Raw genomic sequence first — 54,755 nt, forward strand, 5'->3', positions numbered from 1 at the left:
GCGGCAATGTCTTGGTGCGGGCGGCGGTGCGCAGGAAAATATCGGGCAGCGTCGCTTCGGTGGGCGGGCGCACCTCGCGCCGCCGCGCCAGCAGGCGGAAACCGTAGAGCAGGCTGAACAAGATGGTTGCAGCAATGGCGGCGCCGCCAATGTCGCCCCAATGCGCTTCGAACCAGTCGGCAATCGCCTGCCAACTGGCGGTTAGGCTGTCCCACACGGTTGCGGCGGGGACGGGTGAGATGGCGGGCAACACGGGCGCGGTCATGCCCAGTGCCTTAGCGCAAGGCTGCGCGCGAAGGCAAACTGCGGCGGGTCAGCCGCGCGCGGGGCGGCGCTGAATGGCGGCGAGCAAGCTATCGCCGCCGCGCTGGAACAAGCGGCGACCGGGCCGTTCGATCATGTGGTGGAGCCAGTGCGACACCAGCAACACGCCCGCGACAAAGCCGGCGATGGCGAGCAGGCCGACTGTTGCAAGATCGCCCACAAAGGCGAGCTTGAACAGGATCCACAGGAAGAAATGGCTAAGGTAGACAGCATAGCTGATCCGGCCCAGCCATTGCGCCAGCGCGCCGCCGAACGGCGGGCGCGGCAGCAGCGAGGCTTCGAGCGCGGCGATCAGCAGCGCGGCCATGACCAGTGGCACTCCGGCGGGCTGCGAAAGGCCGCTGGCGATCAATCCGCCGCCGCCCGCGGCGAGGACTAGGGCCGTTAGCCAAACGCCGCGCTTGTTGGCACGGCAATCACGCCACCACTGGCAAAGGAACACGCCGATAGCGAATTCGGCGAGGCAGCGGGCGAGGCCGGTGGCGGGAATGTCGGCACCGATGTTGTTGTGCCCGGTGAGCGCATAAAAGCCGCCGAGCGCGCCAGCCATCGCCAGTGTGATGAAGGGAAAGCGCCATATTCCCGTGGGCATCCGCGCCGCCGCGCTGCCCACCAGCGCGAGCAGCAGATAGGCGGCCCATTCGGCCGAGATTGACCAAGCCGGATCATTCCACGCCAGCCGGTCGGTCAGCCCCCAATTGTGGACGAGCAACAGGTGCGCGGGCAAGTCAGCCAAAGGATATTGCGCGCCCGGCGTACGGCCGCTTCGCGCCAGCGCCAGCGCAAATAAGGCCATCGCCGCCATGATGGCGAGGTGCAGCGGAAAAATGCGCGCGATGCGCCGGACAATGAAAGGGCCGATGGCGGCGCGGCCCTGGGCGCGGAAAGCATCGCCATAGGTCCACCACAGCACAAAGCCCGACAGGACGAAGAACAGGTCGACCGCCAGATAGCCGTGCGCGAGCAGCGCGATCAGCCAGTCGGGGGCAAACCCGCCCATCCCGCTGCGGATATGATAGAAGACCACGGCCAGCGCCGCGATGCCGCGCAGGCCGGTCAGCGTCGGCAGGTGGCGCGGTGAGGCAGTGCTGGTCATGCCGGTTGACGGAGGAACCGTCCCTGCGTGCGCCAAGATGATTGCTGCTCGCGCCGCCGCACATAGGTGCTGAGGCCGATTTGCAGCGCGATCATCATGTAGATGAAGGGCTGGAACGCGATGCCAACGAACAGCGACCCCACCAGATAGATGATGTGGCCGTGCTGGAGCGCGGTGGCGAGCGGGGCGATCCATTGCTCTTCGGCGCGGCGCGTGACGCGGTAACGCCGCCGCAGCCGCTCCATCGCGATCAGCCCGCTGATGTGCAGCGCAAGGAACAGGGCGAGGCCGGGATAGCCCTGCTCGCCCAGCATCTCGAAATAGCTGCTATGATAGGCACGCGCGCGTTCTTCATAGGTTTCGGGCGCGGCGGTGGCGTCGCCGGTTGCGGCCTTGTCGACACGGATTTCATTCTGGCGATACGCCTCAAAACCCCCACCGAACGGATGGTCCTTGGTATAGTCCCAGGTCCAGGCCCACACCGCGACCCGGGTGGAGGCCGACTGGTCGGCGCGGTGGTCGCGGATCGTTTCCATCCGCGCGGTATAGCTGTCGGGCAAAAAGGGCACGGCGACGATCGCCAGCAAGGCTGCGCCGCCGATGTAAAGGGCGCGGTGCTTCACCGCGCGCAAGGACAATATGGCCAGCACGGCAATGCACACGAGGCCGGTGCGCGCCTGCGTCCCCACCGGCAGCAGCAGACAGGCGAAAACCAGCGCAAAGCAAAACAGTGACACACGCCAATCGGGTGGGAAAACGGTACCGTGCCGACGCATCCACAGGATCAGCGGGATGATCGCTATGGCGACCGTCGACATGGTGCTGCCTTCGTACAGCCCGTAATTTTCATCGAGCAACAGTTGCAGCGAACCATAGCCGCCGCCGCCCGCCGCGGTCTTGATGCCGCCGGCGATCGCTATTGACGCCGCCGACAGCAGCATGATCAGCGCCAGCGCCTCGATGCGCAATTTGGTGCGCAGCGTCAGTGGCAGGAAAATGGCCCAGACCAGCGCCTTCCACACCCAAGCCCATTTGTCCTGGGCCTCGACCGGAAAATCGGCCGCCATGGTGGTGAGCCCGCAATAGCCGAGCAGCGCGATGAGCAGCAATTGGCGCCCGGACACGCGCGTGTCGCGCTTATCGTCGATCGCCAGCCAGCCGATGATGGCGAGCAAAAAGACGATCAGCGATACGGGGATGCTGTTGAGCAAATAATAGGACAGCTTCTGCGGCGCGACGATGTCGATGTAGCAAAAGGCAAGCACGAACAGGAACGGCTTGCGAAAGCCGGTGCCGATAAAGGCCAGCAGAAAGGCAATGAGGAACAGGTCACGCATCGCGTTGCCGGTCCTGCTTGCGTTGCTCATCCTGCTCGCGCTGCCACACATCGCGCGGACTGACCTCGGCATCAAGGTCGGCGCGGTGCAGCAACCGCCACAGCACCAGCGCAATCAGGCCGTGGGTCAGGGCGATGGCAAAATTGTCGACCATGGGCGCTGGCCCTAACGCAACGCGGTTGACGCCGCGTTAAGCCTTGTTTCGCTATGCTTTCGCGCCATGCCGCGTATCCTGCACATCCTTGACCACAGCCTGCCCGCGCACAGCGGCTATACGTTTCGCACGCGCGCAATTCTGAAGGCGCAGTTGGCGAAAGGCTGGGCCGTCGCCGGAGTAACGGGGGTGCGTCATCCGGTAGCGGGACCAGCGTTGGAGTGTGTTGAAGGCCTCGATTTCTATCGCACGCCTGCAATCGCCAATGTCCGCAGCCCTTTGCGCGAATGGCGCGAGGTCGATGCGCTGGCGCGGCGCATCGACGCGCTGGTCGACGAATGGCAGCCCGATCTGCTGCACGCCCATTCGCCGGTGCTCGACGCGCTCGCGGCTTTGCGGGTGGCCAAGCGGCGCGGCCTGCCCTTGCTCTATGAAATTCGGGCCTTTTGGGAAGATGCCGCCGTCGGCAACGGCACGGGAGTCGAGGGAGATTGGCGCTATCGCTTGACCAAGCGCCTCGAAACCCACGCCGTGCGCCGCGTCGATGCGGTGGCGGTGATATGCGAGGGATTGCGCGAGGACCTGATCGCGCGCGGGATTGATCCGGCGAAGATCATGGTGTCGCCCAATGGCGTCGACTTGGACCTGTTCGGCAATCCCCCGCCGCGAGATATGGCGCTCGCCGCCAAGCTGGGACTGGGTGACAGCGTCATCGGCTATATCGGCAGCTTTTACGATTATGAGGGCATCGACGATCTGATCGCGGCAATGCCTACGCTGGTCGCGGCGGTGCCCGCTGCCCAGCTGCTGCTGGTCGGCGGCGGACCGATGGAAGCCGCGCTGGCGGCGCAAGCAGCGGCATCGCCAGTTGCGGACCGCATCCATTTTGTCGGCAGGGTGCCGCATGACGAGGTCGAGGCCTATTATTCGCTAATCGACATCCTGGCCTATCCGCGCAAAGCCATGCGCCTGACCGAGCTGGTGACGCCGCTCAAACCGCTGGAAGCGATGGCGCAAGGCAAGCTGGTGGCGGCGTCCAATGTCGGTGGTCACCGCGAGCTGATTGTAGATGGGGTCACCGGCACTTTGTTCGCCCCGGGCAGCCCCGCCAACATTGCCCAAGCGCTGTCCGGCTTGCTTTGGGACCGGTCAATATGGGAAAAGCGACGCATAATGGGACGGAATTTTGTCGAGGCCCATCGTAACTGGTCATCAAACATTTTGCGTTACGAACCTGTTTACCACAAAATGCTCGCAAACCGGCAACGGGCGCGGGCGGCTTAAACAGGAGAGGCCGGGCCGAAGCTTTCACAGGGTTCGGCCATGGAAGAAAATATGGAAGCAGTTTCAACCGGACGGCCCCATGGCGGCACGCTGAGCCGCGTGTTGCGCGGCCTTCGACCCGCCGCCCCGGCAGCTGTTGGTGCAGCGTTGCTGGGCTTTGCCGCCGCCTTGCTGATGCCGATGGCATGGCTGTCGGCGATCTGCTGGAACCTGTATCTGGACACGTTGCACCCGATTTTTGTCGAACCGCTGGGCGGTGCGGCGCGTGTGTGGGTCGGGCTGGGGCTGGGCGTGATCACTATGCTGCTGGCAACGGCGGTGGCGCTGGCGCTCGAAACACCAACGGGGCAGCAATGGCGCGCGCGCTTGCGCCGGCCGGTTGCCGATGATTTTTCCGAATTCGCCAGTGCTGATGCGCCTTCACCTGGCTTTGCGCGCCGTCGCAGCGCCGATGTCCATCCCGACGCACCGCCCGTCGCGCCGATCAACGCGCTGCGGGATTTGCCTGCGGCCGGGCTGGGGCCGGTCCCGCTGGAGCAGCCTGCGAATGATCTGGCCGTTGTCGAGGCGGACGCATTTGCTGCCGAGGAGCCGTTGGAACTCGCCGACTATGCGGTCGAATCCGATGCAGGCGCCGAACCCGGGCTGCTGGATCTGGCCGATGCCAGCCTAGGGGCGATGGTGGCGCGGCTTGAGGCCGGGCTGGAACGCCAGCGGTCGCGCGCCGATGACAGCGGCGCTGCAATGCTGCCGACCGTCGATCTGGCGCTGGAAGCGGCGCTCAGCACCTTGGCGCGCATGAACAAGGCGGCGGTGGGCTGATCACCCGTCATCGACGGTCAACAATTCGATCCGCCAATCGGTTCCGGTTTCGGATGGATCGAGTGCGGTGTCTGCGACAAAGCAGCCCGACATTTGCCATTCGTACGTCGCCAGCAATGTCGCGCACGTGCCAGCATTATCATGCGTGGGTGGCCGGACATCGAACCAGTGCCGCGCACCGGCAAAGCTGGCGCTGGCCCATGGCCGCCAGCCGTGGGCCACAATACGCACAGCGGGAGGCAGCAAAGCCACCAGCTGGTCACGCAATTGGTCGTGCACCGCGCCATCGCGGCAACGCGCGCGCATCAGCATGACGGGGTATCCTGCTGCCATTTGTTCATGAAATGTTCTATATTGGTTGACACGCGTGCACCGGGAAGGCGGCCATTGCGCAAGTCGCCGACCAGCCGCGGATCACGCACCGCCAGTCGCCCGAACAGCGTGGGTGGCATGGCGTTGTCCTTCAGGAAACGGTCAATTTGATAGAGCAGGGGACTGGTCATGTGCTTACCTTTCCATGCGAATCAGCTAATATAGAAAGTTTCCTGTTGATAGGTAATTTCCTACTTGTCTAGGGTAATTCCTATCGTTATGGTCGGTGATAAAGGACCAGCGCGTGACCCCGTCAGACGACCCCCGCCAACTGCTCGATCGGCTCATCCAGGAGCGGGGCCATGATTATCAGCGCATTTCGCGGCTGATCGGCCGCAACGACGCCTATATTCAGCAGTACATCAAGCGCGGCACCCCGCGCCGCCTGGACGAGGCCGACCGGCGGCGCATCGCCGCTTTTCTGGATGTGCCCGATACGCTGCTTGGCGGCCCAGTAGCAACGGTTGCAGTGCCAACCGCCCGCTCGCGCGGTCCGGCGATGCTGCTGGTACCGCAGCTGGCGGTCGGCGCATCCGCGGGTGCGGGTGCAACCGTCGACGGCGAAGGGGTAGAGGCAGGCTTTGCCTTTGACCCGCGCTGGCTGCGGCGGTTGGGGGCCGACACGCGCGCGCTGTCGATCATCGCGGTCGAGGGTGATTCGATGGCGCCGACGCTGAACGATGGCGACGACATATTGGTCGATGGCGCGGATGCGGCGGCGCGGCTGCGCGACGGCATTTATGTGCTGCGCATGGATGATGCGCTGATGGTCAAGCGCGTTGCGCGGCTGCCGGTGGCAGGGCGCATCGCGGTGCTGAGCGACAACCGCGATTATCCCAGCTGGCCCGACCTTGCCGCCGATGCGGTATCGCTCGTCGGCCGGGTGGTGTGGACGGGGCGGCGGGTACGTTAGAGTTTCTTCCACGCGCGCGGGCCGGTGCCGACCGTTTCAGCTTTGCTGAGACTGAATTCAAGCCGGAAGCGGTTCGACCTGATCGACCATCGGTTTCTTGCGCGCGGCAATCAGGCAGCCCGCCACGATCAGCACCGTGCCCGCCACCGTCTGCCACGCCAGCGGCTCGCCAAACCAGAGCCAGCCCAGCGCGGCCGCCCACAGAAAGGCCGTGTACTCCGCCGACACCAGCTGCTGCGCCTCAGCGCGGGCATAGGCCCAGGCAAGCAGGAATACCGACATGGTGGCGAGCAAAGCCGCAGCCAGCAGGTGCGGGGCCCACGCGGCATCGGGCAAGATTGCGAGCCACGGAGCCGCCAGCGCCAGTATCAGCCCAACAAGCAAATTCTGGAAAAAGGCGATTTCGGTCGGGCTCGCCACTTGCGCCTGTTTGCGCGCAATCACCAGATTGATGGCATAGGCCACCGCCGAAAAGAGCACCGCGCCGACCGCCATGCCGTCGCGGATCTGGCCATCGGCACCCAGCTTGGCCGACAGGATGACGAGCATCCCGGCCAGGCCGAGCAGCGAGGCGATGATGGCGTCGCGCCCGATGCGCTCACCGAGCATCACGGCGGCAAAATAGAGCGTGATCAGCGGCGCGATGAACGACAGCGCGATCGCCTCGGCCAGCGGCAGACGCGCCAGCGCCCAGAAAAAGCTGACCGCCATTGCCGCAACCAGCGCGGAACGGACGAAATGCAAGCCTAGCACCGCGCGCGATGGCCATGGCGACTTGCGCGCCGCCCACACCACCCCCGCCAGCGCCGCGCCGATCAAACAGCGCCACAGCACGGCATTGTAGGCGCCGAGCGCAATCGACAAATCCTTCATCAGCGCGTCCATGATCGCGAACAGACCGATGCCGCCGCAGGCGACCATGAAGGGCAGGGCGGGAGAGCGGGGGTCGGGCATGGAACACTCTATCAGGTTGCGGCAATCGCGGCGGCTATGCAGGCTCAACCAAGGTTGAGGTCAAACGGAAAATTTGGGCTCTATCGGAAGCTTGCAAGGCCCGCACCGTCAATGTTTAGCTTTTGACCTGAACAATAAGGGTTGGCGTCTGACACCAGCCAAACCACCGCCGCCGCGACATCGGATGGCAGCGGCACGCGCCCGAACGGGAATTTGGCGTCGAGATGATGGATGTCGGCCTCGCCCGTAACCGCACGCGCCAGCCGCTCACCCATGTCGCTGACGGTCAGCGCGGGCGCGACGATGTTGACGCGCACGCCATGCTTCATCTCTTCCTTCGCCAATGTCAGCGCGAGTGCCTCGCCCGCCGCCTTGCCCATATTATAGGGCGCGCCATTGGGGGCATGGTGCAGCGTCGCGACGCTGGAAATGATGATGATGTCGCTGCGGGGGTGCTGACGGAGCAGCGGGAGGCAGAGGCGCGCCAGCCGGTGCGGGCCGAGCGCGTGCACCGCCATCACCCGCTCCAGCTCGGCGGGGTCGGTGTCGGCGACCGCGCGGCCCTTGCTGGCGATCCCGGCGTTGTTGATCAGGATCGACAGCCCGCCGAAATCGCGGGCAATGGCATCGACCATCGCGGTGCAGGCGTCCTCGTCGGTGACCGATGCCTGATAGGCCTCCGCCCGCCGCCCCAGTGCGCGCACCGCCGCGACCGTTTCGGCAGCGGCATCGCCATCGCGGGTGTAATTGACCGCCACATCGGCCCCCGCTTCCGCGAGCGCCAGCGCAATCCCGCGTCCGATGCCGCGCGATGCGCCGGTGACGAGCGCGGTGCGGCCTTGCAAATCGATATTGGTCATTCCTTCTTCTCCCCTGCTTCTCCCCATAACCGTCTGCCCTGAGCTTGTCGAAGGGCCGTCCTTTCTTCTACACCGCCGTGATGACTTTCTGGGCCTATATGCTGCACTGCCGGGGAGGGGCATTTTATGTCGGGCACACCGATGATCTGGACCATCGCATTGGTCAGCATCAATCGGGGCTGATCGCAGGGTACACCGCAAATCATTTGCCGGTTGAACTGGTGTGGAGCTGGGATTTTCCGACGCGACATGAGGCGAAGGAAGCCGAGCGCCGGATAAAGGGGTGGAGCCGGGCGAAGAAGATGGCTTTGATCCGTGGCGATTGGGACCGAATTTCGCTGCTGGCCAAGGGGAAGAACGGTCCTTCGACAAGCTCAGGACAGACGGGGGAGGGGGAGAGGGCAGATGTTCCGTCTTCCGATGTGCAGAGCGCCAACCTATCTCCCCACTCCGCCCGCCCTGAGCTTGTCGAAGGGCTGTCCTTTTCTTTGACGCCCCACCCGGACACGCCGCCAATGTCGGTGCGTGCAGTTCATGGACGGATTTCGTGGGCTGAGGAGTTGAGGCTCGAATATCGTGTCGAAAATGCTCAGGTGCTCGAGGTGCCGGGACCGCTGTCACCTGCGCGCACTGACGAACTATGGCGCACGACCTGCTTTGAACTTTTCGTAAAGTGCGTGGGCGCGGACGCATACACCGAGTATAATTTCTCGCCATCTAGCGAATGGGCTGCCTACGCTTTTGACGGTTATCGCTTGAACATTCGCAATGCCCCTATGCATCATCCGGCCATTCTGGGCTGGTGTGATGGTCAAGACTATGTGCTGGAGGTTGACCGGGGCCCCATACTTCCCACCGGCGACATTCTCCTTTCCCTCTCCGCCGTGATCGAAGAAACCGACGGCACCAAAAGTTATTGGGCGCTCCGCCACCCACCGGGCAAGCCCGATTTCCATCATCCCGATTGCTTTGCGCTCCACCTTCCGGCACCGGACGCGGCATGACTGTGCTCTTTGGCATCGACCGCCTGCTCGCCGACCCCGTGCTGCTTGGGGAGCTAAAGGGCCGCCGCGTCGCGCTGCTCGCGCACCCCGCCTCGCTGACCGCGGACCTGACGCACAGCCTTGATGCCCTGATCGGCGCAGGCGTTAATGTCACCGCGATGTTCGGGCCGCAGCACGGCGTGCGCGGGGACCTGCAGGACAATATGATGGAGTCGCCCGACTTCACCGACCCGCGCTATAATATTCCGGTGTTCAGCCTCTATGGTGAACATCGCCGCCCGACCGGCCAGTCGCTGACGACCTTCGATGTGATTTTGGTCGATTTGCAGGACCTTGGCTGCCGGATCTACACCTATGTCACGACGCTGCTTTATGTGCTCGAGGCGGCGGCGGGGGCGGGCAAAAGCGTCTGGGTGCTCGACCGCCCCAACCCGGCGGGGCGCCCGGTCGAAGGGTTGACGCTGCTGCCGGGGCAGGAAAGCTTCGTCGGCGCGGCACCGATGCCGATGCGCCACGGGCTGACGCTCGGCGAGATGGGGTTCTGGTTCATTGGCCATTTCGCGCTCGACGTCGATTACCGCGTGGTCGCGATGGAAGGGTGGCAGCCCGATGGTGACGGCTTCGGCTGGCCGCCCAGCCGCATCTGGGTGAACCCCAGCCCCAACGCCGCCAATGTCAACATGGCGCGCGCCTATGCCGGGACGGTGATGCTGGAAGGCACGACGCTCAGCGAGGGAAGGGGAACAACCCGCCCGCTCGAACTATTCGGTGCGCCGGATATCGACGCGGCGGCGGTGGTTGCGGAGATGCGCGCCCTCGCGCCCGAATGGCTCACTGGCTGCGCGCTCAGAGAAATCTGGTTCGAGCCGACCTTTCACAAGCATGTGGGGAAACTGTGCCACGGCATCCACATCCACGCCGAGGGGGCATTCTATGACCACCACGCTTTCCGCCCGTGGCGGGTGCAGGCGCTGGCGTTCAAGGCGATCAGGCGGCTCTATCCCGACTATCCGCTGTGGCGCGATTTTCCCTATGAATATGCGTTCGGGCGCCTGGCGATTGACGTGATCAATGGCGGCCCGGGCTTGCGCGCGTGGGTTGACGATGCGGGGAGCGAGCCGGGCGATCTGGATGCGCCCGCGGCAGCAGACGAAGCGGCGTGGCGCGAAGCAATAGCCGGACTTCTGCTCTATTGAACACCGCTAGCGCCGCAGCGGCTGGCGTTCCCAATAGGTCAGCGAACGCCAAAGCCATTCGAGCGGCCCAAAGCGGAAATGCTTGAGCCAGATGGGACTCCAGATCAGTTCGACCGCCCAAATGGCAGCGACGACATAAAAGAGTTGGTGGCGTTCCAGCTGGTTGAACAGGCCGAAACCAAAGCCAAAGAACAGCGCCGTGCAGATGAGCGTCTGGGCAATATAGTTTGTCAGGGCCATTTGACCGGTCGCTGCAAGCGTGCGTTGCAGCGGCTTTAGCCAGCCGCGGCGAATAACCGTCAGGAACAGCCCGAGATGGCCGACAACCATCGCCAGCCGGCTGATCTCATAAGTGATGCTCGCCTGACTGAACCCCAATACCGAAAACCCGCTGTTCTGGAACAGCTGGAGCTCCATATAGTTTAGCGGGACGCCAACGGCGTAACCGCCCGCCATCATCAAACCATAAAAGCGCGCACTTTGGCCGCCCCCCAACACGCCCAGCTTCAGCATCGCCATCCCGATCAACATGAACGACATCATGTCGAAAAACAGCCACCATGGCAGATCGGTCCATTGGAATTCATACGACATGGGGAATTGGAGGGTGACGGCGTCGATATAGCCGACCTGGTGCAGCTCGATGATCGGCGTCAAGGCTTCGGCGGGCGGCGAAAATTCGGCCACGCTATCTTCCCAATGGGTAATAGCTTCCTGCTGCTCTTCGGTCAGCGCCGCGCCCATGGCTTGAGCCGTTTGCGCAGCAATTGCTGCCGATCTGGCTGTCGCCAGTGATTGGTAGGCCAGCAAGGATGAAGCCACGCTCGTCAGCAAGAGTGCACCGGCTATTGCTAGCATAAAGCGTGGCTGCATTTTGCGAAAGGCGAACAACAGCAAGCCGCCAATCGAGTAAGCGAACAAAATCTCACCATACCACAAGAGCAACGCCCAGTGGATCACACCAAACAGCATCATCCACAACATGCGCCGGAAATGGATGTCGGCCGTTCGCAGTCCGGCACCGGCTTGCTCCATACGATCGGTCAACAAAACGATGCTGGCACCGAACAACAGCGAGAAAATCCCCCGCATCGTTCCTTCAAAGAACATCGTCGGGATCGCCCAAGCCCAGTAATTTGGCGGATCCATACCGCCTGCGACGGTAGGATTTTCATAGGACCATGGCAGGCCAAAGCCGACGATGTTCATCAGCAAAATGCCGAGCACCGCAATGCCGCGCAATATGTCCAGTGCCTCGATGCGTTCGGTCTGCTGGACAGGTGCCACCCCGCCAATCGTCGCTTCCGTCGTCACCATTGCTTTGCCCCCCGGCTGCTGGCCTGATCCTACCCGGGAATCGCAAAACTACCTAATGCTTCCGCGTCAACTCGCGCATCGCGTCGTCCAGCCCGGCCAGCGTCAGCGGATACATACGGTCGTTCATCAAGGTTTTGATCATCTTGAGCGATTGGGTGTAACCCCAATGCGCCTCGGGCACGGGGTTCAGCCATACCGCCGCCGGATAGACGTGCGTCATGCGTTGCAGCCACACCTGCCCCGGCTCTTCATTGAAATGCTCAACCGACCCACCCGGGTGGGTGATTTCATAGGCGCTCATGCTGGCATCGCCGACGAACACCAATTTGTAGTCATGGCCATATTTGTGGAGGATGTCCCACATGGGTGTGCGTTCGGACCAGCGGCGTTTATTGTCCTTCCACACGCCCTCATAGGGGCAGTTGTGGAAATAGAAGAATTCGAGGTTCTTGAACTCCGCCGTTGCGGCGCTGAACAGCTCTTCGACCAGCTTGATGAACGGGTCCATCGACCCGCCGACGTCGAGGAACAACAATAGCTTGACCGCGTTGCGCCGTTCGGGGCGCATGACGATGTCGAGCCACCCCTGCCGCGCAGTCCCATCGATAGTGCCGGGAATGTCGAGCTCGTCCGCCGCGCCCTCGCGCGCGAATTTGCGCAAGCGGCGCAGCGCAATCTTGATGTTGCGTGTGCCCAGTTCCTTGGTGTTGTCGAGGTTGGCGAATTCCCGCTTTTCCCAAACTTTCAGCGCGCGCTTGTGCTGGCTTTCGCCGCCGATACGCACGCCTTCGGGGTTATAGCCCGAATTGCCATAGGGGCTGGTGCCGCCGGTCCCGATCCATTTGTTGCCGCCCTGGTGGCGCTTCTGCTGTTCCTCGAGCCGCTGCTTTAGCGTCTCCATAATCTTGTCCCAGTCGCCCAGCGATTTGATCGCCTCCATTTCTTCGGGCGTGAGATATTTTTCGGCCACCGCCTTCAGCCAGTCTGCCGGGATATCGACTGGCTTGGTGCCATAGTCGGTCAGCAGCCCCTTGAAGACCTTGTTGAATACCTGGTCAAAGCGGTCGAGCTGCCCCTCATCCTTCACGAATACGGCGCGGCTCAAATAGTAAAATTGCTCGGGCGTGCGCTCGATCACCTCGGCGTCCAGCGCCTCGAGCAACAACAAATGCTCCTTCAGGCTGGCACCAATGCCCGCGCTGCGCAGCTCGTCGAGGAAGTTGAAGAACATCGGCGGCATTCCCTTGGTTGACGTGAACGTAAAGCAGCCGCGCTCGAGCTGCAAGGGCGGATGCTTAGCGCCGCGTTAACCAATGCATGGCATGACCGGGGCAAGACCGAAAAAGCCCGGGGTTCACCATGAAATTCGACAAGATTGCCGCCGCCACCGCACCACTCGACCAGTCGGTCGCGACCGATTGCGGCGAGCTGGTGGTGGGCTGTGTCGAGGCGGCGGGGCGCATCGATCGCGCCACCGCGCATATGCGCGAGCAAATTGCCGAGCTGGCGCACCTTGATGAAATCGCCGGTGCGCTCGAAGCCGATCAGCGCCGCATCGCCGATTCGACCGATGAAGCCAAATTGCTGTCAGCGCGGGCTTGCGAGCAGCTGGATCGCGGCGCTGAAAAGGTCAACGCGGCGGTGGGCGAATTCCGCAATGTTATTGACCTCGTCTCGCGGCTGGGGAGCCATGTCACCAATTTCGCCGCCGTGATGGAACAGGTGCAGCAGGTCAGCCAGGGGATCGAAAGCATCGCCAAGACCACCAATATGCTGGCGCTGAACGCGGCAATCGAGGCCGAGCGCGCCGGGGACGCCGGGCGCACCTTTGCTGTGGTGGCTGCCGAGGTTAAGAAGCTGGCGCAGGACACGCGCAGCGCGACAGACGAAATCCGCCGTTCGATCGGCAGTCTGGCCACTGAAGCCGCCGGGCTGGTCAGCGAAATTCAATCGGGCGTTGAGCAATCGGGCCGCGCCGAGGCGCAGTTCGAGACCATCACCGACGCGCTGGCCGACACGACGCACCTCGTCGCGCTGCTCGACGACCAAAGCGACCGCATCGCGCAGTCGAGTGCGATGGTGCACGCCAATGGCGCAAAAGTGCGCGCCGCGGTCGATGGCGTCGTGGCGTCGGTGCGCCAGAATAGCACCATGCTGGTCGATACGCGCGACAGCATCATCGACATGGAGCGCACGTCGAACCGCCTCTTTAACAGCGTCATTTCGGCAGGCATCTCGCCGCGCGACACCGAGATTGTTGAATTGGCGGCCGGCTTTCGTGACGAATTTGTCGCCATTGCCGAACGCGCGCTGGCCGACGGCAGCCTGACGATGGCACAGTTGTTCGACACCAATTACCAGCTGGTTCCGGGTTCGAAGCCCGAACGATTCCGCACCAGCCTGTCCGATTGGGCAGACGCGCACTGGCGCCCACTGTTCGACCGCATCGTGGTGTCGCATCCCGGTATCAAGATGAGCTCGGCTGCCGACATGAACGGCTTCCTGCCGACGCACATCAGCGACCGGTCGCGCAAACCGACGGGCGACCTTGCCCACGACACGCAATACTGCCGCAACGGTCGCATCATCCTTGAGGACGAGGACAAGATCGCCAAGCAGAGCAAGGCACCGTTCTTCATGTGCGTCTATCGCCAGGAAGGCGACGGCACCAACTATGTCGTGGTCCGCAACGTCTATACACCCGTATCGTTCGGCGGTCGCCGCTGGGGCGATCTGGAAGTGGCGTATCAGCTGTAACTGAAGGCGCAGCCACAGCGGTCCGAACCCGCTTGACAGGCCTGGCGATTTATTTATTATTACCATTATGCCAAAACGAGTCGACCCCTTAGAGCGCCGTGCCGCCATTGCCGAAGCGGCGGTAACGTCCATTGCCCGGCACGGCTTTGACGGCGCCAAGCTGTCGGTCATTGCCCGCACCGCAGGGGTGACAACGGGCGCTGTCGCGCACTATTTCAATGACAAGGATGAAGTGCTGCTGGCGGCGCTCGATCTGCTTGCCCAGCGGTTGCTCGATCGCATCGCGGTCGCCGATGTGCGCCCCGTCGAGGACCAGCTTGGCGATGTGTTGCCGCTCGACGACGGGGCGCTCGACGAATGGCGCGTGTGGATCGCCTTTTGGGGCCGTGCGGCCTTTGTCCCCGCGCTCGCCCGCGTGCACCGTGCACATTATGAGGCCATCGAAAGCGCGCTCGCCGGCGCGATCGGAGGCGAAACCGCGCGGCTTGATGCGGCGGCGGTCATCGCCGCGATCGATGGCATCGGCACGCGCGTTTCGCTTGAGCCCGAGCAATGGCCACCCGCGCGCCAGCGCGAGCTGCTTGCGCACCTCCTACGCCCGATTTTCACCCAGGGAGAATATCATGCCCGAACTCGCCCATCTGTCGGCTGACGCTACATCTGCCGAAATCTGTGCGGTGCTTGACCGCAACGGCGCGCTGATCGTTGACGATGCCATGGCGCCCGGATTGCTTGAACGCCTGCGCGGCGAGATCATGCCCTATGTCGAGGCAACGCCGGTGGGCATGGATGACTTCACCGGACGGCATACGACACGCACGGGCGCTCTGGCGGCGCGGTCGGCGGCGTGCCGCGAACTTATCACCGACGCTCGGCTGATCGGCGCATGCGACCAATTCCTGAAACCCTTTTGCGACCGATATCAGCTGCATTTGACCCAATTGATCCGCATCATGGATGGGCAGGGGCGCCAGCCGTTGCACCGAGACCGGCTGGCCTGGGGCGGCTTTCTGCGTCCTGATATCGAGCCGCAGCTCAACACCATCTGGGCGGTCACCGACTTTGTCGAAGCCAATGGCGCAACCTGTGTTGCGCCCGGCTCGCACCGCTGGGAAGAAGGGCGCGAGCCGATGAGCGATGACATCTGCTTTGCCGAAATGCGCGCAGGATCGGTGCTGGTCTATTCTGGATCGGTCATTCACGCCGGCGGCGCGAACCGTTCGGGCGCGGACCGCATGGGGCTAAACATCACCTATTGCCTTGGCTGGCTGCGGCAGGAGGAGAATCAATATCTGTCGTGCCCGCCCGAGGTGGCGCGCGCTTTCAGCCCCGAACTCCAGCAATTGCTTGGCTATGCCATGGGCAGCTATGCGCTCGGCTACTTCACGCCGCCGCTGGCACCGGGCGCAGGGCCGGAAATCGTGCCGCCCGAATGGCTGTTTAGCGGCATGGCACAAAGCTGGGGCGAAGACTTTTATGCCCAGGTGTCGGACCGTGCGCGTGCAGGCGCGCTTTAGCGCCCGTCAGCTGCCTCGCCGCGCCATGAACGCCAGTTTCTCGAAGAGCATCACGTCCTGCTCATTCTTCAGCAGCGCACCATGGAGCGGCGGGATGGCCTTGGTCGGGTCGCGGTTTTGCAGGACTTCGAGCGGCATATCCTCGGCCAGCAGCAGTTTCAGCCAGTCGAGCAGCTCGGACGTCGAGGGCTTTTTCTTGAGCCCCGGCACATCGCGCACTTCATAGAAGATATCCATGGCGCGGCTGACCAATGTTTTCTGGATGCCGGGGAAGTGCACCTCGATGATCGCGGCCATCGTGTCACGGTCGGGGAATTTGATGTAATGGAAGAAACAGCGGCGCAAGAAGGCGTCGGGCAGTTCCTTTTCATTGTTGCTGGTGATGACAACGATCGGGCGTTCGGCCGCGGCGATATGTTCGCCTGTTTCATAAACGTCGAACGCCATGCGATCGAGTTCCTGGAGCAGGTCGTTCGGAAATTCGATGTCGGCCTTGTCGATCTCGTCGATCAGCAGGACGGGTAGCTGCGGCGAGGTAAAGGCGTCCCACAGCTTGCCGCGCTTGATGTAATTGCGGATGTCGTGAACGCGCTCGTCGCCCAGCTGGCCATCGCGCAGGCGGGCGACCGCGTCATATTCATACAGCCCTTGCTGCGCCTTCGTCGTCGATTTGATGTTCCAGGTGATCAGCGGTGCGCCCATCGCTTTGGCCACTTCTTCCGCCAGCACGGTCTTGCCGGTGCCGGGTTCGCCCTTGACCAGCAGCGGACGGCGCAGCGTCGCGGCGGCGTTGACCGCGACCTTCAGATCGTCGGTGGCGATATAGTCGCTGGTGCCTTCAAAGCGCATCGGGTCGAGCCTTCCCTTGACGTGAACGTAAAGTCAGGTCTGGCATAGCGAGCGGATTTTGGGAGCGCAAGCGGCGGCGCGCTTACCTTCGCGCAAGTTCGCGGGCGGCGAGCAGGTCCCACAGGCCGCGATGCTGCATGACGAGCTGTTGGGCGCCAAAGCCCAGTGCGCGTTCGATGGCGGGGCTGTCGGCGACCTCTCGCGCTAGCCGCGCGGTGGCCACCAGATCGGGCAGCGCGCAGTGCGGGGTTTCGATCTCGATGCGCGCCGCGCTGATGTCCAGCAGCACACGGATGGTGCGCCACTCCAACGTCAGCGCCATCGCTGCGCCCAATGCACAGCCGCGTCGGTCGGATTCGGCAAGCATATCTAGCGCACGGCGCTGGCCAGCGACGGCGGCCTCGCAGCTGGCCTGCCCGCTGGTGCTGGGTACCGGGCCGACGGCGGCGGCGATGCGGCCAAGCAGCGCGCGTTCGGCGGCAAACGCCTCGGCGGCCTGATCGAGCCATTGGCGCGCGCCAGGATCGACCGCCTTGCGTGCGGCATGGTCGACGATGCCGGGATAACGCCCGTGCAGCACGCATAGGAAATGGACAGCGTCGGCCAGGTTGCGCATCGCTGCCCGGCCTTCCGACAATTTGCCCGATTTGACATAAGGATGCGCCCCGGTGCCGTCATTGGCGACCAGCGCGTCGAGCATTTCGGCTACACCGCCCGACTTATCGGCTGGATACAGCTGCACCGGTCCCGTCACCCTTTCCTGTTGGCACGAGCGATAAATCGCCAAGCCAAGGTCAGGGGACTAAAGCAACAGCGTAAATGAGCGGTTTATGACGCGAATATTGTTGCGCTGTTACAATGTACCGTTCCGGGACGCCTCATGCGGCCAGTGGCAGGCGCTCATCGCTGATATCGGCCGGCGCCGCAGCGGGCGCGGCGGCAACCAGCGTGGGCGTTGCAGCCGCCGTGGCCGCTTCATTCTTCGCCGGAAACAGCAGGCGCGATGCGAGCACCACTAGGCCCATCGCTATATAGGCGACGGCTGCATAATGCGGCGCAAAGAACACCGGCGGGACGAACGCGAGTCGCAACCACAGCGGGTTGAATCCGAAATCCTGCCCAATCGCCTCACACACACCGAAAAAGGTGTCGGGACGGTTGAAGGTGTTGCGGTTCACATTTGCTGCCGTGGTCGTCATGGGGAGAGTTTCCTTGCACTGCGGCCGGGTCGGTTCCCGTCCTGTCAGTGATTAAGCAATTGCCGTGCCAAGCTGAACAACGCGTTAAAAACGCTGTGGTTCCGGCAAAAAATGGTGCGGCGCAGCGAAAAAACAAGGGCCAGATGATGGGAATTTTTCCCATCATCTGGCCCGACGCTCAAACGTCAGGATATTCGGCGTTACTGGTCGAGAAACGACCGCATCTTCCGGCTCCGGCTCGGGTGCTTCAGCTTCCTGAGCGCTTTCGCCTCGATCTGGCGGATGCGTTCGCGGGTGACCGAGAACTGCTGGCCGACCTCCTCCAGCGTGTGGTCGGTGTTCATCCCGATGCCGAAGCGCATGCGCAGCACGCGTTCCTCGCGCGGGGTGAGGCTCGCCAGCACGCGGGTGACGGTTTCCTTAAGGTTCGATTGCACCGCGGCGTCGACCGGGATGACCGCGTTGGGATCCTGGATGAAATCGCCCAGATGGCTGTCTTCTTCATCGCCGATCGGCGTTTCAAGGCTGATCGGCTCCTTGGCGATTTTCATCACCTTGCGCACTTTTTCCAGCGGCATCGACAGGCGTTCGGCCATTTCCTCCGGCGTCGGCTCGCGGCCGGTTTCGTGGAGGAACTGGCGGCTGCACCGTACCAGCTTGTTGATCGTTTCGATCATATGCACCGGGATGCGGATGGTGCGCGCCTGGTCGGCGATGCTGCGGGTGATCGCTTGGCGAATCCACCAGGTCGCATAGGTGCTGAACTTGTAACCCCGGCGATATTCGAACTTATCGACCGCCTTCATCAGGCCGATATTGCCTTCTTGAATGAGGTCAAGGAATTGCAGCCCGCGGTTGGTGTATTTTTTGGCGATCGAGATGACGAGGCGCAGATTGGCTTCGACCATTTCCTTCTTGGCGATGCGCGCCTCGCGCTCGCCCTTTTGCACCATGTTGACGACGCGGCGGAATTCGCCGAGCGACATGCCGGCCGCCTGCGCAATGTCGCTGATTTCGCCGCGGATGCGGTCGACCGCATCGGCCTCGTTAGTGGCGAAGGCGATCCATTTCTTGTCGAGGCCCGCCACGCTTTCCAGCCAGCTTTCATCGAGCTCGCGACCGATATAGCGGTCGAGGAAATCCTTGCGCGGCACCTTGTGGCGCTCGGCGAGGCGCAGCATCTGGCCGCCGAGCGCGGTCAGGCGGCGGTTATAGCTGTAGAGCTGGTCGACCAGATATTCGATTTTCGAGCCGTGAAATTGCACGCTTTCAACCAGCGCGGTCAGTTCCTCGCGCAGCCGATGATACTTCTTTTCCTGCGCGGGGGCGAAATCGCCTCCCAATTGCAGTGCGTCGAGCCGCGCCGTCTGCAGCTTTGAAAATTCTTTGAACGCCTTCGTAATCGCGGCAAATTTTTCGAGCGCGTCGGGCTTGAGCAATTCCTCCATCGCGGCGAGGCTGAGGGTATTGTCCTCTTCCTCTTCCTCGAAAGCAGGGCGCGCGCGCCGCTCGGTCATATCCTCTTCGTCGTCGTCGGATTTGGTTTCGGGCTCGTCCTCAACCTCATCTTCATCCTTGAACGAAGGGCCGGCGGTTTTCTCGCTAATCTCGCCGTCGTCGTCGCCTTCGTCATCGTCGGTCAGATTTTCGGGTGCCGGATCTTTGGACAGCATAGCTTCCAGATCGACGATCTCGCGCAGTTGCATGTCGCCATTGTTCAGCGCGTTCGACCATTCGATGATCGCGTTGAAGGTCAGCGGGCTTTCGCACAGCCCCAGGATCATGGTGTCGCGGCCCGCCTCGATGCGTTTGGCAATGGCGATCTCGCCCTCGCGGCTGAGCAATTCAACCGCGCCCATTTCGCGCAGGTACATGCGCACCGGGTCGTCGGTGCGGTCGACCGTTTCCTTCTTCTTTTCAACCGCGGGCGCAGACAGCGAACCCGTATCGGTGGTCAGGTCGACATCATCGTCGGCCTCCTGCTCGGCCTCTTCCTGCACATCCTCGTCGCTTTCGACGATATTCACGCCCATGTCGGAAATGGCCGACATGATATCTTCTATCTGCTCCGAGGACATCTGGTCTTGCGGCAGCGCTTCATTGAGCTCGTCATAGGTGATGTAGCCACGCTTCTTCGCGCGCGCGATCAGCTTTTTGATGGCCGCTTCATTCAGGTCGATCAGCGGAGCGTCGCCGCCTTCGCCCTTGTCCATATCTTCGTCTTCGGCCATGCCTGTTTCAATCCCCGCAGCAGCCGTCCGGTTCCGGACGGATCACTTTATTGGTTGGCGCTGTCGGACAGGTCCGCCAGCCGCCGGGTTAGGTCGGCGTCGATCGCACGCAAACGCGCCTGTTCGGCCAGACCGTCAGCGTCGAGCGACACCGCAAATTGCTCGGTCGCCCGGGCCAATGCGGCCCGAATTTCGGGCTGGGTTACCAGCACCGCGACAAATTCATCCAGATCGCGCAGCGCCCTTGCCCGCACGGTCCCCGTTTCATCATCCTCGCGGCGATTGAACGAAAAGTGCATTGCGTCGGCCCTGAGCAGCGTCAACGCCCTATTATACACCTTGGTTTCGGCCAATATGGCAAGCAGGCCCTCAGTATCAAGCCCCTGATGCGAAATTGCCGCATCAAGCATGACATCGCGCAGCGCCGCATCGGCGCGGTCGGCGATGGTAAGGCGGGCGAGCGCGTCCTGATGCCGCGCCAGCGCTTGCGGGTAGCGCAGCAATCCGCCCAGCAGTGCGGCGACCAGCGGTGCTGCGGTGCCCACGGCCGCGAGCTCGCGGGTTTCGGGCTGTGCCGGTTGCAGGCGCGGGTCGGGTTGCCAGCGGGATTTCGTGCCGCCGCGCGGTGCGGGCATTGGCGCCGTTCCGCGCGGGCGCGCAAAAAGGGCATCAAGCCGATCGCGAAACGCCTCGCGATAATGGTGGCGTACATCGGCGTCGGCGATGCTGTCAGCATGCGCCAAGAGTCGCGATTTCAGTGCGGCGCGCTCCTCGGGCGTATTTGTCGGTGCGGCGGCCAGTTCGTGTGCCCACAGCCGATCAACCAAAGGTTCAGCGCCTTCGAGCACTGCTTCCATGGCCGTCGCACCGCCGCTTCGGACCAGATCGTCCGGGTCCTGCCCGGCAGGGAGTGTTGCAAAGGCAAGGCTGAAACCGGGCCGGAGCAACGGCAGCGCGCGCATTGCCGCGCGCATCGCCGCCTTCTGTCCTGCCGCATCGCCATCGAAACACAGGACCGGCACCGGCACCATGCGCCATAGCAGGCCCAATTGCGCCTCGGTCAGCGCGGTGCCCAGCGGTGCGACAGCATCGGACAGTCCCGCTTCGGCAAGCGCGATAACATCCATATAGCCTTCGACGACGATAACTCGGCCCGTCTGGCGCGAGGCGGGCGAGGCGCGGTCGAGGTTGTAGAGCGTGCGCCCCTTGTCGAACAACGGTGTGTCAGGGGAGTTGAGATATTTGGGCTCGCCGTCACCGAGAATGCGTCCGCCAAATGCAATCACCCGCCCGCGCGCATCGCGGATGGGGATCATCAGGCGGCCGCGGAACCGGTCATAGGGTTCCTTGTCGTCGACGGCGATCAGCATCCCCGCTTCGACCAGCATCGGCACCGGGAAATCCTTGAGCGCGGCTTTCAGAGCGTTGCGGCTGTCGGGGGCAAGGCCGAAGCCAAAGGCGCGCCGCGTGGTATCGGAAATGCCGCGCTTGGCCAAATAAGCGCGCGCCCCTGCGCCGTCGATGCCGTCTAATTGCGCCGCAAACCATTCCGCCGCCGCCGCCGTCACATCGCGCAGGCTCTTTGCTTCTTCCTGTTTCTTTGCGGCGCGCGGATCGGGAGCGGGCACGTCCATCCCTGCGGTCGCGGCGAGTTCCTTGACCGCATCCATGAATGACAGGCCGCGCTGGTCGGTCATCCAGCGGATGGCATCTCCATGCGCCCCGCAGCCGAAGCAATGGTAGAAACCCTTTTCATCATTGATCGTGAAGCTGGGCGTCTTTTCGTTATGGAAGGGGCAACACGCCTTATGCTCGCGCCCCGCGCGCGTAACCTTGATGCTGCGCCCGATCAGTGTGGACAGCGTCGTGCGCGCGCGCAGTTCGTCCAGCCATTGCGGGGTGAGGGTCATGTTGGGGGGCGCAGTACGGTTGTCGCGGCTACTTGCCCACCGCTAGCCCCTCCCGCAAGCGGGAGGGGGACTTGAGGGCGGAGAACTGCACGATCGGCGGACATCATTAGCCTCTCCCCTCCCGCTTGCGGGAGGGGTCGGGGGTGGGCCCGAGGGCCTCGGCAATCATGTGCAGCACGCCGTCTACATTCTCGGCAATATCTGTGTTTGAAAAGCGCAGAATTCGAAATCCTGCACTGACCAGCCAAGCATCGCGGTTCGCATCTTCCTTTTGACGAAGGTCATGCGACCATCCGTCGGCCTCGACCACCAGTTTTGCCTCGCGGCACAGAAAATCAACGGTGTACGGGCCAAGCGGCATTTGTCGGCTGAACTTCCATCCCGCGCATTGACGCTTGGACAGACCAGCCCAAAGGCGGCGTTCCATTGGGGTTGCTTCGTGCCGCAATTGCCTGGCCCGGGCCGTGTTTCTGGGTTTGAATTTTCCGGGCATCGGTATCAGTCTGCACAGCTTTCGTCAGGTGGCAACGCAATTCACAGGCCCACCCCTAACCCCTCCCGCAAGCGGGAGGGGAACTTTATGGCCTCACCCCGCCAGTGTGGCGTTTGTCTGAAAGACCTTAGGGTTCAGGCTAGCGCTGCCTTCACCCAGCCCGACGCCTTGCTCATGTCCATCACGCTGCCGTGGCGTTCTTTGACGGCGGCCATGACGCGGCCCATGTCCTTTACGCTGGTGGCGCCGAGTTCGGTTACGATGGCGGCGATGGCGGCCTGCGCGTCGGCTTCGCTCAGCTGCGCGGGCAGGAAGCTCTCGATCACGGCGACCTCTGCGGCTTCGATATCGGCCAGTTCCTGCCGCCCGCCCTGTTCATAGAGCGCAATCGATTCGCGGCGCTGTTTGACCATTTTCTGCAGCACGTCGGTGACCACAACATCGTCGTCGCCGGGCGCGGTGGAAACGCGCAGTTCGATATCACGGTCCTTGATCTTTGCCAGCATCAGACGGATGGTGGCAAGGCGTGCCTTGTCGCCGCCTTTCATCGCGGCAATCTGCGCAGCCTTGATGTCGTCGCGAATCATGGCGTTCCCTTCATCTCTCGCGATTTTGGAAAGCAAGTCTCTTAGCTGTAACTTTTCAAAACCGATAGATTGTGAATCATTTTTTTGCGCCCTAATTGGCCGTCCGTTTAACCCGAAGAACGGAACCTCCGCCATGCCGCCAAGCGCCTCTGCAAAAGCCCCCGATGGTGCAACCGGCGTGCTCGTGCTCGCTGATGGCACGGTGGTGTGGGGCCATGGCTATGGCGCGGTCGGTGCGGGCGTGGGCGAAATTTGCTTCAACACCGCGATGACGGGGTATCAGGAGGTGCTGACTGACCCCAGCTATGCCGGGCAAATCATCAGCTTCACCTTTCCGCACATCGGCAATGTCGGCACCAATGCTGACGATGTCGAACGCGATGTCGCCGCGGCTGTTGGCTGCATCACCCGCGAATTGCCGACCGCGCCCAGCAATTTCCGTAGCACGGCGACCCTGCCCGAATGGATGGCGGCGAAGGGCCTGATCGGGCTGGCGGGCATCGACACGCGCGCGCTGACGCGGCGGATCCGCTTGGCGGGCGCGCCCAATGGCGTGATCGCGCACAGCCCTGATGGCAAATTCGACATCGATGAATTGCTGGCGATGGCGCGCGGCTGGCCGGGGCTGGAGGGCATGGACCTCGCCAAGGATGTGACGCGGGGCGGGCAGGGGGACTGGGCCGGGGGCGCGTGGAAACTGGGTTCTGGCTATGGCCAGTCCGAGCATAAGCGCGCCAGCGACGCCGCGCCGCACGTCGTCGCCATCGATTATGGCGCCAAGGACAATATCTTCCGCATGCTGGTAAAGGCCGGCGCGCGGGTAACGGTGCTGCCCGCCACCGCTACGCTGGATGAAGTGCTGGCGCTGGAACCCGCGGGCGTGTTCCTGTCCAACGGCCCCGGCGATCCTGCCGCGACGGGCGATTATGCGGTTCCGGTAATCCGGGGGCTTCTGGAGCGCGACGTGCCGATTTTCGGCATCTGTCTGGGCCACCAGTTGCTTGGCCTCGCGGCGGGGGCAAAGACGGTGAAGATGCACCAGGGCCACCGCGGCGCGAATCATCCGGTCAAGCGTTTGGAAGCTGGTCATGTTTCTGGGGGCACGGTCGAAATTACCAGCATGAACCATGGCTTCGCCGTCGATGCGGCGAGTTTGCCGGGGGGCGTGGTCGAGACGCACCGCAGCCTGTTCGACGGGTCGAACTGCGGGATTGAGGTGGTGGGGAAACGCGCGTTCAGCGTGCAGTACCATCCCGAAGCGAGCCCGGGGCCGCAGGACAGCTTCTATCTGTTCCAACGGTTTGTGGGGGGACTAGGGTGACGGCGTCGACCATGGTGCGCCTTCATCCAACTTCGCCTTGGCCGTTTCATAGTCAAGGCTGCGTGCTCGACAGGCAATCGCTGAGGGCCCGCCGGTGCGCGTTAATCGTCCCACGGATTGACCAGTTGTGCGCCCGTCCACGCAAAGTCGCCGGTATTGCGCGTTGCGAGAGGGATATTGCGCGCTATTGCCTGCGCGGCGAGTTGAATGTCCAACACCTTGCCGCCAACTGTCCGCTGGGCCGCAAGTTGGCCGTAGATATGCGCATCGCGGGCGTCGAATGGTTCGATGCGATCGGCGTAAGTTTCTTCCAAATGGCTGAGCCAATTTTCCAACATCGGCTTGATGGCGCGGCCCGATGGCAGCTCGGAACCGCGGCGGGCTTCGGCTATGACGATGACCGACAAGCGCAGATGTGGCTCGTTTTCCCTGAGCCACGCCATGACGCGCGGCTCACGGTTGCGCTTGGTCATTTCACTCCAGACGTTGGTATCGACGAGGATCATTTGAACCAGTCATGGTCGCGGAAGTTTTCGGCTTCGCGTGGTTCGGGCTCCCAGTCGATTCCCCGGCCAAGCGCCATCAAGCGCTCAATGCGCGCGCGGCTGGCGGCCTTGGGGTCAGCGGGCACGGGCTCGAGATGCTGGAAATTCCGGCCCGCGTCACGCACCCCAGCAGTTGGCTGGTCAGCTTCGATGATCAGTTGGCGCAAATGCTCCTCCATCGAACGGCCGTGCGCCGCCGCCACTTGGCGAAAGCGTTGCTTGGCCCCTTCGGGCAAATTGCGGACAGTCAGACTGTTCACCACAGCCTCCTTCGATTGCTATCAATGCAATCAATGTAATCAATGAAAGCATAATCGTCAATGCCCAAACGCACCGACATTTCCTCCATCCTCGTCATTGGCGCTGGCCCGATTGTTATCGGCCAGGCGTGCGAGTTTGATTATTCGGGGACGCAGGCGATCAAGGCGCTGAAGGAAGAGGGGTACCGGATCATCCTGGTCAACTCCAACCCCGCGACGATCATGACCGATCCCGAACTGGCCGATGCCACTTATGTCGAGCCGATCACGCCCGAAATCGTCGCCAAGATTATCGCCAAGGAGCGCCCTGATGCGGTGCTCCCCACCATGGGCGGGCAGACCGCGCTCAACACCGCGCTCGCTTTGTTCAATGATGGCACGCTGACCAAATATGGCGTCGAGATGATCGGCGCCGATGCCGAAGCCATCGACAAGGCCGAGGATCGGCAGAAATTCCGCGAGGCGATGACCAAGATCGGGCTGGAAAGCGCGCGCTCGGGCATTGCGCACACGCTGGAGGAGGCGTTTGCGGTGCTGGAGCGCACCGGCCTACCCGCGATCATTCGCCCCAGCTTCACCATGGGCGGGACGGGCGGCGGCATTGCCTACAACCGCGAGGAGTTTGAGGCCATCGTGCGCGGCGGGCTGAATGCCTCACCGACGACCGAGGTGCTGATCGAGGAAAGCCTTCTCGGGTGGAAAGAATATGAGATGGAGGTGGTGCGCGACCGCGCCGACAATGCCATCATCATCTGTTCCATCGAAAATGTCGATCCGATGGGGGTGCATACGGGCGACAGCATCACGGTCGCGCCCGCGCTGACGCTGACCGACAAGGAATATCAGATTATGCGCAACGCGAGCATCGCTTGCCTGCGCGAAATTGGCGTCGAAACCGGCGGTTCGAATGTGCAGTTTGCGGTCAACCCCAAGGATGGCCGCCTGATCGTTATCGAAATGAACCCGCGCGTGTCGCGCTCCTCCGCGCTCGCGTCGAAGGCGACGGGCTTTCCGATAGCCAAAGTCGCGGCGAAGCTGGCGGTGGGTTATACGCTCGACGAGATTATGAACGATATCACGGGAGTGACCCCGGCGGCGTTCGAACCGACAATTGACTACGTCGTCACCAAAATCCCGCGCTTTGCGTTTGAAAAGTTCAAGGGGGCCGAGCCGCTTCTGTCCACCGCAATGAAGTCGGTGGGCGAGGTCATGGCGATTGGTCGGACCATCCACGAGAGTTTGCAAAAGGCGCTGCGCGGTCTGGAGACAGGGCTCAGCGGATTCAACTATGTCGACCATCTGGTCGGCGTAGAACATGATGTGATCCGCAGCGAACTGGCGCGGGCAACGCCCGACCGCTTGCTGGTCGCGGCGCAGGCGATCCGCGAGGGGATGAGCCTTGCTGAGATCAACCGCATCGCCGGTTACGACCTGTGGTTCCTCGAACGCATTGCCGAAATTGTCGCGGCGGAAAATGAGGTGCGTGCTGGTGGCCTGCCGCAGGATGCCGAGGGATTGCGCCGCTTGAAGGCCATGGGCTTTTCGGACAAGCGCCTGGCCTACCTTGCGCTCGAAAGCGCCAACGTCCGCCCCGGCATGGAAAGCGCGATGCGGCGCGGGTCGGGCCTCATCCGCGAGGCGATTGTCGCCATGACGGGCGGGATTACCGAAGATGAAGTGCGCGCGCTGCGCCACCGGCTGGGCGTACGACCCGTGTACAAGACTATCGACACCTGCGCGGCGGAGTTCGAGGCGCTGACGCCCTATCTCTACTCCACCTATGAAGCACCGTCGTTCGGCGCGGCGGAATGCGAGGCCAATCCTTCGGCGCGCAAAAAGATCGTCATTCTTGGCGGCGGCCCGAACCGCATCGGGCAGGGGATCGAATTCGACTATTGCTGTTGCCACGCCTGCTTCGCGCTAGCCGAGGTCGGCTTTGAAACCATTATGGTGAACTGCAACCCCGAAACGGTCAGCACCGACTATGATACATCGGACCGGCTCTATTTCGAGCCGTTGACGGTCGAGGACGTGCTCGAAATCTTGCACGTCGAGCAGTCCAAGGGCACGCTGGTTGGGGTGATTGTGCAATTCGGTGGGCAAACGCCGTTGAAGCTGGCGCAGGCGCTGGAAAAGGCTGGCATCCCCATTCTCGGTACCTCGCCCGACGCCATTGACCTGGCTGAAGACCGCGAGCGGTTTGCGGCACTGGTCCGCAAGCTGGGGCTGAAGCAACCCGACAATGGGATTGCGCGCAGCCACGACGAGGCTTTGGCGGTCGCCGCGCGCATCGGTTACCCGGTGCTGACCCGGCCCTCCTATGTGCTTGGCGGGCGCGCCATGGAGATTGTCGACACTCCCGAACAACTGGCGAATTACATAGAAACGGCGGTGCAGGTGTCGGGCGACTCTCCGGTGTTGATCGACCGCTATCTGCGCGACGCGATCGAGGTGGATGTCGATGCGCTGTGCGATGGCCAGGATGTCGTCGTCGCCGGCGTACTTCAGCATATCGAAGAGGCCGGCGTCCATTCGGGCGACAGCGCCTGTTCGATCCCGCCCTACAGCTTGTCGGCCGACATCATCACCGAAATCGAACGCCAGACCGAGCTGCTGGCGCGCGGGCTGAATGTGCGGGGACTCATGAACATCCAGTTTGCGGTGCAGGGATCGGAGGTATACCTGATCGAGGTCAATCCGCGCGCCAGCCGAACCGTACCCTTCGTTGCCAAGGCGGTGGGATCACCGATCGCCAAAATTGCCGCGCGGGTCATGGCCGGAGAGAAGCTTGCCAAACTTCCCCCCATTAAGCGCGATATCGGCCATGTCGCAGTCAAGGAAGCGGTGTTCCCGTTCGCCCGATTCCCTGGCACCGACCCCGTGCTCAGCCCCGAGATGAAATCTACCGGCGAGGTGATGGGCATTGACAGCGATTTCGCGCTGGCTTTTGCCAAGGCGCAACTTGGCGCGGGCGACCGTCTGCCCACCGACGGCCGCCTGTTCGTATCGGTCAAGGATAGCGACAAGGCGCGGATATTGGAACCGGTGCAGCGGCTTGCTGGCTGGGGCTGGAAGATTATCGCGACCGGCGGCACTGCCGCTTTTCTGGCCGACGCCGGGGTCGAGGTCGAAGCCGTCAACAAGGTGGCACAGGGCCGCCCGCATATCGTCGATCGCATTAAGGATGGTGATGTCCAGCTGATCTTCAATACCACCGAGGGGTGGCAGAGCCTGAAAGATTCGCAGTCAATCCGCGCCTCCGCTCTTACAGGCGATATTGCCTATTACACCACTGCAGCGGGCTGCGCGGCGGCGGTGGAGGCCATCGGGGCGCTGCGCTCGCACAGTCTTGAAGTAAAGCCGTTGCAGGACTATTATTAAGTTCAACGCCCTCCCCCGACATTCAGGACAGCGGCGCTGCCGCCCCGGCGATTTTCGCTGGCGGCGGGATATTGACAAAGGAAGAACAGAACAATGGCAAGTGTGGAAAAGGTGCCGATGCTGGCCGAGGGTTATGACAAGCTGCACGCGCAGCTCGCGGCCCTCAAAGCTGAACGGCCCCAGATCGTCGATGCCATCGAAGAAGCACGCGCGCACGGTGACCTTTCGGAAAACGCCGAATATCATGCTGCCAAGGAACGGCAGGGCCAGGTCGAGGCATCAATTGCCGATCTGGAAGACCGGCTTTCACGCGCGCAAATCATCGATCCAACCAGCCTGTCGGGCGACCGCGTCGTGTTTGGTGCAACCGTTACCCTCCTTGACGAGGACGACAAGCCCGTGCGCTATCAGATTGTTGGTCAGGCCGAAGCCGATGCCAAAGCCGGCCGGATCAGCTATAATTCGCCACTGGGCCGGGCGCTGATCGGTCGCCGAGTGGAGGATGAGGTCGAAGTGACGGTGCCCGCGGGCGACAAATATTACCTCGTCAACAAGATCGAATTTATCTGATCCGCCAGCCATGAGCCAGCGCGCGCCGCTCATCAACACGCTGGCGCTGCTGTGCTGCGCGGTGTTTCTGGCCTCGCTTTTGACCGGACGGCTGGCCTGGGCGGCCTATTTCGCCGGGTTCATTCCCGCGCGGCTGAGCGGGGCCGCGCTGGAAGGGGCGCTGCCGGCGTGGTTGACGCCATTGAGCTCGGCTTTCCTGCACGGCGGACTGCTGCACCTGGCCATCAACATGATGATGATGGTATTTTTGGGCCGCCAGCTTGAACCCGCGTTCGGCAAGCGCGGCCTCGCGCTGCTGCTGCTCGTCGGGGCCTATGCCGGGGCGCTTGTGCACTGGATGGTCGATCCGGCGTCGACCACACCGGTGGTTGGTGCCAGCGGGGCCATTTCGGCGCTGGTTGCGGCCTATGCCTTTATCTTCAACCGCGACAATGTGCGGGGAATTGGGCCCTTTCCGCCGGTGGTGGTGCGTGCGGCGTGGCTGGCAGCGGCGTGGATCGGCGTGCAACTGGCAACCGGACTCGCTTTTGGCGGCGGTATTGCGATTTTCAGCCACATTGGGGGTTTTTTGGCGGGACTGGTGCTGACGCGCCCGCTGCTGCGGTGGCGATTTCGTTAGCTTAGCCACGCCCCCGCCAGCAACATGGCAACGCGCACATCCACCGCGCAGCCCTTCGCCCGCTTGGCCGCGACGAATTCGCCTATCCCCGCCAGCGCCACCCGGTGAACGATGATATTCTCACCATGCACCCCGCCACCATCGCCGTTGCGGGTCAGGTCGCGGGCGATGAGCAGCGTGAAACCCTCGCTGACCATACCGGGTGAGCTGTAAAACTCGCCCGCCACTTGCCAGTTTGCGGCGCGGTAGCCGGTTTCCTCCTCCAGCTCGCGTGCGGCAGCGGCCAGCGTCTCTTCGCCCTCGCTATCGTCGCCGACCAGCCCGGCAGGCAGCTCCAGACTCATTTGCCCCAACGGCACGCGATATTGTTCGACCAATATGATATGCCGTCCGTCGGGCGCATCGTCGATGGGCAGGATGACGGCGGCGTGAATGCCGCGTGAGCGTGAGACATACTCCCAGCGCCCCTGCCGCTTCGCGGTAATGAAACGGCCCTGCCACATCACCTCGACAGGTGCGTCGCTATCGTCGATCACAGTTCGATCAGCCGGTCGGGCAGTTCATTGGGGTTTTCGCTACCCTTGGGAAAATGCGCGGCGAGCACGCGGCCCATTTGTGCGACAGCTTCCGCCATACCCACGCCGGCGCGGTCTGCGCGAACATGGTCGAGCAGCGTGGCCATTGCTTCGCCCCACACATCGGGTGCGACCTTTTCCGCAATCGCGGCATCGGCGACGATGTCAGCACGACGCTCACGCAAGCTAAGGTAGAGGAGCACACCGGTCTTGCCGGCCGTGCGCGCTTCTGCCCCGACGCGGAACAGGCTGAGCGCGCGGGCGCGGACGCGGCCTGCCTTGACCGCGCCCGGTGTCAGCGCGAGCCGCAGCGGCAGCCATTGCAGGATCAGCAACGTGCCGAGCCATTTGAGGGTGACGAAGACGGTAATCACCCCCAACCACTGGCCGGGGGTATAGTCATAGGTCCAGCCCCCCAACAGCCGTTCGTACAGCCCCTGATAAAATGCGGGAAACAGCGCGACGGCGCTGATCGCCAGTAGCGCGGCGATGCTGGCCCAGATCAACGGAGTATCGCGGTAAGGATCGGACAGATCGGTGACGATGGTCACAATCTCGCCGCTCGTCTCGGCCTCCGCTGCGGCGACGGCAGTGGTGACGAGCCGATGATCGTCAGCGGACATATGAATGATGCGCGGCATGATGTGTTTCCCCTACCAGCCGCCCGACGCGCCGCCGCCGCCGAAGCTGCCGCCCCCGCCAGAAAAACCGCCTCCGCCAAATCCGCCGCCGCCCCAGCCGCCACTGCTGCGGCCCGATCCCCAGTCGCTGTCACCCCAGATAATCACCGGTGCGCCCCATGGGCTGTTTTTCCGTTTGCGATAACGCTTACCGCCGCTGCGCAGTGCGCGGATGATGGTAATGAAAATAAACAGCGCCACCAACAGCCAGAACAGCGTGAAAAAGGCTATTGCCGCGCCCGACGGCCCGCTTTGCTCGGCCCCGGCAGCGCGCGCCCGCGCCTCTTCGGGCGGCAGCTCAATCTGGGTAATGATGGCATCGACCCCGGCGTTGATGCCCCCGATATAATCGCCCGCCTTGAAGGCCGGGGTGACAGTGTCGCGGATGATGCGCCCGGACAGCGCGTCTGTGAGCACGGGTTCAAGGCCATAGCCAACCTCGATTCGCATCCGCCGCTGGTTGGGCGCGATAAGAAAGACGACGCCGTCGTTTCGCTCCGCTGTGCCAATCCCCCACGCGCGGCTCAACGCAGTGCCATATTCGGCAATGTCGCGGCCATTCAGACCGGTAACGGTGGCGACGACGACCTGTTGCTTGGTGCGCGCCTCGAACGCCTCGAGCTTCGCCGCCAGCGCCGCTTCTTCGGCGGGGGGCAGCAGGTCGGCCTGATCGACCACGCGCCCGCTGAGCGGAGGGAAATCCTGCGCGGCGGCGAGTGGTGCAAATAGCGCCGCTGCCAAAATGAGCGAAAGGGCACGCAACCAGTTCATCGCACGCTCCCCATTTCGGCCTCGATGGCATCGATGCCGAGCAGCAATCCGGCGGCATATTGACCGTCGGCAAAGCGCGGCGTCATCTGCTTAACGATGGCCAACGCCTCATCGTCGGTCAGCAGCGTTTCGGCTCCGCGCCCGGTGGCAATACGCATCTGGCGTTCCCCTTTGGCCAGCAAAACCAAGACGCCATCATCACGCTGCGCATCGCCGATACCCCAGCGATCGCCCAGACAGCGCGCATAACTATCGACGCGGCGGCCATCCAGCGTCGGCACGGTTGCCACCACCAGCTGACGCCCGGTCGCCGCTTCATAATCGACCAGTGCCTGGGTGACCTGGGCTTGCCCGCGCGTATCCAACATGGCCGCGCCATCGGTCAGCCGGCCAAATTGCTCGAGCTGCGGCACGCCTTCGCACGCCACAGATTCCAGCGGCTGGGTTGGCGCGCATGCCGCCAGCAGTGGCACGGCAAGGATCAGCGGCAGCCGCCGCACCTCATTTGGTCCCGAAATCCACCTTGGGGGCGACATTGGCGTTGGGGGTAATCGCCTCGAACGTCTTCATCGGCTCGGCGCCGTGAATGACCTTGGCGCCGATGATGTCGGGGAAGGTGCGGATGGTGGTGTTATAATCCTGCACCGCGCGGTTATAGTCGCCCACCGCCGTAGTGATGCGGTTTTCGGTGCCTTCGAGCTGGGTCATCAGGTCGGCGAAGCGCCCCTGGCTTTGCAATTGGGGATATTGTTCGACCGTGACGAGCAGGCGCGACAGCGCGCTGGACACATTGCCCTGTGCCTGGCGGAAGGCTTCGACCTTGGCAGGGTCGCTGAGTTCGCCGGCGTCGAGCTTGACCTGCGTGGCGGAGGCGCGCGCCTGAATGACGCCTTCCAGTGTGGATTGTTCGATCTGCGCGGCGCCCTTGGCGGTCTCAACCAGATTGGGGATCAGGTCGGCACGCCGCTGATAAGCGGCCTGGACGTCGGCCCATTTGGCTTTGGCGGCCTCTTCTTTGGTGGGCACGCTGTTGATTCCGCACCCGGCGAGCAGGCTGGCAGCGGCGGCGACGACAATCAGGCGGCGAAACGGCATGGCAAGTCACTCCCTCCAATGGCTGCGCTATGCGCGTAATACACATAGGTTGGCACTTGCCTGACTGCAATCGCTAGCGCAGAAAAAGCGAAGCGGCAGATGGAGCCGCAGGCATCGGCGGGGACAGACTATGGTTTCGGATTTCAAAGCGTTTCTGAATCAGGGCAATGTCATGGGCCTGGCCGTTGGCGTGATCATCGGCGGCGCGTTCGGCAAGATTGTATCGTCGCTGACCGACGATGTGCTGATGCCCTTCATTGGCTGGATTACCGGCGGCGGGGTGGATTTCACCAACCAATATCTGGTCTTGGCCGGGCACGAAAAGGTCACAGCAGGCATGACGCTGGCGGCGGCGAAAGCCGCGGGAGCCAATGTACTGGCGCTGGGCAGTTTCGTCACCGCGATCATCAACTTCATCCTGCTGGCCTTCGTCGTATTCCTGCTGGTGCGACAAGCGAACAAGATCATCAACATGCCGCAAGCCGGGCCGACGCAGATCGATCTGCTTGCCGAAATCCGGGATGAATTGCGCAAGAAGCCGGGGACGTAATTGGTCTCCCTTTGCAATCTTAACCCATCGTCCCTATATCCACGGCGCCGGAGCAATCCGGCTATGAGGATAAATGGTGCCGTGAAATAGACGTAATGGACCCGGGGGCGGTACCCGGCGGCTCCACCATAAGCCCGCAAATTGCGGGGTTCTGATGGGGCCGAACTAGGATCGACGTGCGTTCAAAGACGGTGGTTTCTTCCGGGCTGAGTAACCCGTTAAAGGCTCAAAACTCACAAGTGCCAATGACAATGAAGCACTCGCTCTGGCTGCCTAACCAATAAAGCCGCAAGGCCCAAGGTTAAGCAAATAGAGCGCGGTTCGGACCGAACCGGGCAACAGAATCGGATACCAGCGGCTGGGGACGAGCCGGGCAACAGAATCGTCCCACTTTTTCCCATTTGTCACTCTATTCCGCCGGTTGCGGTGCGGTGTTGAGCTGCGCCTCGAGCTTGCGCGTGACCGCCAGCGGCGATCCGGTGTAGCGGGCCAGCTTGGCATAGATGATAGGGATCAGGACCAGCGTAATCAGTGTCGCCAGCGTAACCCCGAACACGATTACCACACCGATCGCCGACCGCGCCGCCGCGCCCGCACCCGAGGCGATCATCAGGGGCACCGCGCCTGCCGCCGTCGCGATCGAGGTCATCAAAATCGGTCGCAGGCGGCGCGTCGCAGCAGCGCGAGTCGCGGCAACAATCTCCATCCCTTCGTCGCGCAGCTGGTTGGCAAATTCGACAATCAAAATGCCGTTTTTCGCCGCGAGCCCCACCAGCATCACGATGCCGATCTGGCTGTAGAGATTGAGCGTCTGCCCCATTAGCGCGAGGCCGAATATCCCTCCGCCGACCGCCAGGGGCACAGTGGTGATGATGGTGAGCGGGTGGACGAAGCTTTCGAACTGCGCTGCCAGAACCAGATAGACCAACACAATGGTGAGCAGGAAGATGACGACGATCGAGCCGCCGGTCTCTTTGAACGCCTGGCTCTCGCCGCGATAGCCCACTGCCAGCACTTCGGGCGATGTGCGCGCGGCATCCTCAAGAAAGGCCAGCGCCTCGCCCATGGTATAACCCTCAGCCAGCGCCCCTGACAGGGTGATAGCGCGCAACTTGTTATAGCGGCCCAGATCGCGCGCACCGGCATATTCGGTGACCGTCACCAGATTGGCCAGTGGAATGGTGTTGCCATCGCGCCCGCGCACCTGAATCGAGGCCAGCGCCTCGGGCGAGGCACGGTCAGCGGCCTCGGCCTGCACGATAACGCGATATTCCTCACCGCGATCAATATAGGTTGTGACGCGGCGCGACCCCAAAAGCGACTGGAGTGCCTCGCTCACCGCACTCACCGACACGCCCAAGTCGCCCGCGCGCACTGTGTCGACCGCGATGCGCAGCTGGGGCTTGGTCTCCTTATAGTCTGCATCGAGGTTGATGATGCCGGGGTTTTCGGCGGCGGCGGCAAGGATGCGGTCGCGCGCGTTCGCAAGCGCTTCATAGCTGTTGCCGGCGATGACGAAGTTCAGCGGCTGCCCACGCCCACGGCTGAGATTATTGCGCGGCGAGGCGTTGCCGCGGAGCGCGGGAACTTGCGAAAAGATGCGATTAACCTGACCGACCACATCTTGCGTGGTTTCGGTGCGTTCTTCCCATGGCTTCAGAAAGACGATGAAGACGCCGCTGTTAAAGTCATCGCTGGGACCAAAGCTGCCGGGGGTGCGCTGGATAATCGAGCGAACGGTGCCTTTTTCGAGCAGCTCCAACATCGGCTTTTGGACATCCAGCATATAGCGGTCCATCGCTTCGAAGCTGGTGCCCTCGGGCGCCGACAGGTTCGCTTGCAAGATACCGACATCCTCCGTCGGCGCGAGTTCATTTTCCAGCGTGGTGAACAGAAATCCGGCGGCACCCAGAAACGCGACGATAGCCAGTATGGATACCAACGGCCGCGCGATGACGCGGTCAAGCATGCGGCCATAGCTTTGCTCTAACCGGCCAAAGCGGTCGTCGACGGCCTGCGCAAAGCGACCGCGCTTTTCCTGTTTCAACAATTTGGAGCACAGCATCGGCGCGAGGCTGAGCGCGATGAAACCGGAAAAAGCGATGGCGGCAATCATCGCGGCGGCGAGTTCGCGGAACAGCAGCCCCGTCTGCCCGGCAAGAAACATCACCGGAACGAACACCGCACACACGACAATGGTGGTCGAAATCACCGCGAACGCCACTTGCCGTGTCCCATTGACGGCGGCCGCGAGCGGCGGTTCGCCCTCCTCAATGCGGTGATAAACATTCTCGAGCACGACAATAGCGTCGTCGACCACCAAACCGATAGCGAGTACCATGGCGAGCAGGGTCAGGAGGTTGATCGAAAAGCCCAAAAGCCACAGCACGGCAAAGGTCGCGAGCAAACAGATGGGTACGGTCACCGCCGGAATGATTGTCGCGCGCAAGCTGCCCAGAAACAGGAAGATGACCAGCACAACCAACACGGCGGCTTCGGCGAGCGTCACCCACACGCTTTCGATGGCGCGACTGATGAACTGCGAATCATCGGAACCCACGACCATGGTCATGCCTTCAGGCAAGGTGGGGCGGATTTCGTCGGCAAGCGCCTTGGCCGCGTCGGCGACCGCCAACGTGTTCGCGCCCGACTGGCGGACGATGCCCATGCCCACCCCGGTGCCGCCGTTCAGGCGAAAGGCCGCATAGGGATTTTCGGGTTCCACCGCGACCCGTGCGACATCGCCGAGCCGCACGAGGTAGCCATCGTTGCCGCGCGCGACGACCAGCTGGGCAAATTGTTCGGGGTCGCCGAACGGCCGGTCAACGCGAATGGTGGCGTTGCGGTCGGGTGCCTCGATGCGCCCGGCGGGCAGCTCGACATTCTGCGAACGCAGCGCGGCTTCAACATCGGCAGGGGTAAGGCCGAGCGCCGCGAGGCGGTTCGGCTGCAACCAGATACGCATGGCTGGACGCGCTTCACCGCCAACAAAAACGCGTGCAACGCCGTCGATAGAGGAAAAGCGGTCGACCAGATTGCGGTCAACATAATCGCTAAGTTCCAGCCGCGACCATCCCGGGCGCGAAACGACCAGAAACAAGATAGGCGACGCGTCGGCATCGACCTTGCGCACCTCCGGCGCAATTACCTCTTCGGGTAGGTCCTGTACGACGCCGCCGACACGATCGCGCACGTCGTTGGCGGCATCGTCGACCGTGCGCCCCGGGGAAAATTCGATTGTAACTTCGGATTGGCCGTCGCGTGAGCGCGAGGTGATCGTCTGGATCCCCTCAATGCCGGCGAGGGCATTTTCCAGCACTTGCGTGACGCGGGTTTCGACCACGCTAGCCGCCGCGCCGGTGTAAACGGTCTGCACCGATACAACCGGAGGTTCGGTGTCAGGATATTCGCGCACCGACAGGCTGAAAAAGCCAACTAGCCCGACCAGCACCAGCAAGATGGCGATAACCGCCGCAAAGACGGGCCGCTTGACCGAGGTGTCGGAGAGAATCACTTTGCCGCTGCCGCATCCTTGGTGGCCGCGCCGCCGTCTGGCGGTGCTGCGCCCTGCACGGCCACCTTCATTCCGTCGGACAATTTGACCACGCCTTCAGTCACAATGCGCGTGCCGGGCGTCAGCCCCTGCAGAATTTCAACCATATTTCCTCGCCGCCCGCCGGTCTGGACCGACAAACGCTTGGCGGCACCGTCGGCGCCAACGGTATAGACAAAGCGCGCCTCGCCTTCGTTTACGACAGCGAGTTCAGGCACAGCGGGCGCGCGGCGCGGCCGCGATTCCAGCACCACGTTCATCAGCATTCCGGGTTTGATGCGTCCGACGGGGTTGGGTAGCAACGCGCGCAGCTTGACCGCGCGGGTCGCCGGATCGAGCACGGGGTCGATGGCGCTGATGCGGCCATTGAAGCGCTGTTCGGGAAAGGCAGCGGCCGTCGCGCTGATCGGCTGGCCGACTGCCAATGCTGCAAGCATCGTTTCGGGGACGGTGAAATCCAGCTTGATGGTGCTGATGTCGCTGATTGTCGCAATGGGGGAACCGCCGGTCACCACCGCACCCACCGAAATCTGGCGCAGCGATGCGACGCCGGAAAAAGGCGCACGGATTACGCGGTCACCGATTGAGGCACGGGCTTCATTGGCTTCGGCGCGCGCGGCGGCGGCGGTGGCGACTTGGGCATCATAGGCGGCCTTGGTTGCAAACCCGCGATCTTTCAGCGCTTCGATGCGTTTCAGCTGCTGCTCGGCCTCACGCGCACGTGCTTGCGCGCTGGACAGCGCCGCCGATTCCTGCCCCTGCGCCAGCTCGGCAATCACCTGTCCGCGCCGTACGATTACGCCGTCGCTGAACCCCAACCGAACGATGCGCTCGGTTACAGGCGCGGTCAGAGTGACCTGTTCATTGGCGGTAGCGGTGCCGACAGCTTCATAGCGGTCGGCGAAATCCTGTATTGCCACAGCCTCGACCTTGACCAATGGCGGCGGACGCTCGCGCTGTTGCTGCGCATCGGCGCAGGCGGCGAGCATCATTAAAGCGAGGGTGGGAAGTATCTGACGCATATGTCCCTTTCACGGCACCGACCAGCAAAGGCAAGTCATTGTGCGCCAGCGAAGGCTAGACGTTTGATCGACGAGGATGGTTCCCATCTGCAGTACGGGAAATGGTGCCGGCAACAGGAATCGAACCCGTGACCCCCTGATTACAAATCAGGTGCTCTACCAGCTGAGCTATACCGGCTTTGGTACCTCGCGCGCCTTTGCCTCAAATGATGCCGAAGGTCCAGCCTTCGGTGCGGGCGAGAGCATCGTCGAGCGGCGCGGGTAACCAGAGCGTAGGATCATGGGCAACGGCCCGCAGCCAGGCGGCCGTAAGCAAGGCGTCAGCGGCATGATCGGTGATGGGACCCAGCAATCTTGCCGGTCGCGATCCCAGCCGGGCCAGCGCCGCATCGAGTGCGGCGCCATCGCGGATTTTGCTGGTGCCGGCGCGCATGCCAGCGGCGCGCGCCGCGACGCTCGTATAGATTTCAACCATCAACGGACCGCGCGGTGGCACCGGGTCCAGCGGCCAGAAGGGCAGGGCACGGTGCAGCCGGTGGAGCAGGCGCATCCCCGCCAGCGATGCCTTGCCCACCTGACCGGCGCCGACCAGGTTGAAATTGCTCCAGCTGGCGGCTTGGCCAGTCGCGCGTTGATGTGCTTCCACCACGCGCAGCCGCCCGACCCCGGTGCCGAAGCAGTCACCAACATCGGCTGCGGCATGGCGAAAGTGGCGCCGCGCTTGCGGATGTGCCAAAAATTGGCCGACGCCCAGATGTAAGTCGGCGGTGCAGATATGTTCTACGGCGGCCCATAAATGCGGCATATCGGGCGGGCTATCGGCCCAGCCCGGGAAATAGGCCCCGGTGTCGCGATGAGCAAATGCAGCCGAAAAATCGAACCCGACCAGCATGTCGGCGCTATCCTCGGCGCGCTCTGCAAGCCAAGCCACGACCTCGCCTCGTGACCATCGATGGCCGGGTCGGACGAGTTGGGGCGCCGCAACGCCGCGCGCGATGGCCAGCGCAATGCCGCCATGACGCTCGCCCTTCGCCCCTGACCAGTCGATCGCTACAAATTGCGCAAATTGCCGCATTGACTAGGTGCATAGCCGCTGCCGCACCCTTGCACAAAGGGCGCGCACAGCCCACATGGCCGACATGCTGATTGAAACCGAATCAACGCCCAATCCGGCGACATTGAAATTCCTGCCCGGTCGGGTGGTGATGGAGATGGGCACACGCGATTTCGCGACGCCCGAAGAGGCGGAGGCCTCGCCGCTGGCAACGGCGCTGTTCATGCTGGGCGATGTGACTGGCGTGTTCTTTGGCCACAGCTTCATCTCGGTCACGGCCGCGCCCGGGGTGAATTGGGCAGATCTGAAGCCTGATGTGCTGAACGTGCTGATGGACCATTTTCTGGCCGATATGCCGCTGTTCAACTCGCCAACGGCAGGCTTCGCTGTGCCGGGCGAAGATGCCGTCATGTCGACGGACGATCCCGCCGACGCCGATATCATCGCCCAGATCAAGGAGCTCATTGAAACGCGCGTCCGCCCGGCGGTCGCCAACGACGGCGGCGACATTATTTATCGCGGGTTCGACAAGGGCAATGTTTACTTGAAGATGCAAGGTGCCTGCGCTGGCTGTCCATCTTCGACCGCCACGCTCAAGAACGGCATCGAATCGCTGCTCAAACATTATGTGCCCGAAGTGACTGCGGTTTACGCCGTTTGATCCCCAATCGGACAGGAGAAATAGCCATGGCCGAACCGCTGAACGCTGCGGCGCTCGATCAATTGTTCCGCACCGCCCGAACATTTAACGGCTATCAGGACCGGCCGGTCAGCACCGAGCAGCTGGAAGCGATTTGGGAGCTTATGAAGTTCGGGCCGACAAGTGCCAATTGCCTGCCCGCGCGCATTATCTGGTGCACCAGTGATGCGGCCAAAGAACGGCTCGCCGCTTGTGCGATGCCCGCAAATGGCGAAAAAATTGTCAAAGCTCCGGCCACCGCCATCATCGGCATGGACATGGCATTTTACGAACATCTGCCCGAATTATTCCCGCACACCGATGCGCGCAGCTGGTTTGTCGGCAATGACGTGCTGATCGAGAAGACCGCGTTCCGCAACAGCAGCCTGCAAGGCGCCTATTTCATCATGGCCGCGCGCGCCCTGGGGCTGGACACTGGGCCGATGTCGGGGTTCAACAATGACGCGGTCGATGCGGCCTTTTTTGCCGATCAGCCCAGCGTGAAGAGCAATTTCATCTCGACGCTGGGTTATGGCGATCCAGCAACGATTTTCGAGCGCAGCCCGCGCCCCGGTTTCGGCCGGTTCAACCGCATCGTTTAACGCTGTTGCGTACGCTGGCCATCGATACGTCGACCGAAGCATGCTCGGTTGCGCTGTTTGTCGGTGACCAGCTGGTTGATGCGGCGCACCGGGAGATTGGGCGCGGTCATGCCGAGCGGCTGGTGTCAATGATTGCCGAGCTCGATGGGGGTGGCAGGGCACAGACGATTCTGGTTGGCTGCGGTCCCGGCAGCTTTACCGGCGTGCGCGTTGGCATTGCCGCCGCACGGGCATTGGCGCTCGGCTGGCAGGGCGAAGTGCGAGGGTTCAACAGTCTGGCGCTGGTAGCAGCGGCGGCTGACGGCGACGCCTTGGTCGTGATGGACGGCGGTCACGGCGAATGGCTGATCCAGCCGTTTGGTCCGGCCGGAGTGCCCCGCGCGGACCATGTTTCGCTTACGCCAGATCAGGCGGAGCAATCCTTTTCCGGCGTTATCATCGGCAATCGCGCCGTCGCCTATGCCGAGCGTTTTGGCGGTGCGCCCGTCACGGCGCTGCCCAATACACGCGACGCGCTGAACATCGCTGCCGGACAGGCAAATTGGCCGCCGCGCCCTGTTTATGCCCGTGCGCCCGACGCCCGTATGCCAGCATGAGCACAGCCTTGAACGTAACGCTGCGCGCCGCCGGACCGGAAGATGCTGGCGCCGTCATGGATGTCATGCACGCGGCGTTCGACCCGTGCTTTGGCGAGGCGTGGACGCAGGCGCAGTTGATGACATTGTTTGCTGTTCCAGGGACACGTCTGACACTGGCTTCGTGTGAGGGCACGGCGGTGGGTTTTCATGCGGCGCGGCTCGCCGGTCCCGAGTCCGAACTATTGTTATTGGGCGTCGTTCCGGCGTTTCGCCGCCAACGGGTCGGTCAATTGTTGCTCGACGATTGGCTAAAATGGGCACGCGCGCACGGAGCGGCTGACTATTTCCTAGAAATGCGGGCCGATAATGACGCGCGCGCACTCTATGTTCGCGCTGGATTTGTGCAATGCGGCCTTCGCCGTGACTATTATCATGGCCTTGACGGGAAAAAACGTGATGCGGTCACCATGCGGTTACAATTCTGACGCAAATAACAGAATATAGACTTGATACTGCACAGCTAAGATGCAATGGCGCAGCAGCATAAAAAGATGTCAGTCAAAATGACATCGGACGGGTCCAATAACAGAGGAATTGCATTATGACCGAACAATCCGAAAGCGCCGAAATGCTGGTAACGCTGACGGCGGACATTGTTGCTGCGCATGTAAGCAACAACAGTGTGGCCATTTCCGATTTGTCATTGCTGATCAACACCGTGCATAGCGCGCTCGGCAATCTGGGCGGTGCGCTGATCCCCGAACCGGAAAAGCTGGTGCCTGCTGTGTCAGTGCGCGCGTCCGTGAAGCCCGACTATATTGTCTGCCTCGAGGATGGTAAGAAGCTAAAGATGCTGCGCCGTCACCTGATGACCGCGTTCGGCATGACCCCCGATGATTACCGCGCGAAATGGGGTCTGCCTGCCGATTATCCGATGGTCGCTCCCAATTATGCCGAGCAGCGCCGGACGCTAGCGAAGCAAATTGGCCTCGGCACCAAGGGCCGCGGTGGCGGGCGCCGGAAGAAAAAGGTCTGACGGCTTTAACAATCAAAAATCAGACAAGGGCGGTACCGCAAGGTGCCGCCCTTGTCGGTTGCAACGCAGCTTCCTATAGAGGTGGCGACAATCCCTTTGTTTGAAAGCCGTCCATGCCCGGTGCCATCGATCTTGAAGCTCTCTGCGCCGAAAAGGGGCTGCGCATTACCGAGCAGCGCCGGATTATTGCGCGGGTGATTTCGGATTCGGCCGACCATCCCGATGTCGAGACGCTCTATGAGCGTGCCTCCGCTATCGACAGCGGCATTTCGATTGCCACCGTCTATCGAACGGTCCGACTGTTCGAAGAGGCTGGTATACTGGACCGTCATGATTTTGGCGACGGCCGCTCGCGCTATGAGGCCGCGCCCGAGGCGCACCACGACCATCTGATCGACGTCGAAACCGGCAAGGTCATCGAATTCGTCGATCCCGAACTTGAAGCCTTGCAAAAGGTAATTGCCGAACGGCTGGGATATCGCCTGGTCGACCACCGCATGGAGCTCTATGGCGTCGCCCTCGATCGCAAGCGCGACTGATCGCGTCCGCATCACGCCGCAGGGGGTGCTGCGCCTCTTGGGGATGCTCGGCGTCCTCTTGTTCCTGATTGTGCCGCACCTTTGCTATCGGGCGGTCGGGCGACCGTCGCCGATGGTGATGGCGTTTCTGAACGCGGTCGGCTGGCTTGGCGGCCTGCGCATTCGCACGACGGGCAAACGGCTCAAACGCAACGTGCTGTTCGCAGCCAATCATGTCAGCTGGCTCGATATCATGGCGTTGGGCGGCGCCGCGCGCTCTTCCTTTGTGGCAAAGTCCGAGGTGCGCGATACGCCGCTGGTTGGTTGGCTGTCCGACCAGAACCATAGCGTGTATGTTGAACGCGCGGCCAAGCGGGATGCGCATGCCCAGGCGCAATCGCTGCATCGTGCGCTGCATCATGGCCACCCCGTGACGCTGTTTCCAGAGGGCACGACCTGGACCGGGCGCGAAATCCTGCCCTTTCGTGCCTCGCTGTTCCAGGCGGTCGCGCCGCCGCCGCCCGGGGTGCGCATCCAGCCGGTGCTGCTGGATTATGGCGACGTGGGACCCGAAATCTGTTGGATCGGCGAGGAAACCGGCCTCGCCAATTTCTTCCGCGTGCTCGCGCGGCTGCGCAACATTCCGCTGACCATTCATTATCTTGACCCGCTGCCCTTTGACACCGTGCACGACCGCAAAGCAATCGCAGAGGCGTGTCGCAGCGCGATCTTGCACCGCATGGTTGCGGTTGGGCTTTGCTGAATCGTGTCGCTTCGCCTATGGGCCGCGCGATGAGTATCACCGCCCCCAAAAGCTATCATGTCAAGAATTTCGGTTGCCAGATGAACGTCTATGACGGCGACCGCATGGCCGAGCTGTTGGGCGCGCAGGGGATGGTCCCTGCTGCCGATGCGGCCGCTGCCGATGTCGTTGTGCTCAACACCTGCCACATCCGCGAAAAGGCTGCGGAGAAGGTCTATTCGGACATTGGCCGCCTGCGCCGCGACGATGGCTCGCGCCCGGTAATTGCAGTGGCGGGCTGCGTAGCGCAGGCCGAGGGCGCGGAAATTGCGCGGCGTGCGCCGATGGTTGATGTCGTCGTCGGCCCGCAGGCTTATCACCGTTTGCCCGAAATGTTGGGTGCCGTGGCGGCTGGGAAGCGCGCCATCGACCTAGATATGCCGCTCGATTCGAAATTCGGTGCCCTGCCCAAACGTGCGGCGGGCCAGCGCCCCAGCGCCTTCCTGACGGTGCAGGAAGGGTGCGACAAATTCTGCACCTATTGCGTCGTACCCTATACGCGCGGTGCAGAGATCAGCCGGCCCTTTACCGACTTGATCGCCGAAGCCCGCGCACTGGTGGAGGCCGGCGCGCGCGAAATCACGCTGCTGGGGCAGAATGTGAATGCGTGGGAGGGCGAGGATGATCGCGGGCGCAGCGTTGGCCTCGACGGCCTGATCCGTGCGCTCGCCGCCATCGATGGGCTGGCGCGCATCCGCTATACCACCAGCCATCCCAACGACATGACCGATGGGCTGATCGCCGCGCATGGCGAGGTCGACAAGCTGATGCCCTTCCTCCACCTGCCGGTGCAATCGGGCAGCGACCGGATTTTGAAGGCGATGAACCGCAGCCACTCGACCGACAGCTATTTGCGGTTGCTCGAGCGTGTCCGCGCGGCACGGCCCGACATTGCCCTGTCGGGCGATTTTATCGTCGGCTTCCCGGGCGAAACCGAGGAAGATTTTGCCGCGACGCTGAACATTGTTGACGCGGTTCGCTACGCGCAGGCCTATAGTTTCAAATATAGCCGCCGCCCCGGCACCCCCGCCGCGACGATGGACGGACAGATTTCCGACGAAGTGATGGACGACCGGCTGCAACGCTTGCAGGCCGCGATCAACCGCCACCAGCATGACTTCAACAGCGCCAGCGTCGGCCGCCGTACGCAAATCTTGCTCGAACGCCATGGCAAGCGTGACGGGCAGCTGCTCGGCAAAACGCCGTGGCTGCAATCGGCGCACGTGATTGCGCCGGGTCTCTCGATCGGCGATATGATTGATGTGACCTTGACTGCCGCCGGGCCAAACAGCCTGACTGCGGAGCCTCTCCAACTGCAGGATGCCTAAAAGCCTATGTCAAAAAAGCCACTGTCGAACACGCCTGCGGCCCCCGGCGACCGCGTCCGCCTGACAGTGGAATTTGAACGCACCCAATTGATGGGCGCGCTGTTCGGCGAATTTGACCGCAATCTGGTCGCCATCGAAAACCGGCTGGGCGTTTACATCTCGGCGCGCGGCAACCGCGTGCAGATCGAGGGCGAGGCCGAAAGCGCGGCGCGCGCGCGCGACGTGCTCTCCACTATCTATGATCAGCTCAGCCATGGGCAAGAGGTCGACCTCGGCCTCGTCGAAGGCGCGATTGCGATGACCGCGCAGCCGACGCTGGATGGCATCATCCGCCACGAGGCGACGCAGACGTCGAGCATCGTCATCCGCACCCGCAAGAAGGTCATCGCGCCGCGCACCAACACGCAGGTCGACTATATGCACGCGCTAGCGCGCGAGGATGTGATTTTCGCGCTCGGTCCGGCGGGGACGGGTAAAACCTATCTGGCGGTGGCGCAGGCGGTGGCGCAGCTGATCACCGGCAGCGTCCAGCGGCTGATCCTGTCACGCCCGGCGGTCGAGGCGGGGGAGAAGCTCGGCTTTCTGCCCGGCGACATGAAGGAAAAGGTCGACCCCTATCTGCGCCCGCTGTACGACGCGCTCCACGATTGCTTGCCCGCCGAACAGGTCGAGCGGCGGATTGCGAGCGGCGAAATCGAAATTGCGCCGCTCGCCTTCATGCGTGGCCGCACGCTGGCCGATGCGTTCGTGATCCTCGATGAAGCGCAGAACACCACTATCCCGCAAATGAAGATGTTCCTCACCCGCTTTGGCCAGAACAGCCGCATGGTGGTGTGCGGCGACCCCAAGCAGGTCGATTTGCCGATACCGGCGAGTTCAGGGTTGGCTGACGCCGTCGAGCGGCTGGAAGGCGTGGAAGGCATTGCGGTAACGCGCTTCTCCAGCGCCGATGTGGTGCGCCACCCGATTGTGGGACGGATTGTCGAGGCATATGAGGGGCGGGGGGATTAGCCGTCCCCGCAGCACCTAATTGGACTCGAAGCTGGTGGCCGCAGCCGCGTCGCGTGTCGTCACCAGATAATCAAATCCCAGCAGCATGAAGCGGGCATCGTGCGGCAGATCGCGCAGCTTTTTGTTCGCTGCCACGGCATGGCGCAGCGGGGCGAGGGGGATCAGCACATGGCCTGTTGCGGGCAGGCTGGCGGGATCCACCCCCGCCGCCGATAGCAAAGGGCCAGCAATCTGGTCGTTCACATCGGTGACCGCGGTCAAGCCGGACGCGCTAGGCCTTATGGCGCGGATTTGACCAGCCAAGGGCAGATACAATATATGCAATGAGCGCTTGCCCTCGCTTGCAGCCAATCCGGGCAAGAGCGACCCGATGTCGTAAATCCATGGCGGGGTGGTGCCGCGCCCCATGTGCGATGCGCCCATTTTGAACAGCACGCGCGGCCGCCGAGGCGACGCATTGTTCCAGGCGTCCAGAAAATAGCGCTGGATCAGCGCTGTCCGCTGTTCATTATTCTCCAGATAGCGTCCGACATTGTTCAGCCGGTAAACCTCAGCGCTGACGGCGAGGGCGTCAAATATCGCCTGCGCTTTGGTATCGCGGGCGAAGCGCTGGCGGAGCGCCGCAACTGCGGCGGCGTCGGTTCTGAACAGCCACAGGTCGTTGAAGCGTCCCTCGGCGATGGCCGCGATATCGGCCTTGGTGGCGGCCTCCAGCTGCTTGCGCAGCGCAGTATCGCGCGTGCGCGCGGCCAGCATTTCGAGCAGCAGGATTGGAGCGCCGACAAATTCCTGATCAATCCCGAACAGGCGGCCCTGCCGGGCAAAGGGCGCGGCGAGCGCGGCATCCTCGACATTCGACAAAAAGGGCATCGTCAGCGCGCGGCCATCGAGCGCGCGGTCGAGCGCGGCCAAGCCACCCTTCGCCAGCAAATCTTGCGTCCATTTTGTGGTGATCGGGCCGACTTCGACCGCGTGGAACAAGGGATCGGCATTTGGCAGCGCCTGCGCGGCGTTGGCCAGCGCGTGCGCCAATTGGGGCGGCCCGGCCAGACCATGATCTTCGCCAAGCGCAATGAACTGGGCATCGGTCAAAGCCCCGCGCAGCCGGTCACCGCCCGCGCCGCCCAGCGTGCCGCCCGAAAAATCGATGGGGAGAATTTCGATGGCAGCAACGGGGGTTTCCGGTTGCGCGACCGGCGTTTGTGCGGACTGCGCTTGTGCGGCCGCAAGCGGGGCGGCAAACATGCCCGAGAAGCAAGCCGCGAACAAGAAAACTGGTCGCATCGAATTTCCTCCCGCTGTATTGGTGCATTAATACAGCGGGAAGTTATCAAGTCAATGCACCGCCGCATGCCGTGCGGGCTCAGCGAGAATTGTCGAGCTGAATGAGCGGCGGTTAAAGCGCGGAAAACTGCGCAACTTCACACGCTATGCAGGGTGCCTCGGTGCTTCAGATTTCGGTAAGGACTGCCGTGAGCGACGGCGAAATATCCCTCATTTGCCAGGGTCGGCCGGTCCGCGTTCCGGCGCCGCTGGTGGACATGGTTAGACGATGGAAAGAACCCCTCCCGCCAGCATCGCAAAGCGATGCAATGTAGGAAAGGGGTTTCACGCAGTGGGCGCAGAGGTGCACAGAGACCGCAGGGGGTTGGGTGTTCGGGGACATGCTGTTGCATAAGCGTTGCGCCGTACATCATTTAAAATGACGAAGGAATTTCGGGGATGACGCAGCTGTCACCGTAATTCCCGTAATTCCGCGTAAGTCCCGAGAAAAGAGGGCGGGGAGCCGGGCTACCAGGCGCCGTTATTGGCCATCGACACCCAGGGTTCGCACGGTTCGAGTTTACCGCCGTGCTGCACCAGTTCGATGGCAATGCCTTCTGGTGTGCGCAAGAATGCCATCCGGCCATCGCGCGGTGGCCGGGCGACCGTAAAGCCTAGATCGAGAATGCGGCGGCACGTCGCGTAGAGGTTGTCGACAACGAAGGCCAAATGCCCGAAATTGCGGCCTCCGGCATATTGCTCGTCATCGTGGTTGTAGGTGAGGTGAACCTCGAACTGATCGTCACCGATAACGTTGAGAACAGCCATCGTGTAGCCGCCCTTCTCGTTCACATAGGTCCCTTTTTCCACGAGGCCGAGCCCCTCGACGAAGAAACGCTTGGTCATCTGGAGATCGTGAACCCGCATCATCGCGTGGGAGAATGCGCGGGCAAAACTCACGCTCGCGCGCGCGGTATCTTCGTTGGAGGGGGGAAGTGGGGACTGGCTCATACGAAACTCCATCAAGCGGCTGGAAGGAAGAGACCGGGCGGAGCAGGACGGGGGGATGGTGCCCCGCCCGGTCAGCTTGTCGGCACCCGTGAAGAGGAGGGAGAAGGCGCCGTCAGCGGTTATCGGCAGTGGACGAATGGTTTCCGATAACCCCACGAAGTTAGGCCCATCGTTACCGCGATAGAATGGCGGAAAGGTGCAAGGCATCATTCCGTCTGGCGTAATGCCGAAGGCTTTCGGGGTCCCGGCCGCTCACAGGTCGAGCACCAGCCGGTCCGCGACGCCCGCTTCCGGAGCAGCAGGAACGAAATTACGGTGACAGAGGTTACGGTGACAGTGCAATAAATTAAGCGAGGGCTTAAGACTAACGGGTTAATTGGTGCGCTGTGTCCGTAAATTATGACCGTAATGAACCGTAATGACCCTAGTGCTGTCACCGTAATGAACCGAGGTCATCTCCTGAAAAAATCATCTTTACCTAGCTGCTGTGCAAAAGTCGGACTAGCTGTGACTTCATAAACTGCTGAACCGGAGCGGATGCTTTCGGGCGTTTCAACTTCAATCGTCATCTTGAACCGATAACGATAATGGGGAGGGGATATGCACCCCGCCAATCCGCATAATGCTGCGCTACCAAGTAGCGCCGCAAATGGACGGCGCGAAATCATGCAGCGGAAATCTAGGTAGGCGGCGCGGCGCGGGAAATATGGTTCATCAATGCGCCTTGCCCCAACTCTTGCCCGTCCCAATCTCCACCTCCAGCGGCACGGACAGCGTCAGCACCGGCGCGCCTGCGCCCATCATTACTTCGCGGATGACCTTGCCCGCCGCCTCCTCGCGCCCTTCGGGGACTTCGAACACCAGTTCGTCGTGCACTTGCAGCAGCATGCGTACATCGCCCAGTCCCGCTTCAACCAACGCGCCCGGCATCCGCACCATTGCGCGTTTGATCAGGTCGGCGCTGGTTCCTTGGATGGGGGCGTTGATGGCGGCGCGTTCGCTGCCCTGGCGTTCGCTTTGGTTCGGGGCCTTGATGCGCGGGAACCAGGTTTTGCGGCCGAAAAGCGTCTCGGTGTAGCCGCGCTCGCGCACGCCCTCCAGCGTGTCACGGATATAGTCGCTAATGCCGGGGAAGCGTTCAAAGTAGCGGCTGATCAGCGCCTGCGCCTCGTCGGGCGTCACTTCCAGCCGTGCGGCAAGTCCCCAGCGCGAAATGCCATAGAGGATCGAGAAATTGACCGTCTTGGCCTTGCCGCGCGTGTCGCGGTTGACCTCGCCGAACAATTCGATCGCGGTGGCGGCGTGAATGTCCTGCCCTTGGGCAAAGGCTTCTTTCAGCTCGGGCACATCGGCCATGTGCGCGGCAAGACGCAGCTCGATCTGGCTGTAATCCGCTGCCAGCAGCACATGCCCCGGCGCGGCGATGAAGGCGTCGCGGATTTGGCGGCCAACCTCGGTGCGGATCGGGATGTTTTGCAGGTTCGGGTCGGTTGACGACAAGCGCCCGGTCTGCGCGCCGACCAGGCCATAACTGGTGTGGACGCGCCCCGTTTTCGCATTGATCTGTTGCTGCAGCGCGTCGGTGTAGGTCGATTTGAGCTTCGCCAGCTGGCGCCATTCCAATATCATGCGCGCAATCGGCACGCCGTCGCGTTCCAAGCGTTCGAGCTCGCTTTGGTCGGTCGACCAGTCGCCCGATTTGCCCTTGCGCCCCCCCTTCAGGCCCAGCTTGTCGAACAGGATTTCGCCCAATTGCTTGGGGCTGCCGATGGCAAAGGGCTGGCCGGCCTCCAGATGGATCGCCGCCTCGATCCGCGCCATCTCGGTCGCGAACTCGCCCGATAGCCGCGCCAGATAATCGCGGTCGACCATGATCCCGGCATTTTCCATGCGCTCGACCACGGGCACCAGCGGTCGGTCGACCATTTCATAAACGCGCGTCCCGCCTTCGCGCGGCAGGCGCAGCTTCAGCAGTTGCCACAGCCGCAGCGTGACGTCAGCGTCCTCGGCGGCATATTCGGTGGCGCGGGGCAGGGGGACCTCGGCAAAGCTGATCTGGCTCTTGCCGGTCCCGCACACCTCCTTGAACGACAGGCATGTGTGATCGAGGTGCAGTTTCGCCAGCTCGTCCATGCCATGCCCATGCGCGCCCGCATCGAGCGCAAAGCTCATCACCAGCGTGTCATCATAGGGAGCGATATGGATGTCATGCTGCGCTAGCACGCCCATGTCATATTTGAGGTTGTGGCCGATCTTGAGCACCGCATCGTCGGCGAGCAGCGAGCGCAGCAACGCCAGCGCGTCGTCGAGCGGAACTTGCTGCGGCTTTTCGGAGAACATGTCGCTGCCGCCATGTCCGAGCGGGATGTAACAGGCCTTGCCCGGCGCGGTGGCCAGACTGACCCCGACCAGCGTACCGGTAACGCTGTCGAGGCTGGCGGTTTCGGTGTCGACCGCGACGACATGCGCCGCGCGCGCGTCCGTGACCCACTGCTCAAGCTCGGCCAGAGTGGTAACGCAGGCATAGCCACTGCGGTCAATCGGTGTGCTGGCGGATAGGGCGGGGGCAGGCGACGGGGATGTGCCATTACCCTGCGTCTTCAGCGGCGATGGACCCGGCGGCGCAGCGCCGCTGTCGAGCTTCGCGGCCAACGAGCGAAAGCCATGCTCGGTCAGGAACGCGCGCAGCGGATCGGGCGGGATCGCGCCCAGCTTCAGCGCATCCAACGGGTCGGGCAGCGGCACGTCGCGCTTCAAATCGACGAGCACCCGCGACAGCCGCGCCATGTCGGCATGTTCTATCAGATTGTCGCGCAATTTGCCGGGCTTCATGCCCTCGGCGGCGGCGAGCGCAGCCTCCATGCTGCCATGTTCGACGACCAGCTTGGTCGCAGTTTTGGGCCCGACGCCAGGGACACCAGGCACGTTGTCGACGCTGTCACCCATCAACGCGAGGACATCACCTACCCGTTCAGGCTCGACGCCGAACTTTTCCTGGACCCCGGCGACGCCGATGCGGACATTTTTCATCGTGTCGAGCATATCGACGTGCGGACCGTCGGCGGGCTCGCGCACCAATTGCATCAAATCCTTGTCGGACGATACAATGGTGACGTCCCACCCGGACGCCACCGCCGTCTCGGCATAGGTGGCAATCAGATCGTCGGCCTCGTAATTTTCAAGTTCAATGCACGGCAGCGAAAAGGCGCGCGTCGCATCACGGATCAGCGGGAATTGCGGCCGCAGATCTTCGGGCGGCTCCGGCCGGTTCGCCTTGTACTGGTCATAAATGTGGTTGCGGAACGACTGGCTCGAATGATCGAGGATAACGGCAAGGTGCGTCGGCCCGTCGGCTTCATGCAAATCCTTCGCCAGCTTCCACAACATGGTGGTGTAACCATAGACCGCGCCGACCGGCACGCCTTGCGGATTGGTGAGCGGCGGCAAGCGGTGATAGGCACGAAAGATATAGCTTGAGCCATCGACCAGATAGAGATGATTCTTTTGGGACATGTGGCGCGGTGTAGCAGCGCACGCGCGGGCGGCCTAGCGCTGCAGAAAGCGTGCAAAATCGACCTCTGGTCTTTGTCCGCCGTTCGCACTAGCTTCACATGCGGGGGAGCTTGGCGCGAATGGCCGAAAAGCAATTGGATGATTGCGACGGGTCGTTGCCAGCGGGCGCGGCGCCAGCGCGCCTGACCCTGTTCGGTGAATTTGCATTGGCGGGGCCGGATGGCAAGGCGATTGCGCTGCCCAACCGCCGCGCGCGCGCCTTGCTGGCCATTTTGGCGCTGGCGCCCGGCCAATCGCTCGCGCGTGAGACCATTACCGGGCTCCTCTGGCCCGGACGGTTCGAGGCGCAAGCGCGGGCCAGCTTGCGCCAGTGCCTGCTCGAACTGGGTAAAATTCTCGAAATGCATGGCTGTGCCATCTTGTCCGTTGCGCGCGACGCGGTGGCGCTGAACCCCGGCAGGGTCACGAGCGACCTCGCCGAACTCGATATGGCGCTGGCGGTGGGTGATGTGGAGATGGTGCGCTGCATGTTGGGTAGCATCGGTGCCAAACGGCTGCTTGGCCCGATGCAGTTCGGCGATGAATTCGCCCGCTGGCTGAGCGCGCGCCGCGCCGAGGTCGATGCGCGGATCGGCGTTAGCATCGGCGAAGCGGTGGACCGGCTACAGCGTGCCGGCAATGCGCCGACCGCCAACCGTCTGGCGCAGGCCTGGGCCGTGCGCGGCGTGCAGGGACTGCGACCAGAGCCTGGCGCGGGCGACGACCGCGTTCGCATTGCCGTGATGCCTTTCCACGCACTTGGTGCGCCGGAAGGGCAGGATTATTTCGCCGATGGCATTGTCGATGAACTGATTACGACACTCGGGCAGGTGCAGCAGATGCGCGTGGCTGGCCGCGCTTCTGCGTTTCATTTTCGCGGTAGCACGCTGGCTCCCGCCTCTATCGCACAGACGCTGGGGGTCGAGCATCTGGTCGAAGGGTCGGTGCAGCGACAGGGCGAACGCGTGCGCATCTTCGTCCGGTTGATCGACGGATCGAACGGCTTTGAACGTTGGGGTGAACGCTATGACGGCACGCTCGACGCCATTTTCCAGCTGCAGGAAAATGTCGCGCAGGCGGTGACGCGCGCGATTGCTGCCGCGCTCAAAATCGAGATACCGGACCCCGAAGTGCGCAGCATGACGCACAGCAAAGAGGCCTATGACCTGTATTTGCAGGGGCAATCGCTCTGCGCCAAACGTTTTGGTGAGGGCGTATTGGATACGGCGGTCACCCTGTTCAAGCGCGCGCTCGCGCTTGATCCCGAATTTGCCGAATGCTGGGTTGCGCTGGCCGAGGCGCACCAGCTGGTGTCGGTTTATACCCAGTGCCCCGACCGCAATGGTGAGGCCGCAAAAATGGCCGAATGCGCGCACCGCGCCATCGCCCTATCGCCGGGGCTGGCTTATGCTTATTCGCTCCTGGGTGTCTATGAACTGACCCGCTTCAATTTTACCGGCGGGCTTGATTATGGTTATCAGGCGTATCGGCTAGACCCCAACGATCCGGCGGTGCAGATGCGGCTCGCCTATTTCCTGATCTTTATCGGCCGGACGCGCGATGCCGTGCCTTACATCAAGGCCGCAGTCGACCAGGATCCGGTCGATGGGCGCAAATATGCGCTGCTGTGGTGTGTGCAATTCTGTATGGGCGAACTAGAGGCGGCGACCATATCGGCGCAGCGTATGGTCGATCTGGGCATGCCATCCATTCACCAGGGGCTCAATTCGGCGGTACAGGGGCAGCATGACCGCGCCATCGAACAATATCTGCAGACGCAGTCGATGGTGAACGACATGATCCTGCCGCCCGTCGGCATCGGCATCCAGACGCCCGAAGCGATGGATGCCTATTGGATGCTTGCGGCCAAGGGCATCTGCGGCGGGAAAGAGGAGTATCGCGAGCAATATGGCCAAGTGCTCGAAATGCTCTTTGCCGTGCTGCACGACAAATCGGACATCGCTATCAGCGGTCCAGCGGTCATGATCGGCAATGTCGATCTGGTTTTCCGGACCTATGGCCTCAGTATCACGCCGTCCAACCTGATGGGGCTGGTGCCGCTGTGGACCGAGGTCGAACCAATGTGCCGCATCTGGCAGGACCCCGAATTCATCCCCTTCGCCCAGCGCATCGGCATGGCGGCGGCGTGGGATAAATATGGCTGGCCCGACCTGCTGGCGGTGCCCACGAACGGCGTTTAACCTCCTCCTGACGCTTTATTGACGCTTTATTGACGCCGCGGCCGATTGACGCTGCGGCACCTTTGCCAGCATCATGCAGGGCACAGGGAAAGCCAAAAATGAACGGTTTGGACGGATCGCAGCGATGGGATTCCGAAGGCTAGGACACTGTGTCCGCTTTGCGGCGGGCGCGGCGCGCTTTCCTGCAACGCTACCGTCCGCTTGGTTCCGAGCAGGCGGCATTGAGGGAGAGAGACGATGACGATGCTGAAGAACATGATGATGGCTGCGGCCATGATGATCACGGTGCCGATGGCCCTGCCTACCGCCGCATTGGCGCAGGAATCGCCGCTTGTGGCGGGTGACTATGCCGAAGTTGGCGGCATTTACGTCAAGGACGGTGCGACGCTGAAATATGCCATGCACCTCGCCGGCGAATGGAAAAGGAACCAGGAATTCGCCAAATCGCAGGGCTGGATCACCGGCTATAGCATCTGGGTCAACGAAAATCCCCGCGATGGCGAACCGAATGTCTATCTGATGACGACTTTCGCCAGCATGCCCGACACCGCCGAAGAACAGCGCCGCGCCAAGGTTTATGACGCATGGGCGAAAAGCACCATCGCGCAGCGCCAGGCAGAGTCCGGCAACCGTGCCGAATATCGCACGATCAAAAGCAGCATGCTCCTGCGCGAATATAAGGTTCGTTGAGCCGCGCTGATTTCATCAAATTTGGAGAGATACGATGAAGACTTTGAAAACACTGTTTGCCGGGGCCGCATTGATGGTTGCCGCCGCGCTCGCCGCGCCTGCCGTGGCGCAGGAATCGAGCTACACCCCCGGCACGGTCTGGGAAGCCAGCCGCATCGACGTGATGCCCGGCCAGTTCGAAAACTACATGGATTACCTCGCCACCACCTGGAAGAAGATTCAGGAAATGGGCAAGAAAGAGGGCGTGGTGGTCAGCTACCGCGTGCTCGCGGTCAATAATCCTCGCGCCGGTGAGCCCGACCTGATCCTGCT

Annotated in this window: 56 protein-coding genes, 1 tRNA gene and 1 other RNA gene (2 of these 58 cut by a window edge); 26 read left to right on the plus strand and 32 right to left on the minus strand. The window is 62.6% G+C overall.

Annotated features, from left to right (window positions below; genetic code table 11):
- The 4 genes in view from AC2TC0_RS05560 to AC2TC0_RS05575 are tightly spaced (at most 48 nt apart) and all read right to left on the minus strand, a layout consistent with a single transcriptional unit that may run on beyond the window.
- Positions 1 to 265, minus strand: partial view of a mechanosensitive ion channel family protein gene (locus AC2TC0_RS05560; RefSeq protein WP_484716528.1) — the 5' portion only. The gene continues 905 nt to the left of window position 1, outside the view; only the first 265 of its 1,170 coding nucleotides appear in the window; its start codon is at positions 263 to 265; the stop codon falls past the left edge of the window.
- A 48-nt stretch (positions 266 to 313) separates the two neighbouring features.
- The gene (locus tag AC2TC0_RS05565) at positions 314 to 1,420 is read right to left on the minus strand and encodes an acyltransferase family protein (RefSeq protein ID WP_484716529.1); all 1,107 of its coding nucleotides are present in this window, start codon (positions 1,418 to 1,420) and stop codon (positions 314 to 316) included.
- Complete coding sequence (locus AC2TC0_RS05570) at positions 1,417 to 2,757, minus strand: putative O-glycosylation ligase, exosortase A system-associated (protein ID WP_484716530.1); 1,341 nt, start codon at positions 2,755 to 2,757, stop codon at positions 1,417 to 1,419. The genes AC2TC0_RS05565 and AC2TC0_RS05570 overlap by 4 nt, the downstream gene beginning before the upstream one ends.
- Entirely contained in the window at positions 2,750 to 2,911 is a 162-nt protein-coding gene (locus AC2TC0_RS05575; protein WP_484716531.1) for a hypothetical protein, read from the minus strand. The genes AC2TC0_RS05570 and AC2TC0_RS05575 overlap by 8 nt, the downstream gene beginning before the upstream one ends.
- A 66-nt stretch (positions 2,912 to 2,977) precedes the next feature.
- Here AC2TC0_RS05575 and AC2TC0_RS05580 point away from each other — a divergent pair, with 66 nt between their 5' ends.
- Both AC2TC0_RS05580 and AC2TC0_RS05585 read left to right on the plus strand, forming a co-directional pair.
- Positions 2,978 to 4,195 (plus strand): TIGR04063 family PEP-CTERM/XrtA system glycosyltransferase, encoded by a 1,218-nt coding sequence (locus AC2TC0_RS05580; protein WP_484716532.1) that lies wholly within the window; start codon positions 2,978 to 2,980, stop codon positions 4,193 to 4,195.
- A 51-nt stretch (positions 4,196 to 4,246) separates the two neighbouring features.
- On the plus strand, positions 4,247 to 5,017 hold the full coding sequence (locus AC2TC0_RS05585; protein WP_484716533.1) for a hypothetical protein: 771 nt from the start codon (positions 4,247 to 4,249) through the stop codon (positions 5,015 to 5,017).
- On the opposite strand, the gene AC2TC0_RS05590 is transcribed toward AC2TC0_RS05585, so the two are convergent.
- Positions 5,018 to 5,329 carry a hypothetical protein gene (locus AC2TC0_RS05590; RefSeq protein WP_484716534.1) on the minus strand — a complete coding sequence of 104 codons (312 nt, stop codon included), beginning with the start codon at positions 5,327 to 5,329 and terminating at the stop codon, positions 5,018 to 5,020. It abuts the gene before it with no gap.
- Positions 5,323 to 5,520, minus strand: a complete 198-nt coding sequence (locus AC2TC0_RS05595) for a hypothetical protein (protein WP_484716535.1) — start codon at positions 5,518 to 5,520, stop codon at positions 5,323 to 5,325. The genes AC2TC0_RS05590 and AC2TC0_RS05595 overlap by 7 nt, the downstream gene beginning before the upstream one ends.
- 113 nt (positions 5,521 to 5,633) lie before the next feature.
- Between AC2TC0_RS05595 and AC2TC0_RS05600 the strand changes: the two genes are divergently transcribed.
- Positions 5,634 to 6,302 (plus strand): S24 family peptidase, encoded by a 669-nt coding sequence (locus tag AC2TC0_RS05600; protein WP_484716536.1) that lies wholly within the window; start codon positions 5,634 to 5,636, stop codon positions 6,300 to 6,302.
- Between the two features lie 57 nt (positions 6,303 to 6,359).
- On the opposite strand, the gene AC2TC0_RS05605 is transcribed toward AC2TC0_RS05600, so the two are convergent.
- Together AC2TC0_RS05605 and AC2TC0_RS05610 are read right to left on the minus strand one after the other, a co-directional pair.
- The gene (locus AC2TC0_RS05605; RefSeq protein ID WP_484716537.1) at positions 6,360 to 7,256 is read right to left on the minus strand and encodes a DMT family transporter; all 897 of its coding nucleotides are present in this window, start codon (positions 7,254 to 7,256) and stop codon (positions 6,360 to 6,362) included.
- 80 nt (positions 7,257 to 7,336) lie between these two features.
- Complete coding sequence (locus AC2TC0_RS05610; protein WP_484716538.1) at positions 7,337 to 8,116, minus strand: SDR family NAD(P)-dependent oxidoreductase; 780 nt, start codon at positions 8,114 to 8,116, stop codon at positions 7,337 to 7,339.
- Positions 8,117 to 8,196: 80 nt separating this feature from the next.
- On the opposite strand from AC2TC0_RS05610, the gene AC2TC0_RS05615 reads away from it, so the two are divergent.
- Positions 8,197 to 9,120, plus strand: coding sequence for a GIY-YIG nuclease family protein (locus tag AC2TC0_RS05615; protein ID WP_484716539.1), 924 nt, complete (start codon positions 8,197 to 8,199; stop codon positions 9,118 to 9,120).
- Positions 9,121 to 9,122: 2 nt separating this feature from the next.
- Positions 9,123 to 10,316 (plus strand): exo-beta-N-acetylmuramidase NamZ family protein, encoded by a 1,194-nt coding sequence (locus AC2TC0_RS05620; protein ID WP_484717458.1) that lies wholly within the window; start codon positions 9,123 to 9,125, stop codon positions 10,314 to 10,316.
- Between the two features lie 6 nt (positions 10,317 to 10,322).
- Here AC2TC0_RS05620 and AC2TC0_RS05625 read toward each other — a convergent pair whose 3' ends face one another.
- Complete coding sequence (locus AC2TC0_RS05625) at positions 10,323 to 11,633, minus strand: DUF418 domain-containing protein (protein WP_484716540.1); 1,311 nt, start codon at positions 11,631 to 11,633, stop codon at positions 10,323 to 10,325.
- Between the two features lie 52 nt (positions 11,634 to 11,685).
- The gene (locus AC2TC0_RS05630; RefSeq protein ID WP_484716541.1) at positions 11,686 to 12,864 is read right to left on the minus strand and encodes a vWA domain-containing protein; all 1,179 of its coding nucleotides are present in this window, start codon (positions 12,862 to 12,864) and stop codon (positions 11,686 to 11,688) included.
- Between the two features lie 128 nt (positions 12,865 to 12,992).
- Between AC2TC0_RS05630 and AC2TC0_RS05635 the strand changes: the two genes are divergently transcribed.
- From AC2TC0_RS05635 to AC2TC0_RS05645, 3 genes are all read left to right on the plus strand, one after another.
- Positions 12,993 to 14,390, plus strand: a complete 1,398-nt coding sequence (locus AC2TC0_RS05635; RefSeq protein ID WP_484716542.1) for a methyl-accepting chemotaxis protein — start codon at positions 12,993 to 12,995, stop codon at positions 14,388 to 14,390.
- Between the two features lie 67 nt (positions 14,391 to 14,457).
- Complete coding sequence (locus AC2TC0_RS05640; RefSeq protein ID WP_484716543.1) at positions 14,458 to 15,042, plus strand: TetR/AcrR family transcriptional regulator; 585 nt, start codon at positions 14,458 to 14,460, stop codon at positions 15,040 to 15,042.
- Entirely contained in the window at positions 15,014 to 15,907 is an 894-nt protein-coding gene (locus tag AC2TC0_RS05645) for a phytanoyl-CoA dioxygenase family protein (protein WP_484716544.1), read from the plus strand. Before AC2TC0_RS05640 ends, AC2TC0_RS05645 begins: the two co-directional genes overlap by 29 nt.
- A 6-nt stretch (positions 15,908 to 15,913) precedes the next feature.
- Here the strand turns inward: AC2TC0_RS05645 and AC2TC0_RS05650 are convergent, their stop codons facing one another.
- The 7 genes from AC2TC0_RS05650 to AC2TC0_RS05680 form a co-directional block, all read right to left on the minus strand.
- Complete coding sequence (locus tag AC2TC0_RS05650) at positions 15,914 to 16,756, minus strand: AAA family ATPase (RefSeq protein WP_484716545.1); 843 nt, start codon at positions 16,754 to 16,756, stop codon at positions 15,914 to 15,916.
- Between the two features lie 82 nt (positions 16,757 to 16,838).
- Positions 16,839 to 17,456: a DUF6975 family protein gene (locus AC2TC0_RS05655; protein ID WP_484717459.1), complete on the minus strand. Its 618-nt coding sequence runs from the start codon at positions 17,454 to 17,456 to the stop codon at positions 16,839 to 16,841.
- Between the two features lie 178 nt (positions 17,457 to 17,634).
- Positions 17,635 to 17,955 carry a PspC domain-containing protein gene (locus AC2TC0_RS05660; RefSeq protein WP_484716546.1) on the minus strand — a complete coding sequence of 107 codons (321 nt, stop codon included), beginning with the start codon at positions 17,953 to 17,955 and terminating at the stop codon, positions 17,635 to 17,637.
- Positions 17,956 to 18,155: 200 nt separating this feature from the next.
- On the minus strand, positions 18,156 to 20,186 hold the full coding sequence (gene rpoD / locus AC2TC0_RS05665) for an RNA polymerase sigma factor RpoD (RefSeq protein ID WP_484716547.1): 2,031 nt from the start codon (positions 20,184 to 20,186) through the stop codon (positions 18,156 to 18,158).
- A gap of 47 nt (positions 20,187 to 20,233) precedes the next feature.
- Entirely contained in the window at positions 20,234 to 22,096 is a 1,863-nt protein-coding gene (dnaG, locus tag AC2TC0_RS05670; RefSeq protein WP_484716548.1) for a DNA primase, read from the minus strand.
- Positions 22,097 to 22,202: 106 nt separating this feature from the next.
- On the minus strand, positions 22,203 to 22,589 hold the full coding sequence (locus AC2TC0_RS05675; protein ID WP_484716549.1) for an endonuclease domain-containing protein: 387 nt from the start codon (positions 22,587 to 22,589) through the stop codon (positions 22,203 to 22,205).
- Positions 22,590 to 22,723: 134 nt separating this feature from the next.
- Complete coding sequence (locus AC2TC0_RS05680) at positions 22,724 to 23,176, minus strand: GatB/YqeY domain-containing protein (RefSeq protein ID WP_484716550.1); 453 nt, start codon at positions 23,174 to 23,176, stop codon at positions 22,724 to 22,726.
- Positions 23,177 to 23,309: 133 nt separating this feature from the next.
- Between AC2TC0_RS05680 and carA the strand changes: the two genes are divergently transcribed.
- The gene (carA, locus tag AC2TC0_RS05685; protein WP_484716551.1) at positions 23,310 to 24,497 is read left to right on the plus strand and encodes a glutamine-hydrolyzing carbamoyl-phosphate synthase small subunit; all 1,188 of its coding nucleotides are present in this window, start codon (positions 23,310 to 23,312) and stop codon (positions 24,495 to 24,497) included.
- A gap of 101 nt (positions 24,498 to 24,598) precedes the next feature.
- On the opposite strand, the gene AC2TC0_RS05690 is transcribed toward carA, so the two are convergent.
- Complete coding sequence (locus AC2TC0_RS05690; protein ID WP_484716552.1) at positions 24,599 to 25,003, minus strand: PIN domain-containing protein; 405 nt, start codon at positions 25,001 to 25,003, stop codon at positions 24,599 to 24,601.
- Positions 25,000 to 25,302, minus strand: a complete 303-nt coding sequence (locus AC2TC0_RS05695; RefSeq protein WP_484716553.1) for a FitA-like ribbon-helix-helix domain-containing protein — start codon at positions 25,300 to 25,302, stop codon at positions 25,000 to 25,002. Before AC2TC0_RS05695 ends, AC2TC0_RS05690 begins: the two co-directional genes overlap by 4 nt.
- A gap of 60 nt (positions 25,303 to 25,362) precedes the next feature.
- Between AC2TC0_RS05695 and carB the strand changes: the two genes are divergently transcribed.
- The 3 genes from carB (at position 25,363) to AC2TC0_RS05710 (ending at position 29,872) form a co-directional block, all read left to right on the plus strand.
- Positions 25,363 to 28,683 carry a carbamoyl-phosphate synthase large subunit gene (gene carB, locus AC2TC0_RS05700; protein ID WP_484716554.1) on the plus strand — a complete coding sequence of 1,107 codons (3,321 nt, stop codon included), beginning with the start codon at positions 25,363 to 25,365 and terminating at the stop codon, positions 28,681 to 28,683.
- A 93-nt stretch (positions 28,684 to 28,776) separates the two neighbouring features.
- The gene (greA, locus tag AC2TC0_RS05705; RefSeq protein WP_484716555.1) at positions 28,777 to 29,253 is read left to right on the plus strand and encodes a transcription elongation factor GreA; all 477 of its coding nucleotides are present in this window, start codon (positions 28,777 to 28,779) and stop codon (positions 29,251 to 29,253) included.
- A gap of 10 nt (positions 29,254 to 29,263) precedes the next feature.
- On the plus strand, positions 29,264 to 29,872 hold the full coding sequence (locus AC2TC0_RS05710; RefSeq protein WP_484716556.1) for a rhomboid family intramembrane serine protease: 609 nt from the start codon (positions 29,264 to 29,266) through the stop codon (positions 29,870 to 29,872).
- Here AC2TC0_RS05710 and AC2TC0_RS05715 read toward each other — a convergent pair.
- The 5 genes from AC2TC0_RS05715 to AC2TC0_RS05735 are packed head-to-tail and all read right to left on the minus strand — an operon-like array spanning position 29,869 to position 32,993.
- Positions 29,869 to 30,375, minus strand: coding sequence for an NUDIX hydrolase (locus tag AC2TC0_RS05715; protein WP_484717460.1), 507 nt, complete (start codon positions 30,373 to 30,375; stop codon positions 29,869 to 29,871). The genes AC2TC0_RS05710 and AC2TC0_RS05715 overlap by 4 nt on opposite strands.
- Positions 30,376 to 30,404: 29 nt before the next feature.
- The gene (locus AC2TC0_RS05720) at positions 30,405 to 31,088 is read right to left on the minus strand and encodes a TPM domain-containing protein (protein ID WP_484716557.1); all 684 of its coding nucleotides are present in this window, start codon (positions 31,086 to 31,088) and stop codon (positions 30,405 to 30,407) included.
- Between the two features lie 12 nt (positions 31,089 to 31,100).
- Positions 31,101 to 31,898, minus strand: a complete 798-nt coding sequence (locus AC2TC0_RS05725) for a TPM domain-containing protein (RefSeq protein ID WP_484716558.1) — start codon at positions 31,896 to 31,898, stop codon at positions 31,101 to 31,103.
- Positions 31,895 to 32,398: a TPM domain-containing protein gene (locus AC2TC0_RS05730; RefSeq protein ID WP_484716559.1), complete on the minus strand. Its 504-nt coding sequence runs from the start codon at positions 32,396 to 32,398 to the stop codon at positions 31,895 to 31,897. Before AC2TC0_RS05730 ends, AC2TC0_RS05725 begins: the two co-directional genes overlap by 4 nt.
- 1 nt (position 32,399) lies before the next feature.
- Positions 32,400 to 32,993, minus strand: coding sequence for a LemA family protein (locus tag AC2TC0_RS05735; RefSeq protein ID WP_484716560.1), 594 nt, complete (start codon positions 32,991 to 32,993; stop codon positions 32,400 to 32,402).
- 130 nt (positions 32,994 to 33,123) lie between these two features.
- Here AC2TC0_RS05735 and mscL point away from each other — a divergent pair, with 130 nt between their 5' ends.
- Both mscL and ssrA read left to right on the plus strand, forming a co-directional pair.
- Positions 33,124 to 33,543: a large conductance mechanosensitive channel protein MscL gene (mscL, locus tag AC2TC0_RS05740; protein WP_484716561.1), complete on the plus strand. Its 420-nt coding sequence runs from the start codon at positions 33,124 to 33,126 to the stop codon at positions 33,541 to 33,543.
- A gap of 7 nt (positions 33,544 to 33,550) precedes the next feature.
- Positions 33,551 to 33,896: a transfer-messenger RNA gene (gene ssrA / locus AC2TC0_RS05745) on the plus strand.
- Positions 33,897 to 33,952: 56 nt separating this feature from the next.
- On the opposite strand, the gene AC2TC0_RS05750 is transcribed toward ssrA, so the two are convergent.
- From AC2TC0_RS05750 to AC2TC0_RS05765, 4 genes are all read right to left on the minus strand, one after another.
- Entirely contained in the window at positions 33,953 to 37,057 is a 3,105-nt protein-coding gene (locus AC2TC0_RS05750; protein ID WP_484716562.1) for an efflux RND transporter permease subunit, read from the minus strand.
- Positions 37,054 to 38,118 carry an efflux RND transporter periplasmic adaptor subunit gene (locus AC2TC0_RS05755; RefSeq protein ID WP_484716563.1) on the minus strand — a complete coding sequence of 355 codons (1,065 nt, stop codon included), beginning with the start codon at positions 38,116 to 38,118 and terminating at the stop codon, positions 37,054 to 37,056. Before AC2TC0_RS05755 ends, AC2TC0_RS05750 begins: the two co-directional genes overlap by 4 nt.
- A 102-nt stretch (positions 38,119 to 38,220) precedes the next feature.
- Positions 38,221 to 38,296, minus strand: a tRNA-Thr gene (locus tag AC2TC0_RS05760).
- Between the two features lie 24 nt (positions 38,297 to 38,320).
- Positions 38,321 to 39,193 (minus strand): hypothetical protein, encoded by an 873-nt coding sequence (locus tag AC2TC0_RS05765; protein WP_484716564.1) that lies wholly within the window; start codon positions 39,191 to 39,193, stop codon positions 38,321 to 38,323.
- 64 nt (positions 39,194 to 39,257) lie between these two features.
- On the opposite strand from AC2TC0_RS05765, the gene AC2TC0_RS05770 reads away from it, so the two are divergent.
- The 9 genes from AC2TC0_RS05770 (at position 39,258) to AC2TC0_RS05810 (ending at position 45,726) form a co-directional block, all read left to right on the plus strand.
- Positions 39,258 to 39,833, plus strand: a complete 576-nt coding sequence (locus AC2TC0_RS05770) for a NifU family protein (RefSeq protein WP_484717461.1) — start codon at positions 39,258 to 39,260, stop codon at positions 39,831 to 39,833.
- A gap of 26 nt (positions 39,834 to 39,859) precedes the next feature.
- A complete protein-coding gene (locus AC2TC0_RS05775) occupies positions 39,860 to 40,453 on the plus strand; it encodes a malonic semialdehyde reductase (protein WP_484716565.1) in 594 nt (197 codons plus the stop codon).
- 5 nt (positions 40,454 to 40,458) lie between these two features.
- The gene (gene tsaB / locus AC2TC0_RS05780; RefSeq protein WP_484716566.1) at positions 40,459 to 41,049 is read left to right on the plus strand and encodes a tRNA (adenosine(37)-N6)-threonylcarbamoyltransferase complex dimerization subunit type 1 TsaB; all 591 of its coding nucleotides are present in this window, start codon (positions 40,459 to 40,461) and stop codon (positions 41,047 to 41,049) included.
- On the plus strand, positions 41,046 to 41,516 hold the full coding sequence (locus AC2TC0_RS05785; protein WP_484716567.1) for a GNAT family N-acetyltransferase: 471 nt from the start codon (positions 41,046 to 41,048) through the stop codon (positions 41,514 to 41,516). The genes tsaB and AC2TC0_RS05785 overlap by 4 nt, the downstream gene beginning before the upstream one ends.
- 116 nt (positions 41,517 to 41,632) lie before the next feature.
- Positions 41,633 to 42,067, plus strand: a complete 435-nt coding sequence (locus AC2TC0_RS05790) for a Ros/MucR family transcriptional regulator (protein WP_484716568.1) — start codon at positions 41,633 to 41,635, stop codon at positions 42,065 to 42,067.
- A gap of 113 nt (positions 42,068 to 42,180) precedes the next feature.
- The gene (locus AC2TC0_RS05795; protein WP_484716569.1) at positions 42,181 to 42,606 is read left to right on the plus strand and encodes a Fur family transcriptional regulator; all 426 of its coding nucleotides are present in this window, start codon (positions 42,181 to 42,183) and stop codon (positions 42,604 to 42,606) included.
- Positions 42,575 to 43,348 carry a lysophospholipid acyltransferase family protein gene (locus tag AC2TC0_RS05800; protein WP_484716570.1) on the plus strand — a complete coding sequence of 258 codons (774 nt, stop codon included), beginning with the start codon at positions 42,575 to 42,577 and terminating at the stop codon, positions 43,346 to 43,348. The genes AC2TC0_RS05795 and AC2TC0_RS05800 overlap by 32 nt, the downstream gene beginning before the upstream one ends.
- Before the next feature lie 17 nt (positions 43,349 to 43,365).
- Positions 43,366 to 44,715 (plus strand): tRNA (N6-isopentenyl adenosine(37)-C2)-methylthiotransferase MiaB, encoded by a 1,350-nt coding sequence (miaB, locus tag AC2TC0_RS05805; RefSeq protein WP_484717462.1) that lies wholly within the window; start codon positions 43,366 to 43,368, stop codon positions 44,713 to 44,715.
- Between the two features lie 6 nt (positions 44,716 to 44,721).
- The gene (locus AC2TC0_RS05810) at positions 44,722 to 45,726 is read left to right on the plus strand and encodes a PhoH family protein (RefSeq protein ID WP_484716571.1); all 1,005 of its coding nucleotides are present in this window, start codon (positions 44,722 to 44,724) and stop codon (positions 45,724 to 45,726) included.
- A gap of 15 nt (positions 45,727 to 45,741) precedes the next feature.
- Here AC2TC0_RS05810 and AC2TC0_RS05815 read toward each other — a convergent pair whose 3' ends face one another.
- The 4 genes from AC2TC0_RS05815 to polA form a co-directional block, all read right to left on the minus strand.
- On the minus strand, positions 45,742 to 47,010 hold the full coding sequence (locus AC2TC0_RS05815; RefSeq protein WP_484716572.1) for a hypothetical protein: 1,269 nt from the start codon (positions 47,008 to 47,010) through the stop codon (positions 45,742 to 45,744).
- A gap of 507 nt (positions 47,011 to 47,517) precedes the next feature.
- Complete coding sequence (locus AC2TC0_RS05820; protein ID WP_484717463.1) at positions 47,518 to 47,919, minus strand: VOC family protein; 402 nt, start codon at positions 47,917 to 47,919, stop codon at positions 47,518 to 47,520.
- Between the two features lie 533 nt (positions 47,920 to 48,452).
- On the minus strand, positions 48,453 to 48,668 hold the full coding sequence (locus AC2TC0_RS05825; RefSeq protein WP_484716573.1) for a hypothetical protein: 216 nt from the start codon (positions 48,666 to 48,668) through the stop codon (positions 48,453 to 48,455).
- Between the two features lie 46 nt (positions 48,669 to 48,714).
- The gene (gene polA, locus AC2TC0_RS05830) at positions 48,715 to 51,513 is read right to left on the minus strand and encodes a DNA polymerase I (RefSeq protein ID WP_484716574.1); all 2,799 of its coding nucleotides are present in this window, start codon (positions 51,511 to 51,513) and stop codon (positions 48,715 to 48,717) included.
- Between the two features lie 119 nt (positions 51,514 to 51,632).
- Between polA and AC2TC0_RS05835 the strand changes: the two genes are divergently transcribed.
- The 3 genes from AC2TC0_RS05835 to AC2TC0_RS05845 all read left to right on the plus strand — a co-directional run.
- Entirely contained in the window at positions 51,633 to 53,753 is a 2,121-nt protein-coding gene (locus AC2TC0_RS05835) for a hypothetical protein (protein ID WP_484716575.1), read from the plus strand.
- Positions 53,754 to 53,990: 237 nt separating this feature from the next.
- Positions 53,991 to 54,443, plus strand: coding sequence for a hypothetical protein (locus AC2TC0_RS05840; protein ID WP_484716576.1), 453 nt, complete (start codon positions 53,991 to 53,993; stop codon positions 54,441 to 54,443).
- A 34-nt stretch (positions 54,444 to 54,477) separates the two neighbouring features.
- Positions 54,478 to 54,755: the 5' portion of a hypothetical protein gene (locus AC2TC0_RS05845; protein ID WP_484716577.1), read on the plus strand. It continues 169 nt past the right edge of the window; the window shows 278 of its 447 coding nt (coding positions 1–278); it begins with the start codon at positions 54,478 to 54,480; its stop codon lies beyond the right edge, outside the window.

The sequence above is a fragment of the Sphingopyxis sp. sgz302558 genome (assembly GCF_057220455.1).

Excerpts from the sequence above, each read along its gene's own strand:
- miaB (WP_484717462.1), top strand. The coding sequence starts at position 43,366 with ATGGGCCGCGCGATGAGTATCACCGCCCCCAAAAGCTATCATGTCAAG.
- AC2TC0_RS05570 (WP_484716530.1), bottom strand. The coding sequence starts at position 2,757 with ATGCGTGACCTGTTCCTCATTGCCTTTCTGCTGGCCTTTATCGGCACC.
- mscL (WP_484716561.1), top strand. The coding sequence starts at position 33,124 with ATGGTTTCGGATTTCAAAGCGTTTCTGAATCAGGGCAATGTCATGGGC.
- AC2TC0_RS05790 (WP_484716568.1), top strand. The coding sequence starts at position 41,633 with ATGACCGAACAATCCGAAAGCGCCGAAATGCTGGTAACGCTGACGGCG.
- carB (WP_484716554.1), top strand. The coding sequence starts at position 25,363 with ATGCCCAAACGCACCGACATTTCCTCCATCCTCGTCATTGGCGCTGGC.
- AC2TC0_RS05815 (WP_484716572.1), bottom strand. The coding sequence starts at position 47,010 with ATGCGACCAGTTTTCTTGTTCGCGGCTTGCTTCTCGGGCATGTTTGCC.
- AC2TC0_RS05645 (WP_484716544.1), top strand. The coding sequence starts at position 15,014 with ATGCCCGAACTCGCCCATCTGTCGGCTGACGCTACATCTGCCGAAATC.
- AC2TC0_RS05605 (WP_484716537.1), bottom strand. The coding sequence starts at position 7,256 with ATGCCCGACCCCCGCTCTCCCGCCCTGCCCTTCATGGTCGCCTGCGGC.
- AC2TC0_RS05675 (WP_484716549.1), bottom strand. The coding sequence starts at position 22,589 with ATGCCCGGAAAATTCAAACCCAGAAACACGGCCCGGGCCAGGCAATTG.
- AC2TC0_RS05655 (WP_484717459.1), bottom strand. The coding sequence starts at position 17,456 with ATGCTCGACGCGCTGGTCGCCAATGACGGCACCGGGGCGCATCCTTAT.
- AC2TC0_RS05635 (WP_484716542.1), top strand. The coding sequence starts at position 12,993 with ATGAAATTCGACAAGATTGCCGCCGCCACCGCACCACTCGACCAGTCG.
- AC2TC0_RS05660 (WP_484716546.1), bottom strand. The coding sequence starts at position 17,955 with ATGACGACCACGGCAGCAAATGTGAACCGCAACACCTTCAACCGTCCC.
- AC2TC0_RS05575 (WP_484716531.1), bottom strand. The coding sequence starts at position 2,911 with ATGGTCGACAATTTTGCCATCGCCCTGACCCACGGCCTGATTGCGCTG.
- AC2TC0_RS05585 (WP_484716533.1), top strand. The coding sequence starts at position 4,247 with ATGGAAGCAGTTTCAACCGGACGGCCCCATGGCGGCACGCTGAGCCGC.
- AC2TC0_RS05565 (WP_484716529.1), bottom strand. The coding sequence starts at position 1,420 with ATGACCAGCACTGCCTCACCGCGCCACCTGCCGACGCTGACCGGCCTG.
- AC2TC0_RS05630 (WP_484716541.1), bottom strand. The coding sequence starts at position 12,864 with ATGTTCTTCAACTTCCTCGACGAGCTGCGCAGCGCGGGCATTGGTGCC.
- AC2TC0_RS05775 (WP_484716565.1), top strand. The coding sequence starts at position 39,860 with ATGGCCGAACCGCTGAACGCTGCGGCGCTCGATCAATTGTTCCGCACC.
- AC2TC0_RS05765 (WP_484716564.1), bottom strand. The coding sequence starts at position 39,193 with ATGCGGCAATTTGCGCAATTTGTAGCGATCGACTGGTCAGGGGCGAAG.
- AC2TC0_RS05800 (WP_484716570.1), top strand. The coding sequence starts at position 42,575 with ATGGCGTCGCCCTCGATCGCAAGCGCGACTGATCGCGTCCGCATCACG.
- AC2TC0_RS05610 (WP_484716538.1), bottom strand. The coding sequence starts at position 8,116 with ATGACCAATATCGATTTGCAAGGCCGCACCGCGCTCGTCACCGGCGCA.
- greA (WP_484716555.1), top strand. The coding sequence starts at position 28,777 with ATGGCAAGTGTGGAAAAGGTGCCGATGCTGGCCGAGGGTTATGACAAG.
- AC2TC0_RS05755 (WP_484716563.1), bottom strand. The coding sequence starts at position 38,118 with ATGCGTCAGATACTTCCCACCCTCGCTTTAATGATGCTCGCCGCCTGC.
- AC2TC0_RS05835 (WP_484716575.1), top strand. The coding sequence starts at position 51,633 with ATGGCCGAAAAGCAATTGGATGATTGCGACGGGTCGTTGCCAGCGGGC.
- AC2TC0_RS05580 (WP_484716532.1), top strand. The coding sequence starts at position 2,978 with ATGCCGCGTATCCTGCACATCCTTGACCACAGCCTGCCCGCGCACAGC.
- AC2TC0_RS05690 (WP_484716552.1), bottom strand. The coding sequence starts at position 25,003 with ATGATCCTCGTCGATACCAACGTCTGGAGTGAAATGACCAAGCGCAAC.
- AC2TC0_RS05640 (WP_484716543.1), top strand. The coding sequence starts at position 14,458 with ATGCCAAAACGAGTCGACCCCTTAGAGCGCCGTGCCGCCATTGCCGAA.
- AC2TC0_RS05615 (WP_484716539.1), top strand. The coding sequence starts at position 8,197 with ATGACTTTCTGGGCCTATATGCTGCACTGCCGGGGAGGGGCATTTTAT.
- polA (WP_484716574.1), bottom strand. The coding sequence starts at position 51,513 with ATGTCCCAAAAGAATCATCTCTATCTGGTCGATGGCTCAAGCTATATC.
- AC2TC0_RS05825 (WP_484716573.1), bottom strand. The coding sequence starts at position 48,668 with ATGATTTCGCGCCGTCCATTTGCGGCGCTACTTGGTAGCGCAGCATTA.
- AC2TC0_RS05735 (WP_484716560.1), bottom strand. The coding sequence starts at position 32,993 with ATGCCGTTTCGCCGCCTGATTGTCGTCGCCGCCGCTGCCAGCCTGCTC.
- AC2TC0_RS05590 (WP_484716534.1), bottom strand. The coding sequence starts at position 5,329 with ATGCTGATGCGCGCGCGTTGCCGCGATGGCGCGGTGCACGACCAATTG.
- AC2TC0_RS05595 (WP_484716535.1), bottom strand. The coding sequence starts at position 5,520 with ATGACCAGTCCCCTGCTCTATCAAATTGACCGTTTCCTGAAGGACAAC.
- carA (WP_484716551.1), top strand. The coding sequence starts at position 23,310 with ATGCCGCCAAGCGCCTCTGCAAAAGCCCCCGATGGTGCAACCGGCGTG.
- AC2TC0_RS05720 (WP_484716557.1), bottom strand. The coding sequence starts at position 31,088 with ATGCCGCGCATCATTCATATGTCCGCTGACGATCATCGGCTCGTCACC.
- AC2TC0_RS05785 (WP_484716567.1), top strand. The coding sequence starts at position 41,046 with ATGAGCACAGCCTTGAACGTAACGCTGCGCGCCGCCGGACCGGAAGAT.
- dnaG (WP_484716548.1), bottom strand. The coding sequence starts at position 22,096 with ATGACCCTCACCCCGCAATGGCTGGACGAACTGCGCGCGCGCACGACG.
- rpoD (WP_484716547.1), bottom strand. The coding sequence starts at position 20,186 with ATGGCCGAAGACGAAGATATGGACAAGGGCGAAGGCGGCGACGCTCCG.
- AC2TC0_RS05725 (WP_484716558.1), bottom strand. The coding sequence starts at position 31,898 with ATGAACTGGTTGCGTGCCCTTTCGCTCATTTTGGCAGCGGCGCTATTT.
- AC2TC0_RS05810 (WP_484716571.1), top strand. The coding sequence starts at position 44,722 with ATGTCAAAAAAGCCACTGTCGAACACGCCTGCGGCCCCCGGCGACCGC.
- AC2TC0_RS05710 (WP_484716556.1), top strand. The coding sequence starts at position 29,264 with ATGAGCCAGCGCGCGCCGCTCATCAACACGCTGGCGCTGCTGTGCTGC.
- AC2TC0_RS05715 (WP_484717460.1), bottom strand. The coding sequence starts at position 30,375 with ATGTGGCAGGGCCGTTTCATTACCGCGAAGCGGCAGGGGCGCTGGGAG.
- AC2TC0_RS05820 (WP_484717463.1), bottom strand. The coding sequence starts at position 47,919 with ATGATGCGGGTTCACGATCTCCAGATGACCAAGCGTTTCTTCGTCGAG.
- AC2TC0_RS05795 (WP_484716569.1), top strand. The coding sequence starts at position 42,181 with ATGCCCGGTGCCATCGATCTTGAAGCTCTCTGCGCCGAAAAGGGGCTG.
- AC2TC0_RS05770 (WP_484717461.1), top strand. The coding sequence starts at position 39,258 with ATGCTGATTGAAACCGAATCAACGCCCAATCCGGCGACATTGAAATTC.
- AC2TC0_RS05650 (WP_484716545.1), bottom strand. The coding sequence starts at position 16,756 with ATGCGCTTTGAAGGCACCAGCGACTATATCGCCACCGACGATCTGAAG.
- AC2TC0_RS05840 (WP_484716576.1), top strand. The coding sequence starts at position 53,991 with ATGACGATGCTGAAGAACATGATGATGGCTGCGGCCATGATGATCACG.
- AC2TC0_RS05625 (WP_484716540.1), bottom strand. The coding sequence starts at position 11,633 with ATGGTGACGACGGAAGCGACGATTGGCGGGGTGGCACCTGTCCAGCAG.
- AC2TC0_RS05680 (WP_484716550.1), bottom strand. The coding sequence starts at position 23,176 with ATGATTCGCGACGACATCAAGGCTGCGCAGATTGCCGCGATGAAAGGC.